General features: G+C 65.0%; 52 protein-coding genes (1 of these 52 running past the window's edge). 20 read left to right on the top strand and 32 right to left on the bottom strand.

Translation table 11 applies throughout. The features are described 5' to 3' along the window. A protein-coding gene (locus tag EWH12_RS01540) for a TonB-dependent receptor (RefSeq protein ID WP_129925481.1) crosses the window boundary here: on the top strand, positions 1-1883 show its 3' portion. Its footprint begins 940 nt before the window's first position; the window shows 1883 of its 2823 coding nt (coding positions 941-2823); its start codon lies off the left edge, out of view; its stop codon occupies positions 1881-1883. Positions 1884-1895: 12 nt separating this feature from the next. Here the strand turns inward: EWH12_RS01540 and EWH12_RS01535 are convergent, their stop codons facing one another. Then, positions 1896-2630, bottom strand: coding sequence for a YggS family pyridoxal phosphate-dependent enzyme (locus EWH12_RS01535; RefSeq protein ID WP_129925480.1), 735 nt, complete (start codon positions 2628-2630; stop codon positions 1896-1898). A 23-nt stretch (positions 2631-2653) separates the two neighbouring features. Between EWH12_RS01535 and EWH12_RS01530 the strand changes: the two genes are divergently transcribed. Then, the gene (locus tag EWH12_RS01530) at positions 2654-3208 is read left to right on the top strand and encodes a thiamine phosphate synthase (protein WP_129925479.1); all 555 of its coding nucleotides are present in this window, start codon (positions 2654-2656) and stop codon (positions 3206-3208) included. Positions 3209-3217: 9 nt separating this feature from the next. Here EWH12_RS01530 and EWH12_RS01525 read toward each other — a convergent pair whose 3' ends face one another. Then, complete coding sequence (locus EWH12_RS01525; RefSeq protein ID WP_277986009.1) at positions 3218-3895, bottom strand: HAD family hydrolase; 678 nt, start codon at positions 3893-3895, stop codon at positions 3218-3220. Positions 3896-3993: 98 nt separating this feature from the next. Here EWH12_RS01525 and EWH12_RS01520 point away from each other — a divergent pair, with 98 nt between their 5' ends. The 4 genes from EWH12_RS01520 to EWH12_RS01505 are packed head-to-tail and all read left to right on the top strand — an operon-like array spanning position 3994 to position 7599. Beyond that, positions 3994-5103 carry an ABC transporter permease gene (locus EWH12_RS01520; RefSeq protein WP_066607252.1) on the top strand — a complete coding sequence of 370 codons (1110 nt, stop codon included), beginning with the start codon at positions 3994-3996 and terminating at the stop codon, positions 5101-5103. After that, positions 5103-5987, top strand: a complete 885-nt coding sequence (locus EWH12_RS01515; protein WP_129925478.1) for an ABC transporter ATP-binding protein — start codon at positions 5103-5105, stop codon at positions 5985-5987. Before EWH12_RS01520 ends, EWH12_RS01515 begins: the two co-directional genes overlap by 1 nt. A 2-nt stretch (positions 5988-5989) precedes the next feature. Then, positions 5990-6952, top strand: a complete 963-nt coding sequence (locus EWH12_RS01510) for an MlaD family protein (protein ID WP_066607258.1) — start codon at positions 5990-5992, stop codon at positions 6950-6952. Beyond that, positions 6952-7599 carry an ABC-type transport auxiliary lipoprotein family protein gene (locus tag EWH12_RS01505; RefSeq protein WP_408021516.1) on the top strand — a complete coding sequence of 216 codons (648 nt, stop codon included), beginning with the start codon at positions 6952-6954 and terminating at the stop codon, positions 7597-7599. The genes EWH12_RS01510 and EWH12_RS01505 overlap by 1 nt, the downstream gene beginning before the upstream one ends. 48 nt (positions 7600-7647) lie before the next feature. Here EWH12_RS01505 and pepN read toward each other — a convergent pair whose 3' ends face one another. From pepN to EWH12_RS01470, 7 genes are all read right to left on the bottom strand, one after another. Then, on the bottom strand, positions 7648-10248 hold the full coding sequence (gene pepN / locus EWH12_RS01500; RefSeq protein WP_129925477.1) for an aminopeptidase N: 2601 nt from the start codon (positions 10246-10248) through the stop codon (positions 7648-7650). A gap of 116 nt (positions 10249-10364) precedes the next feature. After that, positions 10365-11291, bottom strand: coding sequence for a ParB/RepB/Spo0J family partition protein (locus EWH12_RS01495; protein WP_129925476.1), 927 nt, complete (start codon positions 11289-11291; stop codon positions 10365-10367). Beyond that, complete coding sequence (locus EWH12_RS01490; RefSeq protein ID WP_066607266.1) at positions 11288-12070, bottom strand: ParA family protein; 783 nt, start codon at positions 12068-12070, stop codon at positions 11288-11290. Before EWH12_RS01490 ends, EWH12_RS01495 begins: the two co-directional genes overlap by 4 nt. A gap of 2 nt (positions 12071-12072) precedes the next feature. Beyond that, positions 12073-12708, bottom strand: coding sequence for a 16S rRNA (guanine(527)-N(7))-methyltransferase RsmG (gene rsmG / locus EWH12_RS01485; protein WP_129925475.1), 636 nt, complete (start codon positions 12706-12708; stop codon positions 12073-12075). Continuing rightward, positions 12705-14555 (bottom strand): tRNA uridine-5-carboxymethylaminomethyl(34) synthesis enzyme MnmG, encoded by a 1851-nt coding sequence (mnmG, locus tag EWH12_RS01480; RefSeq protein ID WP_066607273.1) that lies wholly within the window; start codon positions 14553-14555, stop codon positions 12705-12707. The genes rsmG and mnmG overlap by 4 nt, the downstream gene beginning before the upstream one ends. A gap of 59 nt (positions 14556-14614) precedes the next feature. Next, positions 14615-15907: a tRNA uridine-5-carboxymethylaminomethyl(34) synthesis GTPase MnmE gene (gene mnmE / locus EWH12_RS01475; protein WP_129925474.1), complete on the bottom strand. Its 1293-nt coding sequence runs from the start codon at positions 15905-15907 to the stop codon at positions 14615-14617. Positions 15908-15911: 4 nt separating this feature from the next. Next, positions 15912-16160, bottom strand: coding sequence for a DUF6489 family protein (locus EWH12_RS01470; protein WP_066607277.1), 249 nt, complete (start codon positions 16158-16160; stop codon positions 15912-15914). 153 nt (positions 16161-16313) lie between these two features. Between EWH12_RS01470 and EWH12_RS01465 the strand changes: the two genes are divergently transcribed. Continuing rightward, positions 16314-17015: a dienelactone hydrolase family protein gene (locus EWH12_RS01465; RefSeq protein ID WP_129925473.1), complete on the top strand. Its 702-nt coding sequence runs from the start codon at positions 16314-16316 to the stop codon at positions 17013-17015. Further along, positions 17012-17980, top strand: a complete 969-nt coding sequence (locus EWH12_RS01460; RefSeq protein ID WP_207212342.1) for a quinone oxidoreductase family protein — start codon at positions 17012-17014, stop codon at positions 17978-17980. The genes EWH12_RS01465 and EWH12_RS01460 overlap by 4 nt, the downstream gene beginning before the upstream one ends. A gap of 72 nt (positions 17981-18052) precedes the next feature. On the opposite strand, the gene EWH12_RS01455 is transcribed toward EWH12_RS01460, so the two are convergent. Continuing rightward, positions 18053-18775, bottom strand: coding sequence for a YjbE family putative metal transport protein (locus EWH12_RS01455; RefSeq protein WP_066607279.1), 723 nt, complete (start codon positions 18773-18775; stop codon positions 18053-18055). A 120-nt stretch (positions 18776-18895) separates the two neighbouring features. Beyond that, positions 18896-20152 (bottom strand): transcription termination factor Rho, encoded by a 1257-nt coding sequence (gene rho / locus EWH12_RS01450; protein WP_129925472.1) that lies wholly within the window; start codon positions 20150-20152, stop codon positions 18896-18898. Between the two features lie 266 nt (positions 20153-20418). On the opposite strand from rho, the gene EWH12_RS01445 reads away from it, so the two are divergent. After that, on the top strand, positions 20419-21411 hold the full coding sequence (locus EWH12_RS01445; RefSeq protein ID WP_207212341.1) for a retroviral-like aspartic protease family protein: 993 nt from the start codon (positions 20419-20421) through the stop codon (positions 21409-21411). Between the two features lie 2 nt (positions 21412-21413). Here EWH12_RS01445 and EWH12_RS01440 read toward each other — a convergent pair whose 3' ends face one another. The 6 genes from EWH12_RS01440 to EWH12_RS01415 all read right to left on the bottom strand — a co-directional run bounded on the left by EWH12_RS01440 (position 21414) and on the right by EWH12_RS01415 (position 28807). Continuing rightward, positions 21414-23537 (bottom strand): transglycosylase domain-containing protein, encoded by a 2124-nt coding sequence (locus tag EWH12_RS01440; protein WP_129925471.1) that lies wholly within the window; start codon positions 23535-23537, stop codon positions 21414-21416. 155 nt (positions 23538-23692) lie between these two features. Continuing rightward, a complete protein-coding gene (gene msrB, locus EWH12_RS01435; protein ID WP_066607291.1) occupies positions 23693-24097 on the bottom strand; it encodes a peptide-methionine (R)-S-oxide reductase MsrB in 405 nt (134 codons plus the stop codon). Between the two features lie 45 nt (positions 24098-24142). After that, on the bottom strand, positions 24143-25171 hold the full coding sequence (gene holA, locus EWH12_RS01430; protein WP_129925470.1) for a DNA polymerase III subunit delta: 1029 nt from the start codon (positions 25169-25171) through the stop codon (positions 24143-24145). Further along, positions 25168-25668: an LPS assembly lipoprotein LptE gene (gene lptE / locus EWH12_RS01425; RefSeq protein WP_066607296.1), complete on the bottom strand. Its 501-nt coding sequence runs from the start codon at positions 25666-25668 to the stop codon at positions 25168-25170. The genes holA and lptE overlap by 4 nt, the downstream gene beginning before the upstream one ends. Positions 25669-25731: 63 nt before the next feature. Beyond that, positions 25732-28260 carry a leucine--tRNA ligase gene (leuS, locus tag EWH12_RS01420; protein WP_129925469.1) on the bottom strand — a complete coding sequence of 843 codons (2529 nt, stop codon included), beginning with the start codon at positions 28258-28260 and terminating at the stop codon, positions 25732-25734. A gap of 100 nt (positions 28261-28360) precedes the next feature. Further along, positions 28361-28807, bottom strand: coding sequence for a DUF3576 domain-containing protein (locus EWH12_RS01415; protein ID WP_129925468.1), 447 nt, complete (start codon positions 28805-28807; stop codon positions 28361-28363). A 256-nt stretch (positions 28808-29063) separates the two neighbouring features. Here EWH12_RS01415 and EWH12_RS01410 point away from each other — a divergent pair, with 256 nt between their 5' ends. Then, entirely contained in the window at positions 29064-29798 is a 735-nt protein-coding gene (locus tag EWH12_RS01410) for a hypothetical protein (protein WP_129925467.1), read from the top strand. Positions 29799-29893: 95 nt separating this feature from the next. Here the strand turns inward: EWH12_RS01410 and EWH12_RS01405 are convergent, their stop codons facing one another. The 3 genes from EWH12_RS01405 to EWH12_RS01395 all read right to left on the bottom strand — a co-directional run bounded on the left by EWH12_RS01405 (position 29894) and on the right by EWH12_RS01395 (position 32512). Then, complete coding sequence (locus tag EWH12_RS01405) at positions 29894-30829, bottom strand: 2-hydroxyacid dehydrogenase (RefSeq protein ID WP_066607303.1); 936 nt, start codon at positions 30827-30829, stop codon at positions 29894-29896. 3 nt (positions 30830-30832) lie between these two features. Further along, complete coding sequence (locus tag EWH12_RS01400; RefSeq protein ID WP_129925466.1) at positions 30833-32173, bottom strand: cystathionine gamma-synthase family protein; 1341 nt, start codon at positions 32171-32173, stop codon at positions 30833-30835. 141 nt (positions 32174-32314) lie between these two features. Next, positions 32315-32512 carry a hypothetical protein gene (locus EWH12_RS01395; protein WP_066607309.1) on the bottom strand — a complete coding sequence of 66 codons (198 nt, stop codon included), beginning with the start codon at positions 32510-32512 and terminating at the stop codon, positions 32315-32317. Positions 32513-32670: 158 nt separating this feature from the next. Between EWH12_RS01395 and EWH12_RS01390 the strand changes: the two genes are divergently transcribed. Next, positions 32671-35082, top strand: a complete 2412-nt coding sequence (locus EWH12_RS01390; protein WP_129925465.1) for a ligase-associated DNA damage response DEXH box helicase — start codon at positions 32671-32673, stop codon at positions 35080-35082. A 12-nt stretch (positions 35083-35094) separates the two neighbouring features. Here EWH12_RS01390 and EWH12_RS01385 read toward each other — a convergent pair whose 3' ends face one another. From EWH12_RS01385 to gyrB, 3 genes are read right to left on the bottom strand one after another with little or no spacing between them, the layout of a single operon-like run. Next, complete coding sequence (locus tag EWH12_RS01385; protein ID WP_129925464.1) at positions 35095-35604, bottom strand: membrane-like protein; 510 nt, start codon at positions 35602-35604, stop codon at positions 35095-35097. Next, positions 35601-36173 carry a DNA-3-methyladenine glycosylase I gene (locus EWH12_RS01380; RefSeq protein WP_129925463.1) on the bottom strand — a complete coding sequence of 191 codons (573 nt, stop codon included), beginning with the start codon at positions 36171-36173 and terminating at the stop codon, positions 35601-35603. The genes EWH12_RS01385 and EWH12_RS01380 overlap by 4 nt, the downstream gene beginning before the upstream one ends. Beyond that, complete coding sequence (gene gyrB / locus EWH12_RS01375; RefSeq protein ID WP_129925462.1) at positions 36166-38682, bottom strand: DNA topoisomerase (ATP-hydrolyzing) subunit B; 2517 nt, start codon at positions 38680-38682, stop codon at positions 36166-36168. The genes EWH12_RS01380 and gyrB overlap by 8 nt, the downstream gene beginning before the upstream one ends. An 86-nt stretch (positions 38683-38768) precedes the next feature. On the opposite strand from gyrB, the gene EWH12_RS01370 reads away from it, so the two are divergent. Then, positions 38769-39263, top strand: coding sequence for a hypothetical protein (locus EWH12_RS01370; RefSeq protein ID WP_129925461.1), 495 nt, complete (start codon positions 38769-38771; stop codon positions 39261-39263). Here the strand turns inward: EWH12_RS01370 and EWH12_RS01365 are convergent. The 3 genes from EWH12_RS01365 to yczE all read right to left on the bottom strand — a co-directional run bounded on the left by EWH12_RS01365 (position 39260) and on the right by yczE (position 41729). Continuing rightward, positions 39260-39766, bottom strand: a complete 507-nt coding sequence (locus EWH12_RS01365) for a DUF1993 domain-containing protein (RefSeq protein ID WP_066607328.1) — start codon at positions 39764-39766, stop codon at positions 39260-39262. The genes EWH12_RS01370 and EWH12_RS01365 overlap by 4 nt on opposite strands. 14 nt (positions 39767-39780) lie before the next feature. Beyond that, entirely contained in the window at positions 39781-40977 is a 1197-nt protein-coding gene (locus EWH12_RS01360; RefSeq protein ID WP_129925460.1) for an NHL repeat-containing protein, read from the bottom strand. A 140-nt stretch (positions 40978-41117) separates the two neighbouring features. Beyond that, on the bottom strand, positions 41118-41729 hold the full coding sequence (gene yczE / locus EWH12_RS01355) for a membrane protein YczE (protein WP_066607334.1): 612 nt from the start codon (positions 41727-41729) through the stop codon (positions 41118-41120). Positions 41730-41819: 90 nt separating this feature from the next. Here yczE and yczR point away from each other — a divergent pair, with 90 nt between their 5' ends. Beyond that, the gene (yczR, locus tag EWH12_RS01350) at positions 41820-43283 is read left to right on the top strand and encodes a MocR-like transcription factor YczR (protein ID WP_066607582.1); all 1464 of its coding nucleotides are present in this window, start codon (positions 41820-41822) and stop codon (positions 43281-43283) included. Positions 43284-43388: 105 nt separating this feature from the next. Here the strand turns inward: yczR and ppa are convergent, their stop codons facing one another. Both ppa and EWH12_RS01340 read right to left on the bottom strand, forming a co-directional pair. Then, on the bottom strand, positions 43389-43931 hold the full coding sequence (gene ppa / locus EWH12_RS01345) for an inorganic diphosphatase (RefSeq protein WP_066607337.1): 543 nt from the start codon (positions 43929-43931) through the stop codon (positions 43389-43391). A gap of 36 nt (positions 43932-43967) precedes the next feature. Then, positions 43968-45899, bottom strand: coding sequence for a M61 family metallopeptidase (locus tag EWH12_RS01340; protein WP_129925459.1), 1932 nt, complete (start codon positions 45897-45899; stop codon positions 43968-43970). A 142-nt stretch (positions 45900-46041) separates the two neighbouring features. Between EWH12_RS01340 and hisS the strand changes: the two genes are divergently transcribed. The 6 genes from hisS (at position 46042) to EWH12_RS01310 (ending at position 53616) form a co-directional block, all read left to right on the top strand. Next, a complete protein-coding gene (hisS, locus tag EWH12_RS01335) occupies positions 46042-47313 on the top strand; it encodes a histidine--tRNA ligase (RefSeq protein ID WP_129925458.1) in 1272 nt (423 codons plus the stop codon). Beyond that, on the top strand, positions 47313-48407 hold the full coding sequence (prfA, locus tag EWH12_RS01330) for a peptide chain release factor 1 (RefSeq protein ID WP_129925457.1): 1095 nt from the start codon (positions 47313-47315) through the stop codon (positions 48405-48407). The genes hisS and prfA overlap by 1 nt, the downstream gene beginning before the upstream one ends. A 13-nt stretch (positions 48408-48420) precedes the next feature. Continuing rightward, the gene (gene prmC / locus EWH12_RS01325) at positions 48421-49257 is read left to right on the top strand and encodes a peptide chain release factor N(5)-glutamine methyltransferase (protein WP_129925456.1); all 837 of its coding nucleotides are present in this window, start codon (positions 48421-48423) and stop codon (positions 49255-49257) included. A 305-nt stretch (positions 49258-49562) separates the two neighbouring features. Further along, positions 49563-50465: a DUF4167 domain-containing protein gene (locus EWH12_RS01320; RefSeq protein ID WP_129925455.1), complete on the top strand. Its 903-nt coding sequence runs from the start codon at positions 49563-49565 to the stop codon at positions 50463-50465. Positions 50466-50651: 186 nt separating this feature from the next. Further along, positions 50652-52055: a DUF4139 domain-containing protein gene (locus EWH12_RS01315; RefSeq protein ID WP_129925583.1), complete on the top strand. Its 1404-nt coding sequence runs from the start codon at positions 50652-50654 to the stop codon at positions 52053-52055. A gap of 13 nt (positions 52056-52068) precedes the next feature. Then, positions 52069-53616, top strand: a complete 1548-nt coding sequence (locus EWH12_RS01310; RefSeq protein ID WP_129925454.1) for a DUF4139 domain-containing protein — start codon at positions 52069-52071, stop codon at positions 53614-53616. A 3-nt stretch (positions 53617-53619) separates the two neighbouring features. On the opposite strand, the gene EWH12_RS01305 is transcribed toward EWH12_RS01310, so the two are convergent. Continuing rightward, on the bottom strand, positions 53620-54015 hold the full coding sequence (locus EWH12_RS01305; protein WP_066607357.1) for an acyl-CoA thioesterase: 396 nt from the start codon (positions 54013-54015) through the stop codon (positions 53620-53622). Continuing rightward, positions 54005-54304: a hypothetical protein gene (locus EWH12_RS01300; RefSeq protein ID WP_129925453.1), complete on the bottom strand. Its 300-nt coding sequence runs from the start codon at positions 54302-54304 to the stop codon at positions 54005-54007. Before EWH12_RS01300 ends, EWH12_RS01305 begins: the two co-directional genes overlap by 11 nt. Before the next feature lie 73 nt (positions 54305-54377). Here EWH12_RS01300 and EWH12_RS01295 point away from each other — a divergent pair, with 73 nt between their 5' ends. Continuing rightward, positions 54378-54803: a CBS domain-containing protein gene (locus tag EWH12_RS01295; protein ID WP_129925452.1), complete on the top strand. Its 426-nt coding sequence runs from the start codon at positions 54378-54380 to the stop codon at positions 54801-54803. A 16-nt stretch (positions 54804-54819) separates the two neighbouring features. Here EWH12_RS01295 and EWH12_RS01290 read toward each other — a convergent pair whose 3' ends face one another. Both EWH12_RS01290 and EWH12_RS01285 read right to left on the bottom strand, forming a co-directional pair. After that, the gene (locus EWH12_RS01290) at positions 54820-56307 is read right to left on the bottom strand and encodes a lipopolysaccharide biosynthesis protein (RefSeq protein ID WP_066607587.1); all 1488 of its coding nucleotides are present in this window, start codon (positions 56305-56307) and stop codon (positions 54820-54822) included. A 42-nt stretch (positions 56308-56349) separates the two neighbouring features. Next, positions 56350-56580, bottom strand: coding sequence for a hypothetical protein (locus EWH12_RS01285; RefSeq protein WP_129925451.1), 231 nt, complete (start codon positions 56578-56580; stop codon positions 56350-56352). Positions 56581-56840 lie beyond the last annotated feature (260 nt).

Here is a 56840-nt window from a genome sequence, read left to right as displayed (position 1 = left end):
ATGATCGCGAACTCGTCACCACGCCGGGCCGCGACTATGTCAGCAAGCTCAAGGATTGGGGCGTGTCGGGCGAGATCAATTATGATTTCGGCGGCGCGAAGCTGACCAGCATCACCGCCTATCGCGATTATAAATCCCGCGACTATGGCGATTACGACTATAACCGCGCCGACCTGCTCTACCGCGATCCCAACACCTATCGCCAGTTCAAGACCTTCACGCAGGAATTGCGGTTGCAGGGTTCGGCCTTCGCCGACAAGCTCGACTGGCTGGTCGGCGGCTATTACGCCAATGAGCGGCTCACCTTGCAGGACAATATCCGCTTCGGCGCGGATTATGGCCGGTTTGCCGCCTGCCGCCTGATGGCGGGGGCGAGCGTGAACAGCAATTTCACCGCCCCGCAACTCGCAGCCTGCGGCAGCGGCCTGGCCACCCAGCCGCTCATCAATGGCACGCAGGCGAACCTGAACGCCGGGCTGACCGCGGCATTGATCGCGCGCGGCGTGCCCGCGCCGATCGCGGCGGCGCAGGCCGGGGCGATTTCGACCGGGCTTGGCAACGGCCTGCGCGCCCTGTCGGCGATCCCGTCCGGCACTGGCGACGTCGCGTCGCTCTATCGCCAGAAGAGCGAGAATTGGGCGCTCTTCACCCATAATATCGTCCACATCACCAATCGGCTCGATCTGACCCTGGGCCTGCGCTACACCCATGAAAGCAAGCGCTTCTCGGCGGATTTCAACAATAATAATGCGACCTGCGCGGCGTTGCAGGCGTCGGGCCTGCCCGGCATCGCCACCAACCCGGCGCTGGGCAGCGCGGCGACGCTGGCGGGCGGCATATTGACGCTGGGGTGCCTGGGCAATGCGTCCACCGGTCTCAACGCGCTCGACCTCAACGACAAGATCAGCGACGGTGAATTTTCCGGGACGGCGGTGCTATCGTGGAAGCCGATTGACGAATTGCTGCTCTATGGCAGCTATTCGAAGGGCTATAAGGCGGGCGGCTATAATCTGGATCGCTTCCAACTGGGATCGACGGGCCTGAACGCCATTCCGGCCGTCTTTTCGCCGCGCACCAATGCCGACGTCGCCAGCCTGCGCTTCGCCGCGGAAAAGGTGGATTCGTTCGAAGTGGGCCTGAAATTCGCGCAGCCCAAATGGAGCGTGAACATCGCCGCCTTCCGGCAGGAGTTCAAGAATTTCCAGCTCAACACCTTCAACGGCACCAGCTTCGTCGTGCAGAATATCAATGGCTGTGACGGGGCACTGTCGGCGGCCCGCACCTGCGACAGCGGCGATGTCGGGCCGGGCCTGATCAGCCAGGGCGTGGAACTGGAAGCGTCGGTCACCCCCGCGCGCAACTTCCGCGTGTCGGGCGGCGCGACCTATGCCCGCGCCAAATTCGCCAACCGGCTGGTAGGCAGCGGCGACGGCAGCGTCCCGCTCGACACCGCGCTGTTCCTGTTGCCCGGATCGATCAACAGCAACGCGCCGCAACTGGTCACGACCGCCAGCATGGCCTGGACCCCGGACATCGGCGCATCGGGCCTGTCCGCGCTCTTCTATGTCGATGGCCGCATGACCAGCGACTATAATACCGGGTCCGACCTGTTCCCCGAAAAGCGGCAGGACGGCTATGCCATCGTCAACGCCCGCGTCGGTATCCGCGGCGCGGACCAGCGCTGGGCGGTGGAATTCTGGGGCCAGAATATCTTTAACCAGAATTATACCCAGGTCGCCTTCTCCAGCCCGCTCCAGTCGAGCAGCCCCGGCACGTCGACAACCGGCCAGTTCGGCCAAGGCGCGCCGATGGCAAACCAGCTCATCTCCGCCTATCTGGCCGAACCGCGCACCTATGGCATCACATTGCGCGGGAGTTTTTAGGCGCGGAAGTTTCTAGGCACGGGAGTTTCTGAGCATCCCTCTCCCGCTCGCCGGTACGGGGCGAGCGGGGGATGGCCTTTCCCCGAACAGCGCTGTGCCGACGCGGATATCGGTCGCGCCCAGCATGATCGCGGTTTCATAATCGCCCGACATGCCCATGGACAGGCGCTCCAGTCCCTCCTCCCGCGCGATCTTCGCCAAGAGCGCGAAGAAGGGCGCCGCCTCGATATCGGCCGGCGGCACGCACATCAGGCCCAGAACAGGGATATCGGCCGCGCGCGCCGCGGCGATCAATGCAGGCAGATCGGCAATAGCGCAGCCGCCCTTCTGCTCCTCCGCGCCGATATTGACCTGGATGAAACAGGGAACGCGCTTGTCCGCTGCGTCCATCGCCCTGGCCAGCGCGGTCAGGAGCGAGGGACGGTCGAGGCTGTGGATGACGTCGAAAAGGGCCACGGCGTCGGCGGCCTTGTTCGACTGGAGCTGGCCGACCAGATGCAGTTCGACGGCGGAAAATTCCTCGCGCAGCGCGGGCCATTTCTCCTGCGCTTCCTGCACCCGATTTTCGCCGAAGCGGCGCTGCCCGGCATGGAGCAGCGGGCGGATCGCATCGGCGTCATGCGTCTTGGACACCGCGATCAGGTTGATGGCGTCTGCGGTGCGCTGCGTCAGGCGGGCGGCGCGGTCGATGCTGTCGCGCAGGGTGGCGAGGCGCTGCGCCGCTTCGATTAGGCTGTCTGTGGTCATGTGCGCTGCTATAGGCGAAGGCCATGGATCGTCGCCACCGCAAAAAACTGCCCACCCTCTGGCTGATGACCGATGAGCGGGTCGATACGGCGGCGTTGCTGGCGGCGGCCATGCGCTTGCCCAAGGGGCGCGGCGGCATCGTGTTTCGGCATTATCGGACCGAGCCAATGGCGAGAAGGGCACTGTTCGAGGTGCTGCGGAAGATCGCACGGCGGCAGCGGCTGGTGCTGATGCTGGCCGGGCCGGTGCGCGATGCAGTGGCGTGGCAGGCCGATGGCGCGCATGGGCGGGACGCGCGTCGAGCGGACCGCCTCCTGTTGCGCAGCCGCGCCGTCCATGATGGGCGGGAGGCCGCGGCGGCGCGGCGGGCGGGCGTCGATCTGTGTTTCGTCTCGCCCCTGTTCCCCACCCGCTCGCATGTCGGCGCCAAGATTTTGGGACGTGTGCGTTTCGCGGCCCTGGCGCGGCAGGTCGATGCGCCGGTCATGGCGCTGGGCGGCGTGCGCCGGGGGCATCGGCCTATGTTGCGGGGGATCGGTGCGGATGGCTGGGCTGCGATCGACGGGTTGACGGCCTAGGCCGCCAGATCAGCTCCAGTCCACCCGCGTCCATCCGCGATCCGCCGCCAGCCGGGCCAGCGGCTTGTGCGGGTTGGAGGCGAAGGGGATATCGGCGAACTCCAGCATTGGCGCGTCCGACACATGGTCCGAATAGGCGCGGATATGCGCCTGCGCGCGGTCGATCGCCTGCGACGCCATCCATGCCTTGATCATCCGCAGCTTGCCGGTGTCGTAGCAATTTTCGCCCGCGATCCTGGCGCGGACATAGCGCAGATCCTGGCTCAGATGATCGGTGGCGATCACCGCGTCGAAGCCCAGCCGCCGCGCGATCGGTTCGACATAAAGGCGGTAGGAGGCGGTGGCGAGCACCAGCCTATAGCCGTCGGCGCGATCCTGCGCGATCTGCGCCACGGCCCCTGCACGCAGGTTGCGGGCGATCACCCGGTCGGCATAGCTTTCGACATGCGGCATCAGTTTCGCGCGTTCGACGTTGAAGCCGATCATCAGCGCCTGGTTCAGTTCCTTCAGCCGCTGGCGACTGATCAGCTTCACCACATAGGCCAGCATCAGCAGGATGACGCAGGGAAAAAGCACCAGTCGCCATGGCGCCATATGCCCCGCCACATGGATCAGAAAGCCTGTATAGGTGCCGCTGAAGGTCACCGTGCGGTCCATGTCGTAAATGGCCAGCCTGTGCGTCGTCATGCCGTTTCCGAAACTTTTCTGTCCGCCCTTCGTTCTGGCTTGCGGATGGGCCGTTTCGGCTTGCCGTGCAACCGATAATGGACCAGTAATCCCATCGCATGAACAAAGCCGCCGAATTAGCCGAGGAACAGCAGGACGGCAGTAATGTGGTCCGGCTTTCCGGATCGCTGGCGATCGCCTGTCTGGGCGACCTGCCCGACCGGCTGGACGCCGTGCAGGGGCCGGTCGGCGCCATCGATCTGTCCGCTGTCGACCATATGGATACGATCGGCGCCTGGACCGTGCATCGCGCGACCAAGCGGCTGGGCTGTGATGTCACCGGCGCCAGCGACGATGCGCGACGCCTGATCGACGCCGTCTGCCATTTGGACGAGCCGATGCCGATCCGGCCTGACCATGTCCATCCGCTGCGTCGCGTCGTCGGCCAGATCGGCGAAGCGGTGATCGCGTCCGGCGCGAACCTGATGGGGCTGCTCGGCTTTTTCGGCGCCACGCTGATCGCGAGCTGGAGCGTTATCCGCCATCCGCATCGGTTCCGCATCAATGCGGTGGTGCAGCGGTTCGAAGTGGTCGGCGTATCGGCGCTGGGCATTATCGGCCTGATGAGCTTCCTGATCGGTATCGTCATCGCCCAGCAGGGGTCGGTGCAGTTGCGCCAGTTCGGCATGGAGATGCTGACGATCAACCTGGTCGGCCGCCTGACTTTTCGCGAACTGGGCGTGCTGATGACCGCGATCATGGTCGCCGGCCGTTCCGGTTCGGCCTTCGCCGCGCAATTGGGCACGATGAAGCTGACCGAGGAGGTCGACGCGATGCGCACCATCGGCGTGTCGCCGATGGAGGCGTTGGTGCTGCCGCGCACGCTGGCCGTTGTCATCATGATGCCGTTGCTGGGTTTTTACGCTTCGATCATGGCGGTGATCGGTGGCGGATTTCTGTGTGCGATCGCGCTGGAGATTCCGCCCATCACCTTTGTCCAGCGATTGCGGGAGGTCGTTCCGATCACCGATCTGTGGGTCGGCCTGATCAAGGCGCCCGTTTTCGGCATCATCATAGCGCTGTCGGGCTGTTTCCAGGGGATGCAGGTGAAGGCCAATGCCGAGGAAGTCGGTTTGCGCACCACTGCGGCCGTGGTGCAGGCGATCTTCCTGGTGATCGTGATCGACGCCTTTTTCGCCGTCTTCTTCACTTGGGTGGGCTGGAACTGATGAGCGAAGAAGAGATCCAGCGAGCCGAGGAAGAGCGGATCGAACAGGCGGTGGAAACGGCCGAGATCGCCATTTCGGTGCGTGGATTGCGTAACAGCTTTGGCGACCAGGTGGTGCATGAGGGGTTGGACCTGGATGTGCGCAAGGGCGAGATATTGGGCGTGGTCGGCGGGTCCGGCACCGGCAAATCGGTGCTGATGCGCGCAATCATTGGCCTGCAAACGCCCGATGAGGGCGATATTCACGTTTTTGGCGAATCGATGATCGGGCGGCTGGATGACGAAGCGTTGGCGATCCGCAAGCGCTGGGGCGTGCTGTTTCAGGGCGGCGCGCTCTTTTCCACCCTGACGGTGGCTGAGAATGTCGAGGTGCCGATCCGCGAATATTATCCCAATATCGGGCCGCAACTGCGCGACGAGATCGCCGCCTACAAGATCCGCATGACCGGCCTGCCGACCGAGGCCGGTCCCAAATATCCGGCCGAATTGTCGGGGGGCATGAAGAAGCGCGCGGGCCTGGCCCGCGCCCTGGCGCTGGACCCGGACCTGCTGTTCCTGGACGAGCCTACCGCAGGCCTGGACCCGATCGGTGCGGCGGCATTCGATGAGATGACGCGCAAATTGCAGCAGACGTTGGGCCTGACTGTCTTCCTTATCACCCATGATCTCGATACGCTCTATTCGATCTGTGACAGGGTGGCGGTGCTGGCCGATAAAAAGGTGACCGCCGTCGGCACGATCGAAGAGTTGCTGGCGACCGATCACCCCTGGATTCAGGAATATTTCAACGGTCCGCGCGGCCGCGCCGCAACCGCGGCGGTGTCGCGCGAAAAGGACCGGGAACAGACAAAGGCGGCGCTTAGTCCGTCGGACGGAAGGCGATAGATATGGAAACCCGCTCCAATCATGTGCTGGTCGGTGCAGTCACGCTGTTGCTGCTGGCTGCGATCATGGCCGCCGCCTTCTGGTTCTCGCGCGTTTCCGATGGCGAGAATAAGGAATATGACATCTTCTTCAAACAGTCCGTCAGCGGCCTCGCAAAGGGGTCTAGCGTCAATTATTCCGGCGTGCCGTCGGGCAAGGTGGAGAAGATCGAACTTTGGAAGCGTGATCCGAGCTTCGTGAAGGTGCGCATTTCCGTCAAGGACGGAACCCCGGTGCTGCAGGGCACCACCGCGACCATCGCCGGGGTCGGCTTCACCGGCGTCAGCGAAGTGGTGCTGGACGGCGCCGTCAAGGGCGCGCCGCCGATCGCCTGTCCGACCGGCAATGTGCGGGCGGCCTGCCCCGACGGGGTGCCGGTGATCCCGACCAAGCCGGGCGCGCTGGGCGAACTGCTCAACAATGCGCCGCAGCTGTTGGAGCGGCTGTCGACCCTCACCGAGCGCCTGACCGAGTTGCTGAGCGACAAGAATCAGCAGTCGATCGCGGGCATATTGGCCAATGTCGAGCGGGTGTCCGGCGCGCTGGCCGATCGCAGCCCTGAAATCGCCGCCACCCTGGCCGAAGCGCGGATCGCGGTGCAGCGCACCGGTGTCGCCGTCGAACAGATCGGCAAGCTCGCCGCCACCACCGACACGATGCTGAACGAGGAAGGCCGACCGCTGATGAGCGACCTGCGCAAGAGCGTGCAGGCGGCGACCCGCAGCATCGAGACGTTGGACAAGACCATCGGTGAGGCGCAGCCGGGCGTAAAGGCGTTCAGCACCCAGACCATGCCGGAGGTCAACCAGCTGGTCCGTGACCTGCGCGAAATGTCGCGCTCCTTCCGCGGCGTTGCGGAAAAGCTGGACCAGCAGGGCGCGGGATCGCTGGTCGGATCGCCCAAGCTGCCGGACTATAAGCCATGATGATGAGAGAGATGCGGACCATGTTCCATGTGAAACACCCCGGCGCGAACCGGAAAGGCGCGCTTGTCGCGCTGACCGCTGCCGTCCTGCTGTCGGGTTGCGTATCCTTCGGCGCAAAGCCCCCCGAAAAGCTACTGACGCTGGATGCCGCGCAGAAGGTGCCGTCCGGCGCCGCACGGGTGGCGGGTGGCGGGCGTACGCTGATCGTCGCCGATCCCGACGCGCCCAAGACGCTGGATACGGTGCGCGTGCCGGTGAAACTGGGGCCGACCTCCGTCGCTTATGTGACCAAGGTGCAATGGGCCGACACGCCCCGCCATCTGTTCCGGGGCCTGCTCGCCGAAACCATTTCCGCCACGACCGATCGGGTGGTGCTGGATTCGGGGCAGTTTTCCGGTGATGGCGGCCAGCGACTGAGTGGCGAACTGGTGGCCTTCGGCATCGATGCGGCGAGCAACAGCGCGGTCGTCACCTATGACGCGGTGCTCACCACCCCCAACGGCGTCGCGCTGGCGCGGCAGCGGTTCACCGCCAGCCAGCCGGTGGGCGGCAAGATCGAAGCCGGGACGGTCGGAGCGCCGATCAATGTCGCGGCGAACAAGGTGGCGGCCGACGTCGCCGCCTGGGCCGCGGCGGTGAAGGACTGACGCCTTGAAGGTTCGCTTCGCAACGCGAAGCGAACCCCTGCCGGATGCTTATTCCAGGCTCTTTCCCGCCTGTTCGGTCACATCCTTTGACAATCCCGGTTGCGCCAGAATGCGTTGCAATTCCGCCCGCATCAGCGCCGCACGCTTTTCCTCGAACCGCTTCCAACGGCCCAGTGGCGGCACCAGTTTTGCGGCTGTCTGCGGATTGAGCCTGTCGAGCGCGATGATGCAGTCGGCCAGCAGGCGATAACCCTTGCCCGACTTGTGGTGAAACGCCCACTGGTTGCCGGCGAAGGCGCCGAACAGCGACCGCACCCGGTTGGGGTTGGCGAGCGTGAAATCCTTATGCGTGCTTAACTGCGCGACCAGGTCCACGGTGTCGGGATGCAGCGCGAACGCCTGGGTCTGGAACCATTTGTCGAGCGTCAGCGCGTCGGCGGCGTAGCGATTGTAGAAGATGTCGAGCGCCGCCTCCCGCTCCGGGCTGGCGCCATTGGCCAGCGTGCCCAGCGCCGCCTGACGCTCGGTCATATTATCGGCCTCGCTAAACTGGACGAATGCGATGGCAGGGCCATCCTGCGCGCCCGACGCCACCAGATAATGGAGCGCCGCGTTACGCAGCTTGCGAGCGCCCTTGGCGGCGGGAGAAAGGGAGAAGGCGTTCGCCTTGGTCCGTGCATGGATATCGCGCCACAGCGGTTCCAGCCCGGCGCCGATCTGCTGTTGCAACGCATCGCGCGCCGCATGGATCGCGTCGGGATCGACCAGGCGCATCTGGTCGCCCAGATAGGCTTCGCTGGGCAGGCGGATCGTTTCTGCGATAAAGGCGGGGTCCAGCAACGGATCGGTGATTGTGTTGCGCACGGCGTCGATCACCGTCGCGTCGTCGGTGGCGTGGCCCGCGATGCGGCCGACCAGCACATTGACCATTAACTGCTGCATCGCTTCGTAACGGGCGAAGGGATCGTCGTCATGCGCCGACAGAAAGGCGAGATCGTCCTGGCTACGGTTGGTTTCCACGATCACCGGGGCGGAAAAACCGCGGTTGATCGACGGGATGGGCGTGGCCGGAAAGCCGGTGAAGGTGAAGCTCTGCTTGCCCTCCGTCAGCATCAGCAGTTCGTCGCCGCGATGCTGCCCGGTGGCGGGATCGAACAGCGCGGTGCGCAGCGGGATCGCCATCGGCCGCTTGTCGGTCTGACCCGGCGTCGGCGGCATCGTCTGCTCCAGCGTCAGTGTGGCGCTCTGGCTGATCGGATCATGGCTGATGAGGGCGCGGACATGCGGCGTGCCGGCCTGCTCATACCAGCGGCGGAATTGGGTAAGGTCGATCCCCCCGCCCTCCTCCATCGCCAGCACGAAATCCTCGCAAGTGGCGGCTTGTCCGTCATGCCGGTCGAAATAGAGATCGGTGCCTGCGCGAAACCGCTCCGCACCCAGCATCAACGCCATCATGCGGATCAGCTCGGCGCCCTTATTATAGATGGTGGCGGTGTAGAAGTTGCTGATTTCCATATAGGATTCAGGCCTGACCGGATGGGCGAGCGGGCCGCTATCCTCCGGAAACTGGCCGGCGCGCAGAATGCGAACATCCTCGATCCGCTTGACCGCATGGCTGCCCATGTCGGCGGAAAAATTCTGGTCGCGGAAGACGGTGAAGCCTTCCTTCAAGGAAAGCTGGAACCAGTCGCGGCAAGTGACGCGGTTGCCGGACCAGTTATGGAAATATTCATGCGCCACCACGCCTTCGACCCCATCATAGTCGATGTCGGTCGCGGTTTCGGGATCGGCCAAAATATAGCGCGAATTGAAGATGTTGAGACCCTTATTCTCCATCGCGCCGAAATTGAAGTCGGCCACGGCGACGATGTTGAACACGTCCAGATCATATTCGCGGCCATAGACCCGCTCGTCCCAGGCCATGCTGTTCTTGAGCGCGTGCATCGCATGATCGGTCCGGGCGAGATCGGCTTCGCGCACCCAGATGCCTAGCTGCACTTCGCGCCCGCTCATCGTGACGAAACGGTCGGCATTACAGGCGAGGTCGCCCGCGACCAGAGCGAAGAGATAGCAGGGTTTGAGGAAGGGATCGTTCCAGCGCGCCCAGTGGCGGCCATCGGGCAGGTCGCCCTGCTCGATGGGGTCGCCATTGGCGAGCAGGATCGGGAAGCGCGCCTTGTCCGCTTCCATCCGCACGCTGTAGCGCGACAATATGTCGGGCCGGTCGGGGAAGAAGGTGATGCGGCGGAAGCCTTCGGCTTCGCATTGGGTGCAGAGCAGGCCGCCGCTGGCGTAGAGGCCCATTAACTTGCTATTGCCCTCCGGCGACAGCTCCACCAGCGTTTCGACGCTATGTGCGGCATCGGGCAGCGCGATGATGAGCGCGCCGGCCTCCAGATGCCACTCGTCCTGCGCCAGCGGGCGGCCATCGACGCACACGGACAGCGGCACGATGCCCTCGCCATCGAGCCGCAGCGGGAGGTCATGATCGCCGTTGCGCGTGACCGACAGGGTTGCGCGCACCCTGGTCAGTGCGGGATCGAGATCGAAGTCGAGCGTGACGTCGGGGACCAGCCAGTCGGGCGGACGATAGTCCATCCGGCGAATGATGGTGGGCGCAGCGGCGTGGGTGGAGATCATGTCGGCCATGCCTGCAATCTAAGGAGCAGGGGGACAAAAGACCAGCGGGCTTTACGGCCACATAGCCCAGACTCTTTCGAACGTCGCGCTTGTGCGCCGTGACGACCGCGGTTTACGGCGGCGCGCTAGATGCGCTCGCCCGACAGGCGTTGGCACAACATGTCCAACTGGTCGAGGTTTGAATAGCGCAGCGACAAGGCGCCGCCAGTCGATGCGCCTTCATGCGCGATCTCGACCTTCAGACCCAATATATCGGCCAGATGCTGCTCCAGCGCCGCGATGTCCGGGTCTTTGTCGCTGTTTGCGGCATTGCGGCGGGCGGCGGGCGCGTCGGCGCCGGTCTTGACCCGCCTCACCAGCTTTTCAGTGTCGCGGACCGACAGGCCCTTATCTTCGACCTGGCGCGCCAGCGCTTCGCAATCGGGCAGGCCGATCAACGCACGGGCATGGCCCATGCTGATCCGGCTCTCCATCACCTGCTGTTGCACCGATTGGGGCAATTCGAGCAGGCGCATCAGGTTGGCGACATGGCTGCGCGATTTGCCGACAATGCGGCCCAGCGCATCCTGGCTATGATGAAATTCGGCGATCAGCTTGCGATAGGCTTCCGCCTCTTCGATCGGGTTGAGATCCTCGCGCTGGATATTTTCGATCAGCGCGATTTCCAGCGTTTCCTGCTCGTCGAAATCGCGGACGATCGCAGGAATGCGATGCATCTGCGCCCGCTGCGCCGCGCGCCAACGGCGTTCGCCGGCGATGATCTGGAAACCGCCGCCATGGGGACGCACGATGATTGGCTGGATCACGCCGCGCTTGGCGATGCTCTCGGCCAGTTCCTGCAACGCGCCTTCGTCGAAATGGCGACGCGGCTGTTCCGGGTGCGGCTGGATCAGCGACACTTCGATGCTCTGCACCGCCTTGCCATTGGCGGGAATGGCGCTGGGCGATACCGGTTCCTCGCGCGCGACGTCCCCCAACAGGGCGGACAGCCCGCGGCCCAGACCATGGGGACGCTTGGCGATCTTGGGCTTGTCGGTCGTTTCGTCGCTCAAGCGGCAACCTCCTGTCGGGGCAGTCGGGCGATCAGTTCGCGCGCCAGACGCATATAGGCTTCGGACCCCGAACAGCGGAAGTCGTAGATGAGGGCGGGCACGCCGTGACTGGGCGCTTCGGACAGGCGGACATTGCGCGGGATGACTGTGGAGAAGACGAGATCGCCCAAGCACGCGCGCACATCGTCGGCGACCTGGTCGGTCAGGCGATTGCGGCGATCATACATGGTCAACGCCACGCCCATGATCGACAGGCCGGGGTTGAAGCGGCCGCGAATACGCTCGACCGTCTGGAGCAGTTGCGACAGACCTTCGAGCGCGAAAAATTCGCACTGGAGCGGAACCAGCAGATATTGCGCGCCGACCATGGCGTTGATGGTGAGCAGGCCCAGCGAGGGCGGGCAGTCGATCAGGCAGATATCCCAGCGACCCGGCTGGGCTTCGGCCAATACGCGCTCCAGCCTGTGGGTGCGCTGTTCATAGTCGATCAATTCGATCTCGCAGCCCGACAGATCCTGGGTCGCGGGGACCAGATCCAGCTTGGGGACGCGGGTGGCGATGACGGTGTCGTCCAGCGCGCAATTGCCGACCAGCAGGTCGTAGCTGGACTGGGCGCGATCGGCATGGCCGACGCCCAGGCCAGTGGAGGCATTGCCCTGCGGATCTAGATCGACCAGCAAGACGCGCAGCCCAGTGGCGGCCAGACCGGTCGCGAGGTTGATCGCGGTGGTGGTCTTGCCCACGCCGCCCTTCTGATTGGCGATGGCGATGCGGATCATCCTTAGCCTTTCCTTTTGGCGGGCGTCACGGCGTGGGCCACGATGATGGCGCTATCGCCATCCGTTACGCTGGGTTCCACGTGAAACGCACCTTGCCATGCCGGACGCGCCGCCTCCAGTTCATTTTGCGCATTTCGTCCCTTGGGCAGCACCCAGAGGCTCTTTTTATCGGAAAGATGCAGCGCCGATTCGAACAGCTTGGGCAAAGGCGCGTAGGCGCGCGCGCTGATGACGGCGGCTTGTACCGGCGGCACCATTTCGACGCGGCCGCCGAAGACGCGGGCGTGGGTCAAGCCCAGTTCGGCGATCACGCTGTCCAGAAAATCGATCCGCTTGCGCCGGGATTCCACCATCATCAACGGGCGGTCGGACAAGCAGGCGAGCACGATACCCGGCAGACCAGCGCCCGATCCGAGATCGATCCAGTCGCCCTCGCCCGCTTCCTTTGTGTGAAGCAGCAATTGGGCGGAATCGACGATATGCCGCGTCCACACATGGGGACGGGTCGATTCCGCGATCAGATTCTGCTCGTCCATCGCGGACAACAGGATAGCGACATAGCGCTCCAGCTTGCTCCATGTTTCACGTGAAACATCGCATTGCGCCGTCAGCCAGGCGCGGGCGTCGTCTTCGGTCACGCCGCTACCCGGCGGACGTGGACGAGGATGGCCGCCAGCGCCGCCGGCGTGATGCCACGGATGCGACCGGCGGCGGCAAGCGTGTCTGGACGGGCGGCGTCAAGGCGCTCGATCATCTCGGTGGACAGTCCGCCGATGGTACGGAAATCGAAATCGGCAGGGATGATGACCCGCTCGTTGCGACGCAATTCGGCAATTTCGCTATCCTGTCGTTGCAGATAGGGGGCGTAATGGGCGTCCTCCCATATTTCGTCGCGCAGGTCGGCGGGCGCGTCGCGCAGGGTCGGCGCGAGCGCGCACAGCAACGCCCGGTCGACTTCGGGAAAGCGCGCCCAGTCGAACAGGCTGCGCCGCGCGCCATCCTGTCGAACTGCCGCGCCCGCCCGCGCCATTTCGCTGGCGGTCCTGGGCTGAGCCAGGTCTGCTTCGATCGCGGCCCGCTGCGTCTGCCGCTCGGTCAATCGGGCAGCGCGATCGGGGCCGATCACCCCATGCGCCAGGCCGATCGGGCCTAGCCGTGTTTCCGCATTGTCGGCGCGCAGGCGCAGCCGATATTCGGCGCGAGCGGTGAGCATGCGATAGGGTTCGGTCACACCCTGCAAAACGAGATCGTCTATCATCACGCCGATATAGGAACTGGCCCGGTCGAGGATCATGGGCGCTTCGCCGCGCGCGCGCGCAGCGGCATTGACACCGGCGATCAATCCCTGCGCCGCCGCCTCCTCATAGCCGGTCGTCCCGTTGATCTGGCCGGCGCAGAACAGGCCAGTCAGCTGGCGTACTTCCAGCGTGGAATCGAGCGCGCGCGGATCGACATGGTCATATTCGACCGCATAGCCCGGCACGGCGATCTCTACCTGCTCCAGCCCCGGCATCGATCGCACCATGGCGACCTGCACGTCGGTTGGCAGCGAGGTGCTGATGCCGTTGGGATAGATGAGCGGGTCGTCCAGCCCTTCCGGCTCCAGAAAAATCTGATGCCCGTCGCGATCGCCGAAGCGCAAGACCTTGTCCTCGATCGACGGGCAATAGCGCGGCCCCCGCCCCTCGATCGCCCCGCTGAACAAGGGTGACCGGTCCATGCCATCACGGATAATCGCATGGGTAGCATCATTCGTGCGGGTGATGGCGCAGGCCAGTTGGGGCAGGATGCGGCCGGTGGACAACGGAGACATCGTCCACGCCTCCCCGTCCGAAGGCTGCGTTTCCAGTCGCGCCCAATCGATGGTGCGGCCGTCCAGACGCGGCGGGGTGCCCGTCTTAAGCCGCGCGATCGGCAGGCCCAGCGCGCGCAACTGTACGCCCAGTGCGCTGGCGGCGCGCTCGCCGATCCGGCCGCCAGTCTCGCGTTCGTCGCCGCGAAAGAGCTTGCCGCCCAGGAAAGTGCCGGTCGCCAGCACCACGGTCGGCGCAGCGATGGTGCGACCATCGGCCAGCGCCACACCGGCGATCGCGTCGCCCGCGATCAGCAGCGCGTCGGCTTCGCCCTCGACAATCTCCAACCCCGCTTGCGCATCAAGCATCCCGTGGATGGCGGCGCGATAGCGTTTACGGTCGGCCTGCACGCGCGGCCCCTGCACGGCGGCGCCCTTGCTGCTGTTGAGCATCCTATAATGAATGGCGGCGGCGTCGGCGGCACGGGCGATCAGCCCGTCGAGCGCATCGACTTCGCGCACCAGATGGCCCTTGCCCAAACCGCCGATCGCCGGGTTGCAGGACATGGCGCCAACCGTATCGCGGGCAAAGGTCAGGAGCGCGATAGACGCGCCCTTGCGCGCCGCCGCAGCGGCCGCCTCGCAGCCGGCATGGCCGCCGCCGACCACGATCACATCATAATGGCTTTGCATGGGCGGCCCATATCAGAGTCAGGGGGGTGGGGTCAAAAGCGTTCCACGTGGAACATGCATCATTTGCCGATGCAGAACCCCGAAAAGAGACGGTCGAGCATATCTTCGGTCCCCGCCTGCCCGGTCAGCGCATCAATGGTGCCGCGCGCCAGGCGCAAATCTTCAGCAACGACGAGCAGATCCGGTGTCGCGCCAGCCGCGCTGAGATGCGCGTACAACTGTCCAACTTGCTGTCTCTGTCGCGCGTGCAGGGCATAGTCGCCCTCCCCCGGCAGCAGCGCCGCTGCACGTTCCTGAAGCGTAGCGACCAACCTGTCCATGCCCTCGCCGGTGCGGGCGGAAAGGCGCAGGCCGGGCCGACCTGCCTCGGCGCGATCGGATTGGGCCGCAATTAACAAGGCATCGTCGCGGGGCAGGTCGGCCGCATCGCCCAGCCACAGGATGATGTCGGCCGCGTCCAACGCCGCGCGGGCGCGGTCGATGCCGATCGCCTCGATCGCATCGTCCGTCTCGCCGCGCAGGCCGGCGGTGTCGGTGAACAGGAAGGCGGTGCCGCCGATCGCGGCGGGCACCTCGATCCGGTCGCGGGTGGTGCCGGCGACGTCGGACACGATCGCCGCGTCGCGCCCGACCAGCGCATTGAGCAGGGTCGACTTGCCGGCATTGGGCGGCCCGGCCAGGACCACGCGGATGCCGTCGCGCAGCCGCTCTGCGGACGGCGCGGCGAGGATGGCGGCGACATCCTGCGCCAATGCGACGATGCCTGCGCCGATCCGGGTTTCGATCGCGGCGTCGGGCACGTCATCCTCGTCGGAGAAATCGAGCGCGGCTTCGGCCATGGCGGATAGATCCAGTAAGCTCAGTCGCCAGTCGTCGATGCGGCGCGAAAAATGCCCCTCCGCCATGAGCAAGGCGGCGCGCCGCTGGCTCTGGGTTTCGGCGGCGAGCAGGTCGGACAGGCCCTCCACCGCGTTCAAATCCATGCGACCATGGGCAAAGGCGCGGCGGGTGAATTCCCCCGCCGCGGCCCGGCGCAATCCCGGCATGGCGGCCAGCGCCTCTTCCACCGCGGCGACCACGGCGCGGCCGCCATGGCAATGGAGTTCGGCCATGTCCTCGCCGGTGACGGTCGAAGGACCGGGCAGCCATAGCAATAGCGCCCGGTCGAGCGGCGCATCGTCGCGCGGGTCTTTCAGCAGCGCCAGGCTGGCGGTACGGGGGGATGGCAAGCGGCGGGCCAAAGCAGCAAGCGCTGCCCCGGCCCCGACGCCGCTGATCCTTATGACCGCAATCCCCGCCGGCGGCGCACCGCTCGACAGGGCGAAGATCGTGTCGCCGTCGGAACCGGACACAGGCCTATTTCTTGTCGCCGCCGGACATGCCCGCCAGGCCCATATTCATCATCTGCTGGAACAGGCGCATCCCCGCATCACCCATGGGCGAAAAGCTTTTGAACAACGTCTCCATCTGCTCGACATTGGCGACGCCATCGAACCCGTCGAGCATTGTCTTGATATATTTGTCGTGGATGGGGGTGACATCGGGCAGGCCCAGGAAAGAGCGCGCTTCGGCAGGCGTGCAGTCCACGTCTACGGTAACCTTCATGTCGCTGCCCTTTCTTTCGGCCTTTGCATGTTATGCGCGCTGTCATGCCGCAATTGCCCGGACCAACGCAAATTTTTTAACGCGGCGGGCGGTTGCGCCTCGGTCTGGATCGGCCAATATGCGTTCCATTCTCATAGCGGCAAGGATATCGGCATGGGCGACTTCACTTCTATCACGACCTTGGACGGCGACAGGCAATTCGACGCCTATGTGGCGAAACCCGAAGCAGAGGCGAGCGCGGCGATCATCGTCATCCAGGAAATTTTCGGGGTGAATGAGGGGATTCGCGCAAAATGCGATAGCTGGGCCAAGGCCGGCTATGTCGCCTATGCGCCCGACCTGTTCTGGCGGCAGGAGCCGCATGTCGAACTGGATGCCGACATACCGGAGGATTTCCAGGCCGCGATCGGCCTGATGCAAAAGCTCAACCAGGACCAGGCCATTCGCGATATCGAAGCGACGATCAAGGCCGCGCGCGCCGCGGCCGGTGGCGGCAAGGTCGGTCTGGTCGGCTATTGCCTGGGCGGGCGGCTGGCCTTCATGAGCGCCTGCCGTACCGATGGCGATGCGTTCGTCGGCTATTATGGCGTCGGCATCGACGGCTTGCTGGGCGAACAACATGCGATCGGCAAGCCGGTGCTGCTGCATGTGCCGACCGCCGACCATTTCGTCCTGCCCGACGCGCAAAAGGCGATGCATGAAGGGCTGGCGGATAATCGTCATGTGACGCTGCATGATTATGCAGGTTTGGATCATGGCTTCGCCGCGGAGATGGGCGAGCGCCGCGACGAAGCCGGCGCGGAACTGGCGGACGGCCGCACCGCCGATTTCTTCGCCGAACATCTCGCCGGATGAGCGGCGCATGGCGCATGGTCGCCCGCAGCCATGGCGGGCCGGGGGTGATCGCGCGCGAGGATTTCGATCCCGGCGCGCCGGGTGAAGGCGAAGTGCTGATCGCGCAGGACGCGGTCGGCCTCAACTTCATCGACACCTATTATCGCACCGGCCTCTATCCCGCGCCCCTGCCCACCGCTTTGGGGTCGGAGGGCGCAGGCCGGGTCGCGGCGGTGGGTCCGGGCGTCACCGGCTTTGCGATCGGCGATGTTGTGGGCTGCGCCAGCGGGCTGGGGTCTTACGCCACCCACCGGATCGTGTCGGCGGACAAGGTGGTGCGGATTCCCGATGGCGTCTCGACTCAGGACGCGGCGGCGATGATGCTCAAGGGCATGACCGCCTGCTATCTGGCCGAAGACACGATCGCGCTCCGGGCCGGGCAGGTCGCGCTGGTTCATGCGGCGGCGGGCGGGGTCGGCTCCGTTCTCGTCCCCTGGCTGCGCGACAAGGGCGTCATCGTCATCGCCCATTGCGGATCGGCCGAAAAAGCCGCAAGCGTGGAGGCCGATCACAGCCTGCATGGCGGTTTCGATGATCTGGCAGCGCGCGTGCGCGACCTGACCGGGGGCCAGGGCGTGGACGTGGTCTATGACGGCATCGGCAAGGATAGTTGGACCGCCTCGCTCGCCAGTCTCAAGCGGCGCGGGCTGATGGTCAGCTATGGCAATGCATCGGGCGCGGTGCCGCCGGTCAGCCTGCTGGACCTGAGCCGCGGCGGGTCTCTCTACGTCACCCGCCCGACCCTGTTCGACTATATCGCCACGCCAGAGTCACTGGCGCATAGTGCGGATCGCCTGTTCGACCGGATGCGGCGCGGCGTGGTGAAGGCGGTGATCGGCCAGCGCTTCGCCCTGAAGGACGCGGCCGAGGCGCACCGCGTGCTGGAGGCGCGGCAGACGATGGGGGCGACGATCCTCATCCCCTGATGCTCTGCTGAAGCACAAAAAAAAGGGGGCGGAACCTGTCAGGTTCCGCCCCCTTTTTGCGTGGCCGGCCGTTCAGCCGAACAGCGTCAATATTCCGACCTGATGATCGACAAAGCCTTCATAGATCATCTTCACCGCGACATAGACGATGACGGCGAGGCCGATATAGGCGATCCAGCGGAAACGCTCGATATATTTGGCGATGATGTTGGCCGCGATGCCCATCAGGGCGACCGACAGAATCAGCCCGATGATGAGGATGCCAGGATGGTCCTTCGCGGCGCCGGCGACGGCCAGCACATTGTCCAGGCTCATGCTGACGTCGGCGACGGCCACGGCCCAGGCGGCTGCGGCGAAGCTCTTGGCCGGACGCAGGCCTGACACATCGTCGTCGCTGGTGTCGCCTGGCGTGTCCCCGCCCCGTTTGGGGTGCAATTCACGCCACATCTTGAAGCTGACCCACAGCAGCAGCAGGCCACCGGCCAGGATCAGGCCGACAATCTGCATCAACTGGCTGACCACGAGCGCAAAGGCGATGCGCAGCACCAGCGCGGCGATGATGCCGATCAGGATCACCTTCTTGCGCTGCGCGGCCGGAAGCCCCGCCGCCAGCGCGCCGACGACGATCGCATTGTCGCCAGCCAGAAGAATGTCGATCATCAGCACCTGACCAAAGGCGGCCAGCGCGCTCGGTGAGGTTATATTGCTGAAATCATTGACGATGTGCTGCCAGATATCGGCAGGAGAGCCGAGGCCCTGGGCCGCCGAAGCGGCGGTGGCGATGAGGTCGATCATGGCGGCCTGCTAACGTCCCTATATTTAGGAAAGGAGAAAGCCGGACCATATACATGGCCCGGCTGTCGCGGCAAAATTTATGATGGATCGGGCCGCGATCGGAGGGATCGCGGGCGCCCCTTACTGATTCATGGAGTCGAAGAAATCTTCGTTGGTCTTGCTGTCCTTCATCTTGTCCAGCAGGAATTCCATCGCGTCGATCGTGCCCATCTGCATCAGGATGCGGCGTAGCACCCACATCTTGCTGAGCTTGGGCTTGTCGACCAGCAACTCTTCCTTGCGGGTGCCGGACTTGCCGACATCCAGCGCCGGGAAGATGCGCTTGTCCGCGACCTTGCGGTCCAGCACGATTTCCGAATTGCCAGTGCCCTTGAACTCTTCGAAGATCACTTCGTCCATACGGCTGCCGGTGTCGATCAGCGCGGTGGCGATGATGGAGAGCGAGCCGCCCTCCTCAATGTTACGCGCCGCGCCGAAGAAGCGCTTGGGCCGCTGCAGCGCATTGGCGTCCACACCGCCGGTCAGCACCTTGCCCGACGAGGGGACGACGGTGTTGTATGCGCGGCCGAGGCGGGTGATCGAATCGAGCAGGATGACGACATCCTTCTTGTGCTCGACCAGGCGCTTGGCCTTTTCGATCACCATTTCGGCGACCTGGACGTGGCGGGTGGCGGGTTCGTCGAAGGTGGAGGACACGACCTCACCCTTCACGCTGCGCTGCATGTCGGTGACTTCTTCCGGGCGCTCGTCGATCAGCAGGACGATCAGGAAGACTTCGGGATGATTGTCGGTGATCGCCTTGGCGATATTCTGGAGCATCACCGTCTTGCCGACGCGGGGCGGCGCGACGATCAGCGTGCGCTGGCCCTTGCCCTGCGGCGACACGATGTCGATGACGCGGGCCGACTTGTCCTTCTGGGTCGGGTCATAGGGGTCGAGCGTCAGCTTCTGTTCGGGATAGAGCGGCGTCAGATTGTCGAAATTCACGCGATGGCGGACCACATCGGGGTCGTCGAAATTGACGGTGTTGAGCTTCACCAACGCGAAATAGCGCTCGCCATCCTTGGGCGCGCGGATTTCGCCATCCACCGTATCGCCGGTGCGCAGGCCGAAGCGGCGCACCTGATTGGGCGAGACATAAATATCGTCTGGACCGGCCAAAAAGTTCGCTTCGGGGCTGCGCAGAAAGCCGAAGCCGTCGGGCAGCACCTCGATCGTGCCCTCGCCCATGATCTGCTCGCCATTTTCAGCCTCGGCCTTCAGGATCGCAAACATCAGATCCTGCTTGCGCAGCGTCGATGCGCTTTCGACGCCCAGCTCTTCGGCCATGGTGACCAAGTCTGCGGGCGCTGTTTTCTTGAGGTCCTTGAGGTGCATTGCGAATCGGTCCGATGGCGAGAGGGTAAAGTAGGGCTGAAAGGGGAAGGATTGCGAACCAGGCAGGACGCCGGTCGAGTCCCGTTCCGAACGGAAGGGCGCTATCATTTGGCGTTTAGCGATCGGCCCATGGTCAAGTCAAGACATGATAGCAGGCCGCAGCGGCGGAAAATCGCCTTTCCACCGCAATTCGCGCCGGGCGGTGCCGCTGGTGCGACCATGGCCTTCCATGGTATAAGCGAGGCATAAAATGGAAGGATGAGGATATGGGACGGCTCCTTCTCTGCATGAGGGTGTTGCTGGGGTTCGCGCTGGCGATCGGCGATCCTGCGCTGGCCACTCAGGATGCGTCCCTGCCCGCCCCTGCGATCCTCGATCCCGACGTGCCGCCGACGGTCGTCCAGACCGGTCCCGCGCTGGACGCACGGGTGACCATCCCGATTTCGATCGACGGCAAGGGGCCGTGGAACTTCATCATCGACACCGGATCGCAGCGCACCGTGATCGCGCGCGATCTGGCGCAGGAGCTGGCGCTGTCGCCGCGCGCCAATGTCACGATCATCAGCATGACCGGCCGGTCGGAAGCCGGGACGGTCGCGGTGCCGCGGCTGGGCTTTGGTGGCGGCACCATCGAGGATATCGAGGCGCCGGTGCTGGAAGGCGAACATCTGGGCGCGCCGGGCCTATTGGGGCTGGACAGTTTGCACGCGAAGCGGCTGACGCTGGATTTCCGCACCGGCCGGATGGAAATCAGCGGCAGCAACCCCCGCCGTCGGCTGTCGGCCGATCCCGATACCATCGTGGTGGAGGCGCGGCGCAAGCGGGGTCAGCTGATCCTGCTCGATTCCGAAGTCAACGGGATGCGGGTCAACATCATGCTCGACACCGGCACCAATTTCAGCATCGGCAATATCGCGCTGCGCGACAAGCTGATGGCTAAGAAGCGCGCCCCCGCGATGATGACGGCGGCGCTGACCAGCGTCACTGGTGGCACGCTGACGGGGCAGGTCGGGCGGATCAAGTCGGTGCGCATGGGCCGCGTCAATCTGATCGACGTGCCCGTGCTGTTCGCCGACGCCAGCCCCTTTGCCGAACTGGGGATGCAGGACAAGCCGGCGCTGCTGCTGGGCATCAGCGCGCTTAAGATTTTCGACCGGGTGGCGATCGATTTCGGCCGGGGGAAGGTCGACTTCCTGCTGCCCGACGGCAGCGCGCTCGACAAGACGCGCTTCGCCGCCAATGACGAGGTGAAGGGTTAGGCTTAGGGGTTGGGCGACGGGCGCGGTGCAGGCGTCGGCCTCTGCTGGCGATCACGGCCCAGCACATTGTCGATCCATTGCTGGTCGATGCGCGGCGGTTGCGGTCGGTCCTGCCTCGGCCGGTCTTCTGGATCGACCTCCATCTGCGGATCATCGCTCCCGGCTTCATAGGGATCGGCGCGCGGCCGTTCGATCGGCAGGCCATTCTCATCGACCATCATGCCGCCGCCCCTGCCGCCATCGATGCCGTTGTCGGGGCCGCCATAATAGGCTTCCTCGTCCGGCTCCAACTGCCATTCGGGCAGGGTCACCTGGGTTTCGAACTGCTCCACCGGCCGCTTGGAGACGGCGACCTTCATATAATCGGCGAAGGCGTGGGCCGGCGCACGCCCGCCTTGCAGTCCGCCGACCGCCTTGGCGTCGTCGCGTCCCATCCATACGCCGGTCGTGATGCCGCTGGAAAAGCCCAGGAAATAGCCATCCTTGTTGCTGGTCGTGGTGCCGGTCTTGCCCGCCACCGGGCGGCCGATCTGCGCCGCCTTGCCGGTGCCGGTGCTGACCGCCGTCTGCATCAGGTCGGTCATGCCGGCGGCGACCCAGGGCGCGACCAGCACGCGGCTGGTGTCGTCCTGGTGGCTGTAGAGCATCCGGCCGTCGGCGGTCGTAACCTTGGTAATGCCATAGGGCGTCACCGCAATGCCCTTGCGCGCGATCGAGGCGGCGGCGCGGGTCATGTCGATCAGGCGCACGTCGGACGTGCCCAGCACCATGGAAGGGTGGGTGTTGACCGGCGTCGTGATACCGAACCGGCGGGCCATGTCGGCGACGGTCGGGAAGCCGACCTCGACGCCCAGCTTCGCAGCGACCGTGTTGATCGAATAGGCGAAGGCGGTGCGGATATCGATGTCGCCGGAAAAGCGGCCCGAACTGTTGCGCGGCGACCAGCCATTGATCGTCACCGGCTCGTCGGTCACGCCGGTATCGGGCGTATAGCCTGCCTCCAGCGCCGCCATATAAACGAAAATCTTCCAGGCGGACCCCGGCTGGCGCGTCGCGGTGGTGGCGCGATTATAGTTGGACGTCACATAATCGAGGCCGCCGACCATCGCCCGCACAGCGCCGTCGCGGTCCAGGCTGACCAGCGCCCCTTGCGTGCCGGACGGGACATTGGCCTGGATCGCTGCCGTCGCGGCCTTCTGCATATTGAGGTCGATGGTGGTATAGACTTCCAGCGGCTCGTTCGGCTCGTCGATCAGCAGGTCGAGTTGGGGCAGCGCCCAGTCGGTGAAATAGCGCACGCTGTTCTGCGGCGCTTCGGGCGCCAGCTTGACATTCTGGATGTCGGCGTCAGCCCGCTGCGAAGCGGAAATCACGCCATTTTCCTGCATCAGGTCCAGCACCACCCCGGCGCGGCCGATCGCCGCTTCCGCGTCGGCGGTGGGGGAATAGCTGGACGGCGCCTTGACCAGCCCGGCGACGATCGCGGCTTCGGGCAGGTCCAGGCTGGTGGCGGGGTGGCCGAAAAATTTGCGGCTGGCCGCGTCGATGCCATAGGCGCCGCCGCCGAAATAGACCTTGTTCAGATAGAGTTCGAGGATCTGCCGCTTGGAGAATTTGCGCTCCAGCGCCAGCGCCAGCACCATTTCGCGGATCTTGCGGCCGAAACTATAGCTGTTGTTGAGAAAGATGTTGCGCGTCACCTGCTGGGTGATGGTCGATGCGCCCTGCCAGCGACGGCCCGATCCGCGTCGTTCCACCGCGACCCAGGCGGCGCGCGCCATGCCGATCGGATCGACGCCGGGGTGCAGGTAGAAACGCTTGTCCTCGGTCGACACCATCGCGTCGATCATGACCTGCGGAATCTGGTCATAATCCATCCAGCGTCCGAAACTCGGCCCCAACGACACGATGACGCTGCCGTCTGCGGCATGAACGCGGATCATCTGGCCGTTGGGGGAGGATTTCAGGCTGTCATAACTGGGCAGCGAATGCATCGCGATCACCACAGCGATCACCACCGCCAGCAGGCCCGCCACCGCCGCCGCGAGGCCGATCTTCAGCCCGCGCAGCATCCATGTCTTCGCGCGGCCACGCGGCGCGCCCTTGCTCTTGCCTGATCCTGCCATTTGTGCCGCCCCGGATACGCGCTAATCCCGGCCCCTGCCAGCGCAAATCATGCGTCCGGCGCGGAAAAAGACCGTCGCGCCTTCCATGGAGAGCGGCGCTTTACCGGGAATGAATAAGACGGCCCCGCTGGTTCGAAACGAACGGATGTAGGCCGTTACGCCTCTTCGTCGCGCGGCTTGAAATCCAGGCTGGCGCTGTTCATGCAATAGCGCAGGCCGTTGACGCCCGGCCCGTCAGGGAAGACATGGCCCAGATGGCCCTCGCAGGTCGCGCAGCGCACTTCGGTGCGGACCATGCCGTGGCTGGCGTCGCGAATTTCCTCGACCGCGTCGATATCCACCGGCGCGGTGAAGCTGGGCCAGCCCGATCCGCTGTCATATTTTTCTTCCGCGTCGAACAGTTCCGCGCCGCATCCGGCGCAATAATAGACGCCGTCGGCCTTGTTGCCATTATAGGGGCCGGTGAAGGCCCGTTCCGTGCCGGCTTCGCGCAGCACATGATATTGTTCGGGGGAAAGGCGTGCGCGCCATTCGGCTTCGCTCAGGTTCAGCTTGTCCATGACCGCAATATGGCCCCGGCGGACCGGGGGTTCAAGCCTTCGGATTCAGACCCGCTCGCGCGCTGCCTGCCGCGCGATCGTCAGCAATTCATGGCGGACCATCAGGTCGCCCAGCCCCCGGCCCGACCGCGTGGCGCGCTCCGCATCCAGCAGCCGTTGCAGTACGCGGGCGATGCCGGGCGCATCCCATTGCCGCACCTGCCGCGACACCAGCCCCTTTTCCTTCCAGAATACCGCCTTGCCCGCCGCCTCGACCGCGCCTTCCAGCCGGCCGCTCGCGTCGAACTCGGTGCGGATATGGGCGATCAGCATCGCGCGGTTCAGCAGCGGCCGGATGACCGAGGCCATCGCGGTGCCGGTTTCGCTGAGGCTGGTGAGTTCGCGGTGCATGGCTTTCAGGTCGCCGCCCAGCACGGCGTTGACCAGCGGGCCGACCTCCGTATCGGGATTGTCGGCGGACAAGGCGTCGAGCGCCTCCGCCGTCGCTTCGCGCGGGCGGTCGGGCGCGGCGTCGAGATAGAGGATCAGCTTCTCGATCTCGCCGGTCATCAGCGCGCGGTCGCCATTGGCGAGATCGACGATGCGGCGGGCGAGGTCTGATGGCAGGCGCAGCCCGCCGTCGCGCGCGATGCCGACTGCGATCTGTTCCGATTCGCGCGCGTCGGGCTGGTAGGAGATGCAGGCCATCACCGCCTTGTGATCCAGCGCCAGCTTGACAAGCTTCGACGTGGCTTTCAGCGCGCCGGCGACCGCGATCACCGGGTTGCCGGCGGCTTCCGCCTCCAGCAGGGCGGTCAGCGCCGGGACCGATTCCTCGCCCATGCCGCTGATGCGAATCCAGCGTTTGTCGCCGAACATGGAAAAGGATGCGGCTTCGTCGGGCAGCCGGGCGGGATCGTCCTTCAGCGTCGCGCCGTCCAGGTCGATCCGTTCCGCCTGCGGCCCCATGGCGCGCTCCAGCCGCTTGGCCAGCGATTGGCTGCCTGCTTCGTCAGGTCCGTAGAGCAGGAAGAAGCGGATATCCTGTGGCGGCGCGTCGAGCGCCCGTTCGATCTGGCCGCGATTGGCCTTCAAGGATTCGCGGCCTTGCGCGAATAGAGCGCCAGCCGGGTGACGATCTGGTCCGCCACCGTCTGCGACAGCCGTTCCAGCGCCGTGTCTTCGGCCGCGATCGTGGCATATTCGCTCGACGTGACATCGATGCCCGCATCGGACCCGGCGGTATCGTCCAGCAACTGCGCGCCGGTGGTTTCATCCACCAGTTGATAACGCGCCCGCAACGTGCGCCGCTCGCGCGTGATCGCGGCATCGGACCGCAGGCCAAAGCCGCTGATATCGTCGTCCAGCTTCACCACCAATTTGTAGCGCGGACCCGATCCGCTGCGCATCGCCGAAAGCCGGTCGTTCAGCGCGTTGCGCACCAGCCAGCCGCCCTTGCCCTCGATCGGTTCGACCGTGACATTGCCCAAAGCCTGCGCCACCGCGCCCTGCCCGCCACCGCCATAAACGGGGCGCAGCCCGCAAGCGGAGAGGAGCAACGGGATGGCGAGCAGGGGCAGGATGCGCTTCATGGGTGAGACCTTTAACCGTTCGGGCTGAGCTTGTCGAAGCCCCTTCCTGCCTTCCAGGCCGTTTTAGAAGACGATATTCACCAGCCGGTCGGGCACCACGATGATCTTCTTGGGCGTCGCGCCGTCGAGGATGCGCACGACGTTCGGAGCGGCCAGCGCCAGCCGTTCCAGTTCGTCCTTCGCCGTCCCCTTGGGCACGGTGATGGTGTCGCGCAGCTTGCCCATCACCTGGCAGGCGATGGTGACTTCATCGTCCACCAGCAGCGCGGGATCGACCGGCGGCCAGGCGGCGTCGGCGATCAGGCCTTCTCCACCCATCTCCGCCCAGCCTTCTTCGGCCAGATGCGGGGTCATCGGTGCGACCAGCAGGGCGAGTCCGCGGATCGCGGCGGTGCGCGACGCGGACGGCTTGGCCTTCTCGATCGCGTTGGTGAGTTCGTAGATTTTGGCGACGGCCTTGTTGAAGCCCAGCGCCTCGATATCCCGCGCGACGCCATCGACGGTCTGGTGCAGCTTGCGGTCCAGCGCTTTGTCCTGGCCCTCGGCGCTTGCATCGCAGTCGCCAAACAGCCGCCAGACGCGGTTGACGAAGCGCCAACTGCCTTCGATCCCGGCCTCGGTCCAGGGCAGGTCGCGTTCGGGCGGGCTGTCCGACAACATGAACCAGCGCACCGCGTCCGCGCCATATTGGGCGATGATGTCGTCGGGATCGACGACATTCTTCTTGGACTTGGACATTTTGATCACGCGGCCGACTTCGACCGGCGCAGCGTCGGCGATCAGCGTCGCCCCCTCGGACGTCCGGTCGATCTCGCCCGGCGCGAAATAGACAGGGGGCAGGCCCTCGCCCTGTTCGCGGCTATACGTCTCATGCGTCACCATCCCCTGCGTGAACAGGCCGGTGAACGGCTCGGCAAAGCCCAACTGCCCCATATGCTGGAGGGCGCGGGTCCAGAAGCGGGCATAGAGGAGATGCAGGATCGCATGTTCCACGCCGCCGATATACTGCCCGACCGGCAGCCATTTTTCGACTGTCTTCCGATCGAACGGCTTGTCCGACGGCTGGCTGGCGAAGCGGATGAAATACCAGCTCGAATCGGCGAAGGTATCGAGCGTATCGGTTTCGCGCACCGCCGGCTGGCCGCAGCTTGGACAATCGACATGCTTCCAGGTCGGATGGCGGTCCAGCGGATTGCCCGGCACGTCGAACGTGATGTCTTCGGGCAGGATGACCGGCAACTGTTCCTTGGGCACGCCCACCGGGCCGCACGTCGCGCAATGGATGACCGGGATCGGCGTGCCCCAGTAACGCTGGCGCGACACGCCCCAGTCGCGCAGCCGGAACACGGTCTTGCCCGCGCCCCAGCCTTCCGATTCGGCCCGCGCGATGACGGCGGCCTTCGCCTCGTCCACGCTCATCCCGTCCAGGAAACGCGAGTTCACCAACTTGCCGGGGCCGGTATAGGCTTCGTCATGGATCGGCGTGTCGGCCTCGCCTTCCGGCGCGACCACCCGCTCGACCGGCAGCATATATTTGCGCGCAAAGTCCAGATCGCGCTGGTCATGCGCGGGCACGCCCATGACCGCGCCGGTGCCATAGTCCATCAGCACGAAATTGGCGATGAACACGGGCAATTGCCAGTCGGGATCGAACGGATGCGCGACGCTCAGGCCGGTGTCGAAGCCCAGCTTCTCCGCCGTTTCCAGCTCGGCAGCGGTGGTGCCGCCTGCCTTGCATTGTTCGATGAACGCGACCGCTTGCGGGTTGGTCGCGGCGACCGCCTGCGCGATCGGATGGTCTGCCGCGATCGCGACGAAGCTCGCCCCGAAAATCGTGTCGGGCCGGGTCGAATAGACGTCGATCCGGCTGTCGAACGGCGCGACCGGCTCGAAGTGAAATTGCAGGCCGACCGACTTGCCGATCCAGTTTTCCTGCATCAGCTTCACCTTGTCCGGCCACTGGTCCAGCGTGGCCAGGCCCGCAACCAGATCGTCGGCGAACTGGGTGATTTTGAGGAACCACTGGGACAGCTTGCGCTTCTCGACCAGCGCGCCCGACCGCCAGCCGCGTCCGTCGATCACCTGCTCGTTGGCCAGCACCGTCATATCGACCGGGTCCCAATTGACCGCCGATTCCTTGCGATAGACCAGGCCCGCTTCCAGCATGTCCAGGAACAGCGCTTGTTCATGGCCATAATAGTCCGGCTCGCAGGTGGCGAGTTCGCGGCTCCAGTCGATCGCAAAGCCCAGCTTTTTGAGCTGCGCGCGCATATTGGCGATGTTGGACCGCGTCCATTCGCCCGGATGGACCTTCTTTTCCATCGCCGCATTTTCGGCCGGCATCCCAAAGGCGTCCCAGCCCATCGGATGCAGCACTTCATGCCCCGTCATCCGGCGGAATCGCGCCAGCACGTCGCCCATCGAATAATTGCGGACATGCCCAATATGGATGCGCCCCGACGGATAGGGGAACATCTCCAGCACATAGCTGCGCGGCTTGGACGATGCGTCGTCGGCCTTGAAACTCTGCCGTTCGTCCCAGGTCGCCTGCCAGCGGGCGTCGGCCTCAAGCGGGTTGAAGCGCCTCTGCATGTCATGTCCTTACAAATGCGATCGGGCTGGGCCTTTCCAAGCCCAGCCCCGATAGGTCAGAAAAATGGGGCGTCGCGCCAGCGCCGCCCAAAGCGCGGTGTCAGCCGATCGCCGTGCGGCGCAGGTCGCGCGCCTTGGTCAGGATCACTTCCTCCAGCTTCTGGACGGTGGCCGCGGCGACCGGGGCGTCGACCCACTGGCCGCCCTGGTTGACCTGACGGTTGGCCGCGACGCGGAGCGCGTCGGCGCGCAGATCCTGGTCCAGAATCGACACCGTCAGCTTCATCCGTTCATTGGGGCTGCCCGGATTGGCATACCAGTCGGTGACGATCACGCCGCCGTTCGAATCGGTCTGGACCATCGGCATGAAGGACAAAGTGTCGAGCGATGCGCGCCACAGATAGGCGTTGACGCCGATCGTCGTGACCCTAGATGCGGCAAGATCGGCCTTGGGCCGGTCCTTTGCGCCGCCGCCACAGGCAGCCAGCGGAAGGAGCGCGGCCAGCAGCAGGCCGGCGGTTGCAGAGGCGGGAAGGCGGCGGACCATCAGGCTTGTCCTAGCATGAAAAAGACGAGAAACTGACCGCTTCTATAGTGACCGTGCGTTGTGGGGCAAGGGGGCGCGAAGGCGCGCGCGACGGGTCGCGCCGCGACGGGTGCTGGTAACGCTCCCGTTCGACGGCTTCCCGCCTGTGTGTTCCATGCAACAGCTCGGACAAAAAGGCGTTCTGCCCCTAGCCAGTGGAGGCTTTGCCGGTGTAGAGCGTTACGCAAGACATATGAGCGGGGAAAAGAATCGGGTCATGCGTGTGAATAGGGGATATTTGGCAGGAACAGGCGCGGCGCTGGCCGTCGCTGGCTTCATGCTGTCTCCTGCGTTCGGCGCGGCGACCGATTTCATGCGTCAGCGCGGCGAAGCGCCTGTATCGCTCGGTTCGCTGGGCAGCATTTCGTCCTTCACCCCCACGATCAAAGACCCGCGCTTGGCTGCGGCCTATGCGAAGATGGTGGCCTCTGCTGGACGGCAAGGCTTTCGTTTCACGCCGACCAGCGGTTCCCTAAGCGGCCAGCGGTCGGTAACTGTGATGGTGCGCGCGGCGGGTGAAGACCGGGTCGCGGTGAACCGCACCGTCGATGCGATCGATATCAAGCCCGTCGCTTTCAGCCTGAACGGCGCGCATAGCTGGCGCAAGTTTGCCCTGCCCGACGCGGTCGGTCGCAAGGCGCTCGACCCGGTGCCGGTCGAAACGATGGTCGATGCGAAGAATTTCTCGCTGGATGACGGCAAGAAGGATCGGTTCAGCACCAAGATGATGTTGGAGAATCGCCGCGAAGCTGGTGTTGCGACGACCGTTCGCAATCCGTCGGCGGACAAGGATTATTCGCTGGATCTGGCCGGCTCCTATTCGCTGACGCGCAATCTGAACGTCACCGCGGGCGTGCGCTATAATAATAGCGTGGCCGGTCGCCTGACCCCGATGACCGATGAGCGTCAGGATAGTCAGGCGGTCTATCTGGGCACCATATTCAAATTCTGATGCGTTGACGGCCTGCGGGTCGTCTTCCTTCGCATTATCCTCATTGTCCGATGGTCGTCATCTGGGCGCTTTCTTACCGCTCTGATCGATTCGCGTCATCCGTCCGCCGGCACCGGGGACGGCAATTCTTCGCCAGCGAAATGCGCGGCGAGATTGGCCATCAGCACCTGCGCCATGCGGCCGACCGCCTCATGCGTCGCGCCGCCCACGTGCGGGGTCAGCACCACATTGGCTATATCGGCCCAGCGTGACGGATCGGTGGGTTCGGGGTCGAACACATCGAGCGCCGCGCCGCCCAGTCGCCCGTCGCGCAGCGCGGCGACCAGCGCAACCTCGTCCACCAATTGTCCGCGCGCGACATTGACCAGCAATCCGTCCGGCCCCAGCGCGTCGAGAATGCGCGCGTCGATCATGCCACGATTATGCGCATCGGCACGGGCCGCGATGACGAGAATGTCGCTGCCCCGCGCCAGCGCCTCCAGACTATCGGCACGCGGGCAGGACAGATTGGGCTTGGCCCGTGGACCCCACCAACCGATGCGCATTTTCATAGCGCGTGCTCGTTCCGCCACGGCTACGCCGATCGCCCCCATGCCGACGATGCCCAACCGCGCGCCGCCCATGGACCGGGTCCGCGTCTTGCTCTCGATCGTCCATTGACCGGCTCGCAATTGGCGGTCGCCCGCCACGATCCAGCGGCGATGGGCCAGTATCAGGCCGATGGCGTGATCGGCGACGTCGTCGGCATTGGCGTTCCCGGCATGGGCCACCGCGATGCCGCGTTCCCGCGCCAGCGCCACGTCGACGCCGTCATAGCCCACGGTGAAGCAGGCGATCAGGCGCAGCCGCGGCATCGCATCGATCAGATTACGGCCTAGTGGGAATTCGCCCGCCCAAACCAGCGCGTCCACTTTGGCCAAGTCGCCCGGCGTGTGCGCTTCCCAAAGGACGATAACGTCATGATCCGCACGCAACAGCGGCAATAGTGGCGCCAGCAACGGCTGGCCCACCAATAGCAACGGACGGGTCATGGCTCATCCGATCTGCCGCAATGCCTGGGCGAAATCGGCGATCAGATCGTCGGCATCTTCGCAGCCGATCGAGATGCGCACCATATTGTCGCCAATGCCCAGCGCCTTCTTGCGCTCGGCTGGCACAGACAGGTGCGTCATCGCGGCGGGATGGCTGGCCAGCGTCTCGGTCCCGCCCAGGCTGACCGCCAGCTTGGCGATCTTGAGCGCGTCAAGGAACGCGAACGCCTCCGCCTCGCCGCCCTTCAGATAGAGCGAAAAGGTCGATCCCGCGCCCGTGCAATGGCGGCGATAGATATCGGCCTGCCGCTCGGTTTCGGGGAAGCCCAGATAGACCACCTTCTCCACTTGCGGCTGGTCCTTCAGCCAGGCGCAGACCTTCTCCGCATTCTCGCCCGCCCGGCTCATCCGCAATTCCAGCGTCTCCAGCGACCGCAGCAGCATCCAGGCGCTATGGGGGTCGAGGATCGTGCCGATCGTGTTGCGCATCAACCGGATGGTCGTGATCAGCGCATTGGACCCCAGCACGCCGCCCGCGACCAGATCGCTATGGCCGCCGGCATATTTGGTCAGGCTGTAGATGACGAGGTCCGCGCCATGGGCGAGCGGCTTGAGCCACAACGGACCCAGGAACGTATTGTCGATGGCGATCGGCGGGACATGCGCTTCCCCTGCGAACAGCGAGTCGCGCTGCGCGACCACCGCCTCCACATCGACCAGCACATTGGTCGGATTGGCCGGGCTTTCCAGATAGAGCAGGGCGACCCGGCCCAGCCCCTTGGCCTTTTCGATCACCGCGCCAATCTCTTCCGGCGTCGCGCCGGCCGGGAAATCGAGCCATTGCACCCCGAATTTGCCCAATATGCGCCCAATCAGCGATTCGGTCGCGGCATAGAGCGGCGCTGAATGGACGATGACGTCACCCGGCTGCACCAGCGCCAGCAATGTGGTGGCGATCGCCGACATGCCGCTGGAAAAGAGCAGGGCATCCTCCGCCTCCTCCCATACCGACAGCCGATCCTCGCAAATCTCCTGATTGGGGCCGTTGAAACGGGAATAGACCAGCCCCTCCGATCCGCCGGGGCGGATGCCGGTCACGCCTTCGAAATGGCGCTTGCCCGCGGCCGCGCTTTCGAAGGCGAAGGTGGAGGTGAGGAAGATGGGCGGCTTGAGCGACCCCTCCGACAGCGTCGGGTCATAGCCATGGCCCATCATCAGCGTGGCCGGCTTCAGCTTGCGGCCATCAATCTCCATGATCGGCGCCTTGGGGCGGCGGCGGTTGCCTGGGGCTGCCACCCCGGTCAGCTCGGCTTCGGACAGTTTAGGGGGCGTTTCGCCGGTCATATCGTTTCTCCTGCTGCGGCGGCGTCTGGTGCGTCGCTGTCATGGGCAGGAGTGTAACGCAGGGCAGCGATGGAGGGCCAGAGGGCGCGTAAGATTATTTCTCGCTGCTATATGATTATTCCGAAGGCCCGTTCGCGAAGGTCAGGCGACCAGCCCTTCCTCAACCTCCAGATCGACCGGCGCCTGATCCGGCTTGACCAGGCTATGCGGCGTACCAAAACGACCGACCTGCAAAGTCTCGGCATAAAAGCCCCACCATTGGGTCCAGAAGGCGGCCGGCATGAACCAGATGTCGAAAAAGACGTCCGGCATCGGCTGTGTGCTGATTTTCTCGGTCATGGCCACTCTCTCCATGCGCTGTGCCGCGCGACACCTTAAACGCCTCATTCGGCGGAGCGTTGCGCGGTCCTGAGGGAAGATGCCTAACCTATCATGGCCGCACGCCATGGCAAAGCGCAGACGGTGACAGCGGCGTCATCGCCCCCTACATCTCCAGGATGCCGCCCGCCCTTCCCGCCATCATCGAAGACTGGTTCGCGTCGCGCGACTGGCGACCGCGGCGGCACCAGATGGATATGATGGCGGCGGCGGCGCGGGGCGATCACGCGCTGCTGGTCGCACCGACCGGGGCGGGCAAGACGCTGGCGGGTTTCCTGCCCAGCCTGGCCGACCTGATCGCCCATCCGACCGACCGGCTGCACACCCTCTATGTTTCGCCCTTGAAGGCGCTGGCGGTGGATGTGCGCCGTAACCTGCTGACCCCGATCGAGGAGATGGGCCTGTCCATCAGCGTGGAGACGCGCACCGGCGATACCCCGTCCGATCGCAAGGCGCGCCAGCGGGTGCGCCCGCCGCAAATATTGCTGACCACCCCCGAATCGCTGTCGCTGCTGCTCAGCTATCCCGACGCCGCTTTGCTGTTCTCGGACCTGCGGACCATGATCGTCGATGAGGTCCACGCTTTCGCCACCCAGAAGCGCGGCGACCTGCTCAACCTGTCGATGGCGCGGTTGCAGGCGATCAATCCGGCGCTGCGCCGCGTCGCCCTGTCCGCGACCGTGGCCGATGTCGATGCCTATCGCGCCTGGCTCGCGCCCGATGGCGATATCGACAGAGTGACGCCGGTGATGGGGGAGGCAGGCGCGGAGCCGAACGTCGCTATCCTCATCCCCGAAGGCCGCGTCCCCTGGTCGGGCCATTCGGGCAAATATGCCGCGAAGCAGGTCATGGCGGAGATCGAGGCGCGGCAAACCACCCTGGTCTTTTGCAACACGCGCGGCCTAGCCGAACTCATCTTCCAGGAACTCTGGTCCGCCAACGACGCCAACCTGCCGATCGCCATCCACCATGGCAGCCTGTCGATCGAGGCGCGGCGCAAGGTCGAATCGGCGATGGCCGCGGGCAAGCTGCGCGCGCTCGTGGCGACGGCGTCGCTCGACCTCGGTGTCGATTGGGGCAATGTCGATTGCGTAATCCAGATGGGCGCGCCCAAGGGCAGCTCGCGCCTGCTCCAGCGCATCGGCCGGGCCAATCACCGGCTCGATCAGTCGAGCGAGGCGATCCTGATCCCCGGCAACCGCTTCGAATATCTGGAGGCGCGCGCCGCGCTGGACGCGGTCGAAGCGGGCGAGCGCGACGCCGACGATTTCCGCGTCGGCAGCCTGGACGTGCTGGCCCAGCATGTCATGGGCCTGGCCTGCGCCGGGCCATTCCGGGCGGAGGAATTGCTGGAGGAAGTGCGATCCGCCACACCCTATAGCGCGCTGACGGCCGAAGCGTTCGACCATGTGCTGCATTTTATCGAGGGTGGCGGCTACGCCCTGCGCGCCTATGACCGGTTCAAGCGACTGACGCAGGACGATGATGGCACTTGGCGCGTCTCCCACCCCCGCTTCGTCCAGCAACATCGCCTGAACGCCGGCATCATCGTCGATCAACCCGCGCTGGCCGTCCGCTTCGCCAACGGTCGCAAGCTCGGCACGGTGGAGGAAGGCTTCGCCGCGCAGCTACGCCCTGGCGACAGCTTCTTCTTCTCCGGCATGGCGCTGGAGGTGGTGCGGATGGATACGTCCGACCTCACCGTCCGGGCGACGTCCAAACAGGCGCGCATCCCTAGCTGGGGCGGATCGCGCATGGCCATGTCTACCCGCCTCGCCGATCGGGTGCGGCATCTCCTGGCCGAGCCCGACGCTTGGCACCGCTTTCCGCCCGATGTGCGCGAATGGCTGGAAATGCAGAAGCTGCGCTCCGCCCTGCCCCAGCCTGGCCAGCTCCTGATCGAAACCTTCCCGCATGAGGGGCACCATTATCTCGTCTGCTACAGTTTCGAGGGCTGGAATGCGCACCAGTCGCTCGGCATGTTGCTCACCCGCCGCATGGAGAGCCAAAGGCTGATGCCTTTGGGCTTCGTCGCCAATGATTATGCGCTGGCGGTCTATGGGCTAAAGCCCATCACCGATCCGCAAAGCCTGTTTTCCGCCGATATTCTCGACCATGAATTTATCGACTGGGTCGAGCAGTCGAGCCTCCTGAAGCGCGCCTTTCGCGATGTGGCGGTGATTTCGGGCCTGATCGAGCGCCAGCATCCCGGCAAGCGCAAGACCGGGCGGCAGGTCACCTTCTCCACCGACCTGATCTACGATGTGCTGCGCAAATATCAGCCCGATCATCTGCTGCTGAAAGCCGCCTGGGCCGATGCGCGCGCGCGGATGACCGATGTCGGGCGGCTGGGCGACCTGATCGACCGGGCGGCGACGACCATGCTGCATGTCACGCTGGAGCGGGTCAGTCCGCTCGCCGTGCCAGTGCTGATCCTGATCGGCCGCGAGCATGTGGCGCAGACGGCAGCCGAAGATGCGCTGTTGATGGAGGCCGAAGCGCTGGTCGCCGAAGCGATGCGCGCCGACTAAAGGCGACGCCCCTTATGGCGTGTCGTCACCCTCATCCCGCGCACCGCCGCACCCCTTCAACGTCCCTTCGCCAAACGCCACCTGGACCCGGTCGGACCAGATCGCATCGCTCATCCCGTCGCTGCATGGCCCCTGCGTCAGCATCATGGCGAAGCCGTCGCCCTGATAGCGCACTGCCTTGTCATCCCCATCGACCTGTACGGAAAAGCGTAGCGGCGCCTGGTCCGGCCGCTCCAATATAGCCGTCGATCCCCGAATGGTGACCGCCCAGAAGGGTTCGGTGCCGATCGCGCGATAATCGGCCGCCGCCGGGCGAGGCGGTGGTGTTTCACGTGAAACCAAAGGCTTGGGCGGCGTCGCGGACGGCGGGGATGTCGCTATCGCTGCGTTGGCGGCGGCGTCCTTGTCGATGGGCGTGGCGATCGCGTTCGTCGGCGCAGGCTGCGTCTGATTCGCGCCCGTTCCCCCCTCCCCGCACCCATAGAGCAGCGCAACGGGCAAAAGCAGGTGCGCCACCTTCATGGCCGCAGCGGGTCGCGGCGAAAGCAGTTGGCGGCATGGTCATTGACCAGGCCGGTCGCCTGCATCCAGGCATAGGCGATGGTCGGGCCGACGAATTTGAAACCGCGCGCCTTCAAATCCTTCGAGAGGGCGACGGACAGCGGCGTTTGCGCCGGAAAGGTCACCCCGTCGCCCTGTACCGGCACGCCGTCGACGAAAGACCAGGCATAGGCGGCGAAATCCTCACCCGAATCGCGCATCGCGCAAAAGATGCGCGCGCCCGCGATGGTCGCGACGATCTTCGCCCGCGCGCGGACAATGCCCGGATCGCCCATCAGCCGCTCTATATCGGTGTCGGTGAAGGCCGCGACCTTGTCGGGATCGAACCCGGCAAAAGCGGCGCGAAACCCCTCGCGCTTGCGCAATATCGTGATCCAGGACAGGCCCGCCTGGAACCCCTCCAGCATCAGCATTTCCCAGAGCATCCGCGAATCGCGCTCCGGCACGCCCCATTCCGCGTCATGATAGGCGCTATAGAACGGGTCCGTGCCGCACCAGCCGCACCGGACCTGTTCATTGCGATCAGACATCCAGATTGGCGACGTTCAGCGCATTGTCCTGAATGAACTCGCGCCGCGGCTCGACCACATCGCCCATCAGGCGGGTGAAGATTTCGTCGGCGACGTCCGCCTGCTCCACCTCGACCCGCAACATCGAGCGATTGTCCGGGTCCAGCGTGGTTTCCCACAATTGTTCCGCGTTCATCTCGCCCAGCCCCTTGTACCGCTGGATCGCCAGCCCCTTGCGCCCGGCGGTCAGGATCGCGTCGAGCAACTCGCTCGGCCGCGTCACCATCGCGCCCTTGGTCGGGGCGGCGGGCAGATCGTCGTCATTGGCTTCGGCGGCCAGCGCCTTGACCGTGATCAGGCGGCTGGGGGTCAGATAGCTGCCGGCATCCTCGGCGGCGATGCTGTGCAGCTTGCGCGCCTCGGCCGACCCGACGAAGCCGCCCTCGATCACATGATGGTCTGTGACGCCGCGCCAGGCGCGCTGGAAATGGAAGCCGCCTTCTTCGGCGACGCTGCCGGTCCAGCGGCCTTCGACATCCTGCGCCCCCATCCAGGTGACGGTCGCAGCCAGCCGCTGCGCCTGCGTTTGCGTGTCCAGTTCAGGATCGAGCGCGCCATTCAGGCTCAGCGCCTCGATGATGGCGGGATTGTAGCGGCGCGGCACATAGCGCATCACCGCGCGCATCCGGCGGGCATGTTCGATCAGGCTGCGCAGATCCTCGCCGGTGCGCGGACCCTTGCCGGTTTCCAGCGCCATCGATTCGACGCCATTGTCGACCAGATATTGCTCCAGCGCGGCCTCGTTCTTGAGGTAAACCTCCGACCGGCCGCGCGTCGCCTTATACAGCGGCGGCTGGGCGATATAGAGATGCCCGCCCTCGATGATCTGGGGCATCTGGCGATAGAAGAAGGTCAGCAGCAGCGTGCGGATATGCGCGCCGTCGACGTCCGCGTCGGTCATGATGACGATCTTGTGGTAGCGCAGCTTTTCCAGGTTGAAATCGTCCCGGATGCCCGTGCCCATCGCCTGGATCAGCGTGCCGACTTCCTTGGACGACAGCATCTTGTCGAAGCGCGCGCGCTCGACGTTCAAAATTTTGCCCTTCAGGGGCAGGATCGCCTGATTATGCCGGTTGCGCCCCTGCTTGGCCGAACCACCGGCCGAATCGCCTTCGACCAGGAAGAGTTCGGACTTGGCGGGATCACGCTCCTGGCAATCGGCCAGCTTGCCGGGCAGGCTGGCGATATCCAGCACGCCCTTGCGCCGGGTCAGTTCGCGCGCCTTCTTGGCCGCTTCGCGCGCCGCTGCGGCGTCGATCACCTTCTGCACGATCATCTTGCCGTGCGCGGGGTTTTCCTCCAGCCATTCGGCCATCTTGTCGGCCATAAGGCTTTCGAGCGGCTGGCGCACTTCGGAACTGACCAGCTTGTCCTTGGTCTGCGAACTGAATTTGGGATCGGGCAGCTTGACCGAGACGATGGCGGTCAAGCCCTCGCGCATATCCTCGCCGGTCAGCGACACCTTCTCCTTCTTCAGCGCGCCCGACTTTTCCGCATAATTGTTGAGCGTGCGGGTCAGCGCCGCGCGGAAGGCCGCCAGATGGGTGCCGCCGTCGCGCTGCGGGATGTTGTTGGTGAAGCAGAGGACGTTTTCATAATAAGAGTCGTTCCACTCCAGCGCGACGTCGATCGTCACGTCGTCGCGAGTGCCCGAAATCGCGATCGGCTCCGGCATCATCGCCGACTTGTTGCGATCGAGATATTTCACGAAAGCCGCGATGCCGCCCTCATAATATAGCTCGATCTCCTTCGCCTCCTCATGGCGCGCATCGACCAGGAACAGGCGCACGCCGCTGTTGAGGAAAGCCAGTTCGCGATAGCGATGCTCCAGCTTCTCGAAATCATATTCGGTATGGTTCTTGAACGTCGCGCCGTCGCCCGGCGCCTTCTCCATACTGGCCAGGAAGGTGACGCGCGTGCCCTTCTTGAGCGTCCCGTCTTCTTTGGCGGGCGCATCGCCGATCACCGCCAGCGGCGCGGTCGCATCGCCATAGGCGAAGCGCATATAATGTTCCTTGCCGTCCCGCCAGATGTTGAGGTCCAGCCATTCCGACAATGCGTTGACGACCGAGACACCCACGCCATGCAGACCGCCCGACACCTTATAGGCGTTATCGTCGGACGTATTCTCGAACTTCCCGCCCGCGTGCAACTGGGTCATGATGACTTCGGCCGCCGACACGCCTTCTTCGGTGTGGATGCCGGTCGGGATGCCGCGCCCATTATCCTCGACGCTCACCGATCCGTCGGGATTCAGCGTGATGGTGATGCGGTCGCAATGCCCCGCCAGCGCTTCGTCGATCGCATTGTCCGAAACCTCGAACACCATGTGATGCAGGCCCGATCCATCGTCGGTGTCGCCGATATACATGCCGGGGCGCTTGCGCACCGCGTCCAGGCCTTTGAGCACCTTGATGCTGTCGGCTCCATATTCATTGCTGTTGGGGGTATTGACGGGTTCTTCGCTCATGCCGAGCATATAGGGAAAGCGGCCCCAAAACTAAAGCGAAACATGGCGGCTTCCGCTGGCGTCCGGCGGGGTCTATCACGGCTTTCATGCGCATCATCCCTCTCCTCCTGCTGCCCTTGCTGTCACCGCTGACCGCTTGCTCTAAAAGCAACGACGTCTATGAGGAATTGCCCAACAGCTCGCTCGCCGGCGCGCCGCGCGCGGACGTGCCCGAAACCCGCATGGATGCGCCGGTCGCGCGGCCGGTGACGATCGGCGAGGACGGACCGCGGCTCGACGCCTGCGGCACGCTGGGACAGGTCAGCCGCGCCGGCCCCAACGGCCTGGGCCTCCATGCCGCGCCCTTCGGCGACGCGAAGGAACTGGGCCGACTGGCGGAGGGCCAGCGGGCCTACGTCTGCACCCGCAGCCTCGACCAGAAATGGCTGGGTGTCGTCATCCTGCCCACACCGGCGGTTGGCCAAGCGCCGCCAGCGGGCGACTGCGGCGTGGCGTCTCCCGTGGAACGCAAGCAGCCCTATGCCGGCCCTTGCGCCAGCGGCTGGGTCGCCAGCGCCTATGTGCGGCTGATCGCGGGTTAAATCCCGCCCAGAAAATCGATCTTGCCGACCGGCACGCCCGCCTGGCGCAGCAGCGCATAGGCCGTCGTCAGGTGGAAATAGAAATTGGGCAGGGCAAAGGTCAGCACATGGCTGCGCCCAGTGAAGGGAATCTCGCCACCCGGCACCTTGAGCACCACGGCGGCGTCCTCCCGCCCGTCGATCGTCTCGCGCGGCACTGCTTCCAGCAGAGCGATCGTTCTGGCGATGCGCGCCTGCAATTCCGCGAATGTCTGTTCGGTGTCCGCCATCGCCACCGGCTCCAGTTCGCCCAGTCGCGTAACCGTGCCCTTGGCGGTGTCGCAGGCGAACTGCACCTGCGCGGTCAGCGGCTTCATGTCCGCGATCAGTTGCGCGCCGGTCAGCGTCGCCGGATCGACGCCCTGTTCGGCGGCATAGGCGGCGCCCTTGTCGAGCAGTCCCGACAACGCGGTCAGCCCACGGACGAACATCGGTACGGTCAGATCGTATAATGCGGTCGCCATGAGGCGTCCCCCTCTCATTGGATGCCGGTGAACACCAGCTTCTGTACGCGCCGGCCGGTATTGACCTCAGTCGCATAGATATTGCCGTCGCTGTCGGTATCAATGCTGTGCAGCCAGGTAAATTGCCCCGCCTGCCGTCCGACCCGGCCGATCGCGCCGAGCACTTCATGCGTCTTGCGCAGCAATATCCAGATGCGCCCGTTCATCATGTCCGCGACATAGAGATAGGTCTGGTCGGGATCGGGCGAAAAGGCGATGTCGGTCACCGTATGGGTGCCACCCGTCTCCGGCGCGATCGCCAGGTCGCGTATGAAGGTCAGGCCGCCATCCTTCTCCCGCTTGAACAATTGCGCGCGGTTGTTGTTGCGGTCGCAGACATAGACATGGCTATCGCGTGTCGGCACCACGCAATGGACGATATCGGCGAAGGTCTGCGCCTGGGGATTGGCTTGCTTGCTGGGATCGACGGCATGGCTCTGGTCGAACGCTCCCTGCCGCGTGGGCGCGATCGGCGGCCGGGCATAGGCGCCCCAGCGGCCCTTATAGGCGTTGCTCTGCGCGTCGAAGCCGATCACCCGGCGGTTCACATAGCCATCGGACACCAGCACCATGCCATCGCTGTGATTGACGTCGGACGGATTGCCCAGCAGGTCGGTCGCGTCGTTGCCGCCGGTCTTGTCGCGCTGGCCGAAGCGGCGGATATACTGGCCGTCGGCGCTGTAATTCAGGACGACATGGTCGCCCTTGCCATTGCCGCCGAACCAGACGGCGCCGGCCTTGTCGACGAAGACGCCGTGCAGGCTGGCGGGCCATTGGTTGACGCCATCGACCGTGGGGGCGCTCGCGGCCCCGCCCCAGCCGCCGATATAGCGGCCGTCCTTGGCGAAGCGCACCACCGGCGGCGCTGGCTTGCAGCAGGCGGCGATCGGCGGGTCTTGGGCCAGGCCAGTATCGGTGTTGGTCAGGCTATGAGGCCGATGCACGACCCACACCGAATCGTCCGGCCCCACCGCCACGCCGCTCACCTGCCCCAGCAGCAGGTCGTCGGGCATCGCCGGCCAGGCGGCGTCGACCTTGAAGCGCGGCATTTTCGTGCCGGCGGGCGCGACCTGTTCGAAGGCCAGCGGCGCAAGGGCGGATTCGGGCGCGGGTTGGGGCGGGACCGCAGCGGTCAACGGCAGGAGCAGGGCGACGGCGAGGAAGGGGCGCATGGGGGATGCTCCTTGATCGGGGGGAAAGGCGCGGCGGATCATGCCCGTCTGCATGGTCTGGTCAATGGCCATGCGTCCTATTTCCAAGGCGAAAAGGGACCGACCGCCGCCCAGGGCATCGGCCGGTCAGGGGGCCTCTGTCATGCCTGCGCCGGGCGCTCCGGCGCGGCGATGCGGAAAAAGGGCAGCGCATGGTGGACGATCCAGCCGATCGTCGCGGCGTAGAGGATGGTGCCCACGCCCACCGTCCCGCCCAGCAGCCAGCCGATCGCGAGCACGCCGATTTCGATTCCCGTCCGCACCCATTTGACCGGCCAGCCGGTCCGGCGGCACAGGCCCGTCATCAATCCGTCGCGCGGCCCCGGCCCCATCCCCGCACCGATATAGGCGCCGCCCGCAATACCGTTCAGGATGATTCCCGCGCCCAGCCAGGCCGCGCGCAGGACGTAACCTTCGGGCGTCGGCAGGATCATCAGCGACAGGTCCACCGCGGTCCCGATCACCAGGATATTGGCGATCGTGCCGATCCCCGGCCGTTGCTTGAGTGGCCACCACAGCAGCAGCACGAGCGCGCCGATCAGGTTGACGGTCATACCGAAGCTCAGGCCCATCCGGGGCGCCAGCCCCTGGTGCAGCACGTCCCACGGATCCAGCCCCAGATTGGCGCGCAGCATCAGCGCCATCGAAAAGCCGTAAAGGCCAAGGCCCCAGAAGAGTTGCCAAAAACGGAGGGCGTAGCGGTTGTGCGTCATGGGGAGGCTTATTTCGCGCAACTGGCCTTTTCCAAAACAGCCAATTGCGGGTAAATGGCCTTGATCCATGGCCATATTGGAATGCGCCCCGTGTCCACTTCGCTTCTCCGCCCCCCGTCCCTGCTCCGCCTGCTCGGCGCCTGGCGCGCGCAGGACAGCGCCGAACCGGCCTATCGCCAGTTGGCGCAGGCGCTGCGGATGCTGGTGCTGGACGGCCGGGTCGGCCTGAATGTCCGCCTGCCGGGCGAACGCGAACTGGCCGCGGCGCTGGGCCTCTCGCGCACCACCGTCGCCGCCGCCTTCGACCGGCTGCGCGACGAAGGCTATCTGGAAAGCCGTCAGGGGTCGGGCAGCGTCACCCGTATTCCGCCGGGCCGCGCCGAAACCGCGCCGGGGGAGGTCGATACGACGACCGGCGGTAATTTGCTCAACTGGACCCATGCCGCCCTGCCCGCCGCGCCCGGCGTCGCGCGCGCCTACGCCCATGCGGTGGAGGCGCTGCCCGCCTATCTGGGTGACCTGGGTTATGATCCGTTGGGCATCATGGTGCTGCGCCGCGCGATCGCGGCCCATTATGAGCGGCGCGGCTGCCCCACTTCCCCTGACCAGATCATGGTCACCAACGGCGCGCAGCAGGGCTTTTCGCTGCTGCTCCAATGGCTGGCCGGGCCGGGCGACCGGGTGGTGATCGACCATCCGACCTATCATAACGCCATCCAGGCGTTGCAGCGCGCCCATGTCGTGCCGGTGCCGGTCGGTCTGCCGCGCCAGGGTTGGGACGTCGACGCGATGGAGGCGGCCTTTCGCCAGACCAGCCCGCGTTTCGCCTATGTCATCGCCGATTTCCACAATCCCACCGGCCGCAGCATGGACCCCGCCACCCGCCGCGCGCTGGTCGGCGCCGCGATGCGCAACCACACGCCGTTGGTCGTGGACGAAACGATGGTGGCGATGGGCCTCGATTTCGCGCCGCCGCCGCCCGTGGCGATGCACGATCCGTCGGGGCGGCAGGTCATCACTTTGGGGTCGGCCAGCAAGATTTTCTGGGGCGGGCTGCGCGTGGGCTGGATTCGCGCCGATGTTCAGACGGTCGCGGCGCTCGGCCGCCTGCGCACGACGATGGATATGGCCAGCCCGGTGGTCGAACAGATCGCGGTCGCGCAACTGATCGACGCCGATGTCGGCCTGGGCGAGCGGGCCGGGCAACTGCGCGGGCGGCGCGACCATTTGCTGGGCCTGATCGCGGATCGCCTGCCCCATTGGCGGGTGGAATCGCCCGCGGGCGGCCTGTCGCTCTGGGCCGAACTGCCCCGCGCGGAGGCCACGGCGCTGGCGGCATTGGCGGAAAGTCTGGGCGTCCGCATCGCCGCCGGCCCGCGCTTCGGCGTCAGCGGGGCGTTCGAACGCTTCCTGCGCCTGCCCTTCACCCTGCCCGAAGAGCAGTTGGAGGCTGGGGTGGCGCGATTGGTCGAGGCCGATGCCCGCCTCCACGCCCGGATGCCCAAGGGCCGCGATCCCCTCGCCATGGCGCTGGACGCCGACCGGTTGATTTGAACCTTTTTTCCGTGTCCCCCCTGCGCAGGGACATGCTCAGCAAGCCAACGAAAAAGGCCGCGCGGATCGCTCCGCGCGGCCTCTTATTCTCGCAGGAACTCGGCCTTACGCCGTCTTCTTGCTCGCCTGATAGCGTGCGATCGCTTCCAGCGTGATCTGCTTGGCGTCGTCCGCCCCGCCCCAGGTGCCGATGCGGACCCACTTGGTCTTTTCCAAGTCCTTATAGTGAGTGAAGAAATGCTCGATCTGCTCCATCACGATGCCGGGCAGATCGTCCTTCTCGCCCACGTCGGCATAATAAGGAAAGGTCTTGTTGTCGGGGACGCAGACTAGCTTTTCGTCGCCACCGGCTTCGTCTTCCAGGTTCAGCACCGCGATCGGGCGCGCGCGCACGACCGATCCGGGGACGAAAGGCGACCGTGCGATGACCAGCGCGTCCAGCGGATCGCCATCGGGCGACAGCGTATGCGGCACGAAACCATAATTGGCCGGATAGCGCATCGGCGTGTGCAGGATGCGATCCACGAACAGCGCGCCGCTGGCCTTGTCGAACTCATATTTCACAGGTTCGCCGCCGACCGGCACTTCGATGATGACGTTCAGGCTGTTGGGCGGATCGTCGCCGACCGGGATCAGTTCGATATTCATGGAAACGCCTTTTGCTACACGTTACGCTACGGGTGATTATGTTCTTGGCTTGAGCAACCTGTCGAGGCTGCCCTCACCCTCTCCTGTCTTGTCGAGGCGCGGATAGCGCAGCCCGCCCGAATAATCGAGTGTCAAAACACGATAGTATTTATCCTGCTTTAGGATGATCTGGATCGGCGTCTTGGCCTTGATCGCCGCTTTCCAGGCGTCGCCCGAATATTCGTCGCCATTGACCGCGAGTATCTTCGCGCCCGTCACCAGCCCCGCCTTGAACGCCGCGCTGTCCCACACGACGCCGCTCACTTCGCCGTCATTCTTGACGATCGCGCCGATGCCGAAACTCTGGTCGACCATCTTGTTGGCGCCCTCGGCCGCCTTGGTGATCGCGCCCGGTTCGTCGCCATAGACGAGGGAGTAGCCGCCCAGGATGAAGCCGCCCTTGGGCGTTTCCCTGGTGGGCGCATCCACATATTTCTGGAAGAAGCCGGCCCAGTCATAAGGCGCGATAGCGTTCAGCGTCTTGATGACGTCGCCGCGATTATAGACGACCTGACCCCAGTCGCCCGGATTGATGCCAAAGAACGCCTTGGCGAAATCGTCCAGCCCCTTCCTGCCGCGGGTCGCCTTGGCGATGATCGCGTCGGCCTCCAGCCAGATCATCAGCCCTTCATTATAATAATCCTCGGACCGCTGCCAACTCGCCCAGCCCTTGGGCCGGCGGGCGGAGATGATGGGATCATGGGTGGTGTCCTCCATCGGGCGCCACTGGCGGCCGACCGCCGTGTCCAGCCTGGCCGCGATCTGGGCATAGGCGTCCAGCGTCTCCTGCTTGCTGAACATCCCCGACCGCGCGCCCAGCACATAGCCCCAGAATTGCGTCTGCCCTTCATAGACCCACAGAAGATTATCCTGCATCGGCACGTTGAAATCGGGCGTCCACAACAGGTCGGGGCGGCGGAACTTGCCGTCCCAGCTATGGGTGAATTCATGCGGCAACAGGTTGCGGTCCAGCAGCGCCTCGCCCTTGTCCCAGCTCTTGAAATAGCCCGGCTCGACCTGATTTTCGGACGAACGATGATGCTCCAGCCCGATGCCGCCCATCTCGTCGGTGATCGCCAGCAGGAAATCATAATGGTTGAAATGATAGGCGCCGAACAGCGAACCCGCTTCGGCGACCAGCTTCCTGTGCTTGGCCATCTGTTCCGGCTTGAACTGCAATTCGTCCGCATCGTCGGCGACGATGTTGAGCGTCACATTGCTGCCAAGGTCAACTGCCTTGAAATGCGTGCCCGCAAACGCCGGCGAATCCTGCAACGCTTCATAATCGATCGTTTCATAGGCCACGCTATTGCCGCTCTTGGTGCCGCGCAGCGCGGTCGCGGCCTGCCAGCCGGCGGGATAGGTCACGGTCGGCTGGATCGGTATCTGGCGCGTATAATAGCCCGCGGGATAAAGCGACACGCTCTCCCATTGAATGTTCAGCATCTTGGGCGTCACGACGACGCGGCCCTGATTGGGCTGGGTCGCGGACAGGAACTGGAACTGCGCCACCACCTGCGTCACGCCCTGCGGCACGTCGATCTGGAAGGCGAAGACGTTGAGCGGATCGCGCTTCCACGCCAGGGTTTGGCCATTGGCGGTGAAAGTCAGGCCCGTCAGCTTCTCGATCTGCCCACGCGGGGCGTGATTGCCCGGCAGCCAGGCCGGCATCATCAGCGTCAACGGCCCGGCCGCCGCGACGGGGATCGTCTCCTTCACGCGGAAGATGCGCTGGACCGTGTCGGTCGCATCGACCTCCAGTTTTATCGTGCCACCAGGATAGGGCATGTCCTTTGGTGCAGGGGCGGCGCTGTCGACGGGCAGGGCGGTCGGCTTGGACCGGATCGCGTCTTGGGCGAACAGCGGGGTGGCGATGGCGCTCGAAAGGCCCGTTGTCAGGCACAGGGCGGCAGCAAGGCTGCGGATCATGGATGTCTCCAGAAAGATAGGGGGGCCGGACGGCCCGATTGCCTTTAGCATGGCAAGGCGTCGCAGCGCCGTCCACCCCCTGATGGACGCTCTTAAAAAGCGCGTTTCCTTGGGGGTGATTTGCCGTTAAAGGCCCGGCCCCATGGCGAAGATAGAAACGCCGCGCCCGGTGCGCGGAACGCAGGACATGCTGGGCGGCACCACCGAGGCGTTTGCGGAACGCTTCGCCCATGTGGTCGCGACCTTCGACCGGGTGCGCAAGCTTTACGGTTTCCAGCGGGTCGAAGTGCCGGTGTTCGAATCCACCGCCGTCTTCGCCCGGTCGCTGGGTGAAAGCACCGACGTCGTCTCGAAGGAGATGTACACGTTTACGGATCGCGGCGGCGACAGCATCACCCTGCGCCCCGAATTTACCGCCGGGATCAGCCGTGCCTATATCACCGAAGGCTGGCAGCAATATGCGCCGCTAAAAGTCGCGACCCACGGCCCGCTGTTCCGCTACGAACGCCCGCAAAAGGGCCGCTTTCGCCAGTTTCACCAGCTCGACGCGGAAATCATCGGCGCGGGAGAACCGGGCGCGGACGTGGAATTGCTGGTCATGGCCGACCAGCTATTGAAGGAACTGGGCGTCGCCGACGGCGTGACCCTCACCCTCAACACGCTGGGGGACGGGCCGAGCCGCGATGCCTGGCGCGCGGCGCTGATCGCCCATTTCGAGGCGCATCGGGATCAGTTGTCGGAAGACAGCGTGGAACGACTGGCCAAGAACCCGCTGCGCATCCTCGACAGCAAAGACCCGCGCGACCGCCCGGTCGCCGACAGCGCGCCCGACATCGACGCCTATCTGACCGACGAAGCGCGCAGCTTCTTCGAGAAGGTGACGGCGGGGCTGGACGCCGCGGGCGTGGCCTGGGAGCGCAACGCCCGGCTGGTCCGCGGCCTCGATTATTATCGCCACACCGCGTTCGAATTCATCACCGACCGTCTCGGCGCGCAGGGCACCGTGCTGGGCGGCGGCCGCTATGATGGGCTGATCGAAAATCTGGGCGGAAAGCCGACGCCTGCGGTAGGATGGGCGGCCGGTATTGAGCGGTTGGCCATGTTGCTGGACGCACCAGAGCGGCAGCCACTTGCTGTATCGGTCATTCCTGATGCGGACAAATGGCATGACGATGCCATCATGGCTGCCGCGAATTTGAGACGCGCTGGCATTGCCGCCCACCTCGCCTTTTCCGGTAAAATTAAGAAACGGACGGAAATCGGACACAAAATTGATCCTGCGGCCTTCTTGTTTATTCAGGAAGCTGAAGACGGAGGCCGTCGTTATCATTTGAAATTGAGACATGATGACGTCCATGGCCTTGAAGATCGTGTCCGAAAGGCTCTTGCTGGGCCTTTGACGAGCGGTCGCTAATGCACATTTCCCCCGAACGCATCGCGCAGATCGAGGCGCGCCGGGACGAGGTGCAGGCGTCGATGACGCGCGCCGACCTCGCGCCCGAAGCGTTCGTGAAACTGTCGAAGGAATATGCGGAGATCGAACCGGTCGCCCGCGCCGCGCATGAGGTGCGCCGCCTGCGGCAGGAACTGGCCGCGCTCGATGTCATGGCGGGCGGCGGCGGCGATCCCGACGCCGACCCCCTCATGCGCGAAATGGCGCAGGAGGAAATGCAGATCCTCAAAAGCCAGCTTCCGCAAGCCGAGCGCGCGCTGGCGCTGCAATTGCTGCCCCGCGACGCCGCCGACGCCCGGCCCGCCATGATCGAAATCCGCGCCGGCACCGGCGGCGATGAAGCGGCGCTGTTCGCCGGCGACCTGTTCCGCATGTACCAGCGCTATGCCGATACCCAGGGCTGGAAGATGGAACTGATGTCCGCCAATGCGTCCGAAGTCGGCGGCTTCAAGGAAGTGGTGGCCAGTATCAACGGGGTGGGCGTCTTCGCCAAGCTGAAGTTCGAAAGCGGCGTCCACCGCGTCCAGCGCGTCCCCGCGACCGAAAGCGGCGGGCGCATCCACACCAGCGCCGCGACCGTCGCGATTCTGCCGGAACCGGAGGAAGTGGACGTCCAGATCGCCGACGGCGACCTCAAGATCGATATCTACCGTGCGTCCGGCGCGGGCGGCCAGCATGTCAACACGACCGATTCGGCCGTGCGCATCACCCATTTGCCCACCGGCACCGTCGTCATCCAACAGGACGAACGGTCGCAGCACAAGAATAAGGCGAAGGCGATGCAGGTGCTGCGCGCCCGCCTCTATGAAGCAGAGCGCGCCCGCACCCAGAATGAACAGGCCGGCGCGCGCAAGGCGATGGTCGGATCGGGCGACCGCTCCGAACGCATCCGCACCTATAATTTCCCGCAGGGCCGCGTCACCGACCACCGCATCAACCTGACCCTGCACCGCCTGCCCGAAATCCTCGAAGGACCGGGCCTGTGCGACGTCATCGACGCACTGGTGGCCGAAGATGAAGCCGCCCGCCTCGCCCAGTTGGACGGGCTGAGTTGATCCTTTTGCCCGCATGACGATCAAGGGCGTCCCCGACGCGCTACGCGCTGCAACTGTCCAACTCGCCGTCGCAAGCGATACCGCCCGGCTCGACGCCGAATTGCTGATGGCCCATGCGCTGGGCCTGTCGCGTAACGACATGCTGCTGCGCCAGCGCGACCTGGCCGTGCCCGAAAGCTTCGCCCCCCTGCTCGCTCGTCGCCTGACGGGCGATCCGATCGCCCACATCACCGGCGCCCGCGATTTCTGGACGATCACCCTGTCCGTCACGCCCGACACGCTGATCCCCCGCCCCGACAGCGAAACGCTGATCGAAGCGGCGGTCGATCATTTCGCAACCCGCGCGCCCGCCACGATCCTCGACCTTGGCGTCGGCTCCGGCGCGTTGCTGCTGGCGGCGCTGGCGGAGTGGCCCGACGCGCAAGGTCTGGGCATAGACGCCTCCGCGGCCGCGCTCGCCGTGGCGCAGGGCAATGCGGCGCGTCTGGGCATGGCCGACCGCGCGCGCTTCAGCCTCGGCGACTGGGCGCTGGGCGTGGACGGTCCGTTCGACCTGCTGCTCATCAATCCGCCCTATATCGTCGCGGACCTGCCGCTGTCCGGCGATGTGCTGCGCGAACCGGCCAGTGCGCTGTTCGCGGGCGCCGATGGCCTTGACGATTATCGCCGCATCGCGCCCGACCTGCCCCGGCTGATCGCTTCGGGCGGCATGGCCGCGATCGAGATCGGCCACGATCAGGCGGCCAGCGTCGCCGCACTGCTGCGGGAAAACGGGTTGGCCGTCGCTCTGCGGCGCGATCTGGCCGGGCATGACCGCTGCCTGATTGCGACGAACCCAGCTTGGAAATAATCGATTTGCCGATATTCAGGCGAAAATTGCTTGGTTTATGGCGCGAAAGCCACTACATCGACCTTAGGGACGGCTCTATCTTGTGACATGGTCGCTTAGATCATTGATAGAAAAGGCCGTTTTCTTAGCTCCTTATAGTCATGACGGCGTATGCTGCGCAGCGCCGCTGGCAGTCGGGGTAGTGATCCGGGAAGGATCATGCCGTGGCGGAGCCGTATCCGGCCTGAAGGACAGGCCGTGCTTGGGGATGGCGACTGAACAGTGTTTTCAGCCAATGATGTCATAGCGAACGCAAGGATCATATCTTGATCAACAACCGGCAGGCCGGCCGCCGCAATCGCGGCCGGAACAATAATAACAACGGACGTCCCAACGGCAATAATCGGGGCGGTGGCGATAATGGTAACCGCATCGACAACCGCGCCCGCGGCAACGCGACCCAGCTTCTTGAGAAATACAAGAATATGGCGCGCGATGCCCAGATGGCCGGCGACCGGGTGAACGCCGAATATTATCTGCAGTTCGCCGATCATTATTTCCGCGTGCTCGCCGACAATCGCGCCCGTCAGGAGGAGCAAAATCCCCGGCAGCGCACCCGCGACGATGGTTTCGACCAGGATGGCGATGATTTCGACGGCGGCTATGACGGCGTCGACGATTTCCGCACCGATCAGCAGCACGCCCATGATCGCGCGCCCCGTGAGCAGAACCAGCGGGACCAGAACGGTCGCGACCACGGCAACCGGGACCAGGTCCAGCGCGAACAGGGCCAGCGCGACCCGCAGCAGGATCGCCGACCAGATCGTCAGGACGATAATCGCGAAGCCCGCGAGCCGCGTGAAAACCGCGAACCGCGCGCCGGCAATGTCCGCCGCGACCGTCCCCGCCGCGACCGCTTCAACGCCGATGCGCCGGTGCAGCAGGAAATGGGCGTAGAAGGTCCGGCGGGCAATCCCGCCACGGAAGCCCCGCGCCAGCAGCCGGTCGTCCAGACCGCACCCGAATCGACTGCGCCCGAAGCCGAGGCCCCTCGCCCCCGTCGCGGTCGCCCGCGCAAGGTCGTGGCGGACGCGGACGCGAACGAAGGGCTGGATTTGGCGGTGCTGCCGCCCTCGATCGCCCGCGCCGACAATGACGCCGACGTGGCCGAGGAAGCGCCCAAGAAGCGCAACCGTCGCGCCCGCCCGGCGACCGAAGCCGCCGAATAAGCGCTCGATAGCGAAAAAATCAGGGGACGGCGCCGCAACGCGCCGTCCCCTTTTTCATGTCCCCGTCTTTTCTCGCCGCTACCGACAAGCCGGCTTTGCAACCCCGGCGCGATCCGGCACAAGGCGTTATATATCTGGCACATATCTGGAGAGAGGCCGATGAGAGCCGCGCACCTGCTGCCCCTGATGCTCACTGCCCTGCCCCTGTCGGCCCTGTCCCTTTCGGCCCTGTCCCCTTCGGCGATGGCGCAAAGCGCGGCCGATCCCACCGGCGCCACCGCGCAGGGCGATGTCGCCGTCACCATCTACAATAATGGCCAGTCGCTGGTGCAGGACGATCGGCAATTGCCGGTGACGGCAGGCCGCAACCGCATCGAATTTCCCGACGTGTCGGCCCGCATCCGCCCGGAAACGGTGAACCTGTCCGGCCCCGGCCTCGCCATCGTCGAACAGAATTTCGATTATGACCTCCTTTCCCCCGACAAGTTGATGGACAAGGCGGTGGGGCAGGAAGTGACGCTGCTGCGCACCAACCCGGCCACCGGCGCGGAAACGCGCGAACGCGCCAAGATTCTCGCCGCCAATGGCGGCATCGTCCTCCAGATTGGCAGCCGGATCGAGGTGTTGCGCGACGATGGCCTGCCGGTCCGCGTCATCTTCGACCGGGTGCCCCCCAATCTGCGCGCCCGTCCCACCCTGTCGGTCACGGTGCAGGCGGATCGCGGCGGCACGATCCCGGCCCGCCTCTCCTACCTCACCCCCAATCTGGGCTGGACGGCCGACTATGTCGCGCTGTTCGACGCGGCCAAGGGGGCCATGGACATGCAGGGCTGGGTCACGCTCACCAATAATACGGGCACCACCTTCACCGACGCGAAGACGATATTGGTCGCGGGCGACCCGGCCAATGGCGGCGGCCGCAATAATTGGTGGCAAACAGGCAGCGGCGCGATCGACCAGGCCGGGACCGAAAGCGGTCCACGCGAACGGCTGGGCGACTATTATCTCTATCCGCTGGCCGCCCGCACCACGATCGCCAATGCGCAGCAGAAACAGGTCAGCTTCCTCGACGTGAAGGGCGCCCCGGCCCGCGCCACCTATGAATATGTCAATGGCTGGCTTGGCAGTTCGGCCGAACCGATGAGCGCATCGAGCGTGCTGAAATTCTCCACCTCGAAGCAAGGCGGCCTGGGCGATCAACTGCCTGCCGGCACGATCCGCGTCTATATGCGCGACGCGCGCGGCGACCCGCAATTCATCGGCGAAAACAGCATCGACCATACGCCCATGGGGTCTTCCATGGCGCTCCGCACCGGCGAGGCGTTCGATGTGAAGGTGCGCCCCACCGTCGAACAGCGCACGCGCAAGGGGAACGCGCGCTGGGAAACCAGGATGCGCTACACGCTCACCAACGCCCGTTCCGAATCCGTGACGATCGATCTGGCGCAGCAGGGATTATGGGGCGACGCGCGCGTGACGGCGCAAAGTCTGGAAGGCAAGCGCGTCTCTGCCGACCGGATGGAATGGAGCGTGCCGGTCCCCGCCAACGGCACGGTCGACCTCAGCGTCACCTTCGATTCGCGCTACTGACGGGAGAGCGCCCGTGCCGCGCATCCTTGTCCTGTTGTTGGCGCTCTGGGCGCTGGCCGTCCCGGCGCAGGCGGAAACGATCGTTTCGCCCCGCGCCGCTTCCGTCTCCGTCACCGTCTACCGCGCGCCCTTTCGGGCCAAGGGGCCGATCGACCGCGACTGGCCGGGCGGCTATGCGCTCGTCACTGAAAGCCGCACCGTCGATCTGCCGCAGGGCGAATCGGTCCTGCGGTTCGAAGGGGTGGCCGAGGGGCTGATGCCCGAAACCGCGATCCTGTCCGGTATGCCGCGCGGCGTGCGGGAAAAAAACAGGGACGCCCGTCTGCTGTCGCCCGCGGGCCTGGTCGACGCTTATCTCAAGCGCAGCGTCACGCTGCGTCGCACCGATCGCAAGACCGGCAAGGTGACGCAGCAGGATGCGATCATCAGCGCCGGGCCGACCGGCGGCGTGATCCTGAAAACAGCGCAGGGCTATGAGGCGCTGGGATGCAGCGGCCTGCCCGAACGGATGCTCTATCCGCAAAAACCCGCCGACCTGTCGCCCCGCCCGACCCTGTCGGTGACCGCCACCAGCGACCGTCCCACCCGCGCGACGCTGCAACTCACCTATCTGGCCGAAGGGTTCGACTGGGCCGCCAACTATGTCGCGGACATGGGCGACGATGGCCGCACGCTCGACCTCATGGCCTGGCTTACGGTCGCCAATGGCGGGGTCACCGGCTTTCCCGACGCGCAGTTGAGCGTCATCGCCGGTCAGCCGAACAAGCAGGCTCGCAGGGCACAACCGCGCCCAACCGGCGGCCCGCTGCGCCTGACCTGCTGGCCGACGGACGTCACCAGCACCCATCCAAAATGGATTCTTTCCCCGACAGAAGGGCCACCTCCTCCGCTGATGTACGTCGCGGCAGAGGCAGAAGACATCGTGGTCACCTCAATGCGCCGTACCGAAGGCGTCGTCATGGCCGCACCCGCGCCGCCTCCACCGCCCCCGCCGCCGCCAGAGGATGTCGGCGACCTCAAACTCTATCGCGTGCCGATGGCGGTCGATGTCGCGCCTAATGCGCAGAAACAGGTCGCGCTGCTGCGCCAGCCCGGCGTGAAGGTCGAACGCCTCTATGCTGCGACCGTCTATGGCGACGCCGGATCACAATCGATGACGCTGCGGCTGCGCGTGCAGAATCGAAAGGATGATGGCCTCGGCCTGCCCATGCCGTCAGGCCGGGTCGCAGTGTTCGAGCAGGTTCAGGACATGCGCCTGCTCGCAGGCGAAGCCGATATCGGCGACAAGGCGGAGGGCGAACGGGTCGATTATGACATCGCGTCCAGCGCCGATGTCCGCATCGCCGCGCGGGTGAGCGCGCAATCGCGCAAGTCCCGCAATTGGGCGATCACCCTGACCAACGCCCGGCCCTTCGCCGTGACGGCGGAGGTTACGATCCCCCACGACATCGCCCCGCGCCCGGCAGACATGGAGCGGCGCGGCAATGGCTGGATCTGGCGGACCAGGATCCCCGCCAATGACAAGCGGACATGGTCCTATACGGAGCGTCTGGCCCGCTGAGCGTCAGGCGTCGGGCAGGGGGCGGGGCCGATGGTTGGCATCCAGCGCCACGAATGTATAGACGCCGCTGGTCAGCAGCACTTCCTCCATGTCGCTGCCACGTATCGCCACCACGTCGATTCGTATCGCGACCGACGTGCGGCCGCGCCGCTCCTCAACCGCATAGACCGACACGACATCGCCCAGCAGGATGGGGGTGATGAAGGTCATGCTCTCGATCGCCACCGTGGCCACCGCGCCCTGCGCGATTCGCCCCGCCACGATGCCGCCGGCGATATCCATCTGGCTCAGCACCCAGCCGCCGAAGATATGGCCGTTGGCGTTGATGTCGGTCAGATGCGGCACCAAACGCAACACCACTTCGCCCCGCGCGCCGGTTTTGGCTCTGTCAGTCGTCAAGCGCCGCCTCGTCCTTCAGCCTGTCCATCACCTGCTCGTCATGCCCGGTGCCGCTCGACAAAAATGTCAGCGCCATCAGGCCGGTCCCCAGCATGAAAGTCAGCCATACGCCCAAAATGGTGGCGATCACCATATGAATCGGCAACCGCCCGGCCCACCAATGGAGGAACAGCAGCGCCAGCCCTACGCACAGCGCGCCGCCCAGCGCCATCCACGCCATGATGCGGCGAAACCGCGCCCAGGCGGTTGCGGCGATCTGGGGATCATCCAGGGCTTGCTTGCGCGTCATCTCTTTTCATTGGGCCGCGAAAGTGAGATCATCAAGCGCCTATCGGGAAATGTCTCGGAAAAGGAGAGTGGTCATGAGCATCGCAGCGATTTTGCAGGGCAAGGGCGAGGTCATCAGCGTGCGGCCGACGAACAGCCTGCTCTCCGTGGTGCAATTGCTGGCGGACCGGCGCATCGGTTGCGTGCCAGTGGTCGAGGATGGGCAGGTCGTCGGCATTTTTTCCGAACGGGATGTGGTCTATCGCGTGGCCAGGGACGGCGCAGCCGCGCTCGATCATAATGTCGGCGAGGTTATGACCGCCCCGGCCATCACCATCGACCATGAAACCCCGGTGATTCACGGCCTGTCGCTGATGACGAAGCGGCGCATCCGCCATCTGCCCGTGGTGGTCGATGGCGCGCTGGTGGGCATGATCTCGATCGGCGATCTGGTCAAATACCGGATCGACACCATCGAATCGGAAGCCGCGGCTCTGCGCGACTATATCCAGACCGCCTGATCCGGGCGCTTCCGGTTCAGGCGGGCGCCTGGACCGGCGGCGCGCGCCGCACCACGAGCGCGATCAGTTCCATCAGCGTCCCGCGCGCGCATAGCATCAGCGCGGCGAGGAAGGCGATGCCCCCCGCCGGCACCAGCACGCACAGCCGCAAAGGCGCGGCCAGCGGCGGCAGCAGCCGATCGACCGCCATCACCACGCCCGCCATCAATATCGAACAGCCCAGCCCTGGCGCTGCGGCGCGGATCAGGTCGGCGAATCGCAACCCCATCGGCCCGCCCGCCAGCCGGGCGGTGACCGCTGTCAAAATCGGGAAGGCGATCAGCCACGCCCAGGCCAGGCCGATCGCGCCGAACCGTATGCCGATCAGGAAGGCGATCGGCATCAGCACCGCGCCGACCGCCGCGACGCGCGCGGTCGTGCCGGGGCGGCCCAGCGCATTGCTGACCGGCGCGAACATCACCTGTAACGTCATGAACGGCATCGCCAGCGCCAGGATCGCGACGAACGGCGCCATTTCCAGCCATTTCTGCCCGAAAAGCGTCTCGACCAGCGGCTCCGCCGTCACCGCCATGCCCAGATAAATGGGGCACGTCAGCAGCAGCAGCAGCTTCACCGCCTTGCAGAAGGACCAGGCGACTCGCGACACGTCCTTTTGCATTCGTGCATAGGCGGGAAAGGCGACGTCATTGAGCGGCGGCACGAATTTGCTGACGAAAATCTGGGTCAGGAACAGGGCTTCGGCGTAAAGGCCCAATTGATGCGGTTCCAGCATCCGGCCACCGATGAAGATATCCGCCTGGCTCTGGACGATCCAGAAGAGCTGCCCCCCCAGCAGCGATGCGCCATAGGCGACCATCGCCCCGGTGCCGCGAAAATCGAAAGTGGGAATCGGCTTGAATCCGGTGGCGATGACATAGCCTGCCGCCTTGACCCAGAAACCCGCGATCGGCGCGAACACCAATGTCCACACCCCCCATCCCGACAAGGCGCCGACCAGCGCGACGACGGCCGATGCGATCGCGGCGATCAAATTGACCAGAGCGGGCCGTTTGAAATCGAGCGCGCGCCCCATGATCGCTTCTGGCACGGAGAGGAAAGGCGTGGAGAGATAAAGCAAGGCCTGCACCCGCAGCAGGTCGGCAACCATCGGCTGGTCATAATAGTCAGCGGCCAGCGGCGCGATCGCCAGTTGCAGCAGGGCCAGCGCGCCGTTCAGCAACAGCATGATCGTGAAGGCCTGGCGCAACCGGTGCGGTTCTACCCGGTCGGATTGCACCAGGGCGCTCACCAGCCCATAGCCGTTGAGGAAGGTCGCGAAGTTCAGGATCACCTGTGTCATGGCGAACAGGCCGTAATCGGCCGGATCGAGCAGGCGGATGACGGCCAGCGTCACCACCCAGCTCATCATCTGCGACAGGATCTGGCTGCCCGATCGCCAGAAGATGGCGCTGCGTATCCGTGCGCCGAAACCCGCGTCATTTGCGTCGGCATCCTGCAATGTCATGCGCCCATTTTTCCCTGAAATCTGATCGATCATGCACCTGCTCTAGCGGCCAACCCCCAAAAATTTCTGAAATAAAATTGCAAAAAGCGTTTGACGGTTCGGGATGCCGTCCATATATGCCGCCTCACCGGACGGGACGGTGCCTTTGCGGCGCTGCGCCAGACGGTCGCCAACATGGACGGGACGCCCTCCCTCGGAACCAGTTTCGAGGAAGAATGGCTGTCCCTCTTTAGTTGTCGGTTCTTTGACATTGTTGGTCAGATGAAGGGACATGTGGGCGGCGGCTCCGGTCTGTGGCGGCTTTCAGGCGTCATGTGATCGGTTAAATTCAAGCCGTTCCTTATTGGAGCCTACTGAGCTTGCTTGGTAGGTTGTCTATATGTCTCAATATATATCCACTAGTTTATATATTGTGCAGGAATGGCTCCTGGAAATGAGCGGTATATATTGGCCTTATTCCGGCTGGTATGTATCGGACATCAAACTTGAGAGTTTGATCCTGGCTCAGAACGAACGCTGGCGGCATGCCTAAT

Source organism: Sphingobium cupriresistens (assembly GCF_004152865.1).
In the GTDB taxonomy this organism is placed as follows: domain Bacteria; phylum Pseudomonadota; class Alphaproteobacteria; order Sphingomonadales; family Sphingomonadaceae; genus Sphingobium; species Sphingobium cupriresistens.
This window is presented reverse-complemented; position numbering and strand designations above follow the sequence as displayed.

What these genes read in the sequence shown, in the direction of transcription:
- EWH12_RS01360 (WP_129925460.1), bottom strand. Translation starts at nt 40,977, where the DNA reads ATGCGCCCCTTCCTCGCCGTCGCCCTGCTCCTGCCGTTGACCGCTGCG.
- EWH12_RS01455 (WP_066607279.1), bottom strand. Translation starts at nt 18,775, where the DNA reads ATGATCGACCTCATCGCCACCGCCGCTTCGGCGGCCCAGGGCCTCGGC.
- gyrB (WP_129925462.1), bottom strand. Translation starts at nt 38,682, where the DNA reads ATGAGCGAAGAACCCGTCAATACCCCCAACAGCAATGAATATGGAGCC.
- EWH12_RS01530 (WP_129925479.1), top strand. Translation starts at nt 2,654, where the DNA reads ATGGATCGTCGCCACCGCAAAAAACTGCCCACCCTCTGGCTGATGACC.
- mnmG (WP_066607273.1), bottom strand. Translation starts at nt 14,555, where the DNA reads ATGCAAAGCCATTATGATGTGATCGTGGTCGGCGGCGGCCATGCCGGC.
- msrB (WP_066607291.1), bottom strand. Translation starts at nt 24,097, where the DNA reads ATGGACAAGCTGAACCTGAGCGAAGCCGAATGGCGCGCACGCCTTTCC.
- hisS (WP_129925458.1), top strand. Translation starts at nt 46,042, where the DNA reads ATGGCGAAGATAGAAACGCCGCGCCCGGTGCGCGGAACGCAGGACATG.
- rho (WP_129925472.1), bottom strand. Translation starts at nt 20,152, where the DNA reads ATGCACCTCAAGGACCTCAAGAAAACAGCGCCCGCAGACTTGGTCACC.
- EWH12_RS01365 (WP_066607328.1), bottom strand. Translation starts at nt 39,766, where the DNA reads ATGGCGACCGCATTATACGATCTGACCGTACCGATGTTCGTCCGTGGG.
- prfA (WP_129925457.1), top strand. Translation starts at nt 47,313, where the DNA reads ATGCACATTTCCCCCGAACGCATCGCGCAGATCGAGGCGCGCCGGGAC.
- EWH12_RS01535 (WP_129925480.1), bottom strand. Translation starts at nt 2,630, where the DNA reads ATGACCACAGACAGCCTAATCGAAGCGGCGCAGCGCCTCGCCACCCTG.
- EWH12_RS01370 (WP_129925461.1), top strand. Translation starts at nt 38,769, where the DNA reads ATGCGCATCATCCCTCTCCTCCTGCTGCCCTTGCTGTCACCGCTGACC.
- EWH12_RS01440 (WP_129925471.1), bottom strand. Translation starts at nt 23,537, where the DNA reads ATGGCAGGATCAGGCAAGAGCAAGGGCGCGCCGCGTGGCCGCGCGAAG.
- EWH12_RS01405 (WP_066607303.1), bottom strand. Translation starts at nt 30,829, where the DNA reads ATGACCCGTCCGTTGCTATTGGTGGGCCAGCCGTTGCTGGCGCCACTA.
- ppa (WP_066607337.1), bottom strand. Translation starts at nt 43,931, where the DNA reads ATGAATATCGAACTGATCCCGGTCGGCGACGATCCGCCCAACAGCCTG.
- EWH12_RS01470 (WP_066607277.1), bottom strand. Translation starts at nt 16,160, where the DNA reads ATGAAGGTTACCGTAGACGTGGACTGCACGCCTGCCGAAGCGCGCTCT.
- leuS (WP_129925469.1), bottom strand. Translation starts at nt 28,260, where the DNA reads ATGCAGAGGCGCTTCAACCCGCTTGAGGCCGACGCCCGCTGGCAGGCG.
- EWH12_RS01395 (WP_066607309.1), bottom strand. Translation starts at nt 32,512, where the DNA reads ATGACCGAGAAAATCAGCACACAGCCGATGCCGGACGTCTTTTTCGAC.
- EWH12_RS01525 (WP_277986009.1), bottom strand. Translation starts at nt 3,895, where the DNA reads ATGACGACGCACAGGCTGGCCATTTACGACATGGACCGCACGGTGACC.
- EWH12_RS01385 (WP_129925464.1), bottom strand. Translation starts at nt 35,604, where the DNA reads ATGAAGGTGGCGCACCTGCTTTTGCCCGTTGCGCTGCTCTATGGGTGC.
- EWH12_RS01505 (WP_408021516.1), top strand. Translation starts at nt 6,952, where the DNA reads ATGATGAGAGAGATGCGGACCATGTTCCATGTGAAACACCCCGGCGCG.
- lptE (WP_066607296.1), bottom strand. Translation starts at nt 25,668, where the DNA reads ATGAAGCGCATCCTGCCCCTGCTCGCCATCCCGTTGCTCCTCTCCGCT.
- EWH12_RS01290 (WP_066607587.1), bottom strand. Translation starts at nt 56,307, where the DNA reads ATGACATTGCAGGATGCCGACGCAAATGACGCGGGTTTCGGCGCACGG.
- EWH12_RS01340 (WP_129925459.1), bottom strand. Translation starts at nt 45,899, where the DNA reads ATGATCCGCAGCCTTGCTGCCGCCCTGTGCCTGACAACGGGCCTTTCG.
- EWH12_RS01400 (WP_129925466.1), bottom strand. Translation starts at nt 32,173, where the DNA reads ATGACCGGCGAAACGCCCCCTAAACTGTCCGAAGCCGAGCTGACCGGG.
- EWH12_RS01285 (WP_129925451.1), bottom strand. Translation starts at nt 56,580, where the DNA reads ATGTCCCTTCATCTGACCAACAATGTCAAAGAACCGACAACTAAAGAG.
- pepN (WP_129925477.1), bottom strand. Translation starts at nt 10,248, where the DNA reads ATGGCCGACATGATCTCCACCCACGCCGCTGCGCCCACCATCATTCGC.
- EWH12_RS01445 (WP_207212341.1), top strand. Translation starts at nt 20,419, where the DNA reads ATGGGACGGCTCCTTCTCTGCATGAGGGTGTTGCTGGGGTTCGCGCTG.
- EWH12_RS01520 (WP_066607252.1), top strand. Translation starts at nt 3,994, where the DNA reads ATGAACAAAGCCGCCGAATTAGCCGAGGAACAGCAGGACGGCAGTAAT.
- EWH12_RS01465 (WP_129925473.1), top strand. Translation starts at nt 16,314, where the DNA reads ATGGGCGACTTCACTTCTATCACGACCTTGGACGGCGACAGGCAATTC.
- EWH12_RS01460 (WP_207212342.1), top strand. Translation starts at nt 17,012, where the DNA reads ATGAGCGGCGCATGGCGCATGGTCGCCCGCAGCCATGGCGGGCCGGGG.
- prmC (WP_129925456.1), top strand. Translation starts at nt 48,421, where the DNA reads ATGACGATCAAGGGCGTCCCCGACGCGCTACGCGCTGCAACTGTCCAA.
- yczE (WP_066607334.1), bottom strand. Translation starts at nt 41,729, where the DNA reads ATGACGCACAACCGCTACGCCCTCCGTTTTTGGCAACTCTTCTGGGGC.
- EWH12_RS01295 (WP_129925452.1), top strand. Translation starts at nt 54,378, where the DNA reads ATGAGCATCGCAGCGATTTTGCAGGGCAAGGGCGAGGTCATCAGCGTG.
- EWH12_RS01380 (WP_129925463.1), bottom strand. Translation starts at nt 36,173, where the DNA reads ATGTCTGATCGCAATGAACAGGTCCGGTGCGGCTGGTGCGGCACGGAC.
- EWH12_RS01515 (WP_129925478.1), top strand. Translation starts at nt 5,103, where the DNA reads ATGAGCGAAGAAGAGATCCAGCGAGCCGAGGAAGAGCGGATCGAACAG.
- EWH12_RS01490 (WP_066607266.1), bottom strand. Translation starts at nt 12,070, where the DNA reads ATGATCCGCATCGCCATCGCCAATCAGAAGGGCGGCGTGGGCAAGACC.
- EWH12_RS01315 (WP_129925583.1), top strand. Translation starts at nt 50,652, where the DNA reads ATGCTCACTGCCCTGCCCCTGTCGGCCCTGTCCCTTTCGGCCCTGTCC.
- EWH12_RS01510 (WP_066607258.1), top strand. Translation starts at nt 5,990, where the DNA reads ATGGAAACCCGCTCCAATCATGTGCTGGTCGGTGCAGTCACGCTGTTG.
- EWH12_RS01300 (WP_129925453.1), bottom strand. Translation starts at nt 54,304, where the DNA reads ATGACGCGCAAGCAAGCCCTGGATGATCCCCAGATCGCCGCAACCGCC.
- EWH12_RS01410 (WP_129925467.1), top strand. Translation starts at nt 29,064, where the DNA reads ATGCGTGTGAATAGGGGATATTTGGCAGGAACAGGCGCGGCGCTGGCC.
- EWH12_RS01390 (WP_129925465.1), top strand. Translation starts at nt 32,671, where the DNA reads ATGCCGCCCGCCCTTCCCGCCATCATCGAAGACTGGTTCGCGTCGCGC.
- EWH12_RS01415 (WP_129925468.1), bottom strand. Translation starts at nt 28,807, where the DNA reads ATGGTCCGCCGCCTTCCCGCCTCTGCAACCGCCGGCCTGCTGCTGGCC.